We start from the raw sequence: 57,671 nt of genomic DNA, 5'->3' as shown, positions 1-57,671 counted from the left end.
CCACGAGGCAACGAGTTTGGCCATTTGATAAAAGCGCTTTGACCATTTTGAGATCATAGTTTATTCCAAAATCCGTTTAAAAGGTTGACTGGCTTAGTGTAATCGCCAGTGACTAAAAATCCAACTCTCAGCCGATTAATTTCGTTAACCAACAAGGATAAAACCCAATATGGAAACCACCCAGTATTGGGGAGAATCGGTTTCAGCCGGGGGACGACAGCAATACTAAATATTGACTTTTTGTCGCTGGCGTTTTTTATCGCCTTGTTGCGTCTTTTTATCGAGTCGTTTTCGCTGTGATGAGCGTGTTGGTTTCGTGGCGCGTCGTGCCTTTACAGGGCGAATGGCTTCTTGAATCATTTCGACCAAACGAGCGATGGCTTGCTCTTTGTTAAACTGCTGAGAGCGAGAATTTTGCGCTTTAATGACAATCACGCCATCTTGAGTCACACGATGATCATTTAAACTCTGTAGTATTGACTTGTAGTGATCAGGTAATGAAGATCGTTTAATATCAAACCTAAGATGGACCGCGGAATTGACCTTATTGACATTTTGCCCTCCGTTACCCTGTGAACGCACAGCGTGAAATTCAACATCGCTGTCTTTGAGTTGGAGTGAAGAAGAAATGGCAATCATGTCAGTAGCGGCCCTTAATATTGAAAAAAAAACGATTGTACGACAAGTTGAGTAAAGAATGAAGACAACAGATTTTGAGCAATACCAAGGGTTAATTTTTGATATGGATGGCACATTGATCGATTCTATGCCAGCCCACTTGCAAACGTGGCGACTCACGTCAGGGCATTTTGACTTTCCTTATGACAAAGAGTGGCTACATAGCATGGGGGGGATGCCTAGCCACAAAATCACTCATGAGATCAATCAGCGCTACCAACTCAATTTGGATCCGGCGCAAGTCCAAACCTTTAAAACACGTGAATTTTTGAATATGGATCTAGAAGAAATTGTCACGTTAATCCCTTGCACCTATGAACTGGTTGAGTTTTTTTCTGGCCAAAAACCGATGGCCGTGGGCACTGGGAGTTCAACGTCAACCGCGACGCGTCTGCTGACACAATTGGGGATTATTGATCGATTCGAGACCGTGGTGACCGCCAATGATGTGGTGAATCACAAACCGAACCCAGATACCTTTTTATTAGCCGCAAAGCGTATTAATGTAGAGCCAAGCCAATGTGTGGTTTTTGAAGATACCGAACTCGGCCTTCAAGCGGCGCATGCTGCTGGTATGGATTGCGTATTAGTCAAAGACAATCAACTCTCCTTCCACCCTGTTACCCAAACGGCTTAAAACTACTAAAAACCAGTTATTTAGATTAGAATAGCTGGCAAGACCGCGCACAGAAGGCACCAGAGGGAACTCTTGGTGCTTATTTGTCTCTAACCGCTGTTACCAACACATCACGTCATTGTTACGTAGGCAGTGATGAATACAAAACCAAGGTTGAATTGGCCAAAAAACAATCTTGTTTGTTTTGGTATTTTATCAGGGCAGCCAGTGCGTTTTTTTGTCCCTGTCCGACAAGCGCTGCGTTATCCACGCAATTTTTCACATTTTTAGAGTATTACATGGATATAGTTCAAAGCATTTTTTTAGGGTTAATCGAAGGTATCACAGAGTTTCTACCTATCTCGTCCACAGGGCATTTAATTGTCGCCAGTGAATGGTTAGGGGTTGCTCAAACAGAGACCAACAAGGCCTTTGAAGTGATCATTCAACTGGCTTCGATTTTGGCGGTGGTAACGCAATATAAGCAGCGTTTTCATCCAAAACACCTCTCACTGTGGTTGAAAGTGGCCTTGGCATTTCTTCCCATCGCGACGGTGGGTTTTCTGTTTCGTCATCAAATTAAAACCTTGTTTAGTATCGAGGTCGTACCCTGGATGTTTATCATTGGCGGTGTGGTATTTCTGCTGTTAGAGAAGTACCTAAAGCGCTCGCCACCAAGGGTACACTCACTCGACGACATCTCTTATCGACAGGCGGTAGCAGTCGGTTTTGCGCAAATTTTTGCTTTGATCCCGGGCACGAGCCGAGCAGGGGCAACCATGGTGGGGGCGTTATTGGCTGGCATGAACCGAACAGTGAGTGCCGAATTTTCTTTTCTGTTGGCACTACCTGTGATGGTGGCGGCGGCGGGACTGGAATTTGTCTCTCATTACAATGATTTTTTAGGGGTGCGTATGATGCCCCTGATTGTGGGCTTTATTACTGCATACCTGTCCGCTTGGGTAGTGATGAAACTCTTTCTGGCGTTTTTAAATCGTTTTACACTGAATGGTTTTGGGATATACCGCATTCTCTTTGGTGGGGTTTTGCTCTACTGGCTACACGTATAGTCTTGATAAACCCCGCGAGCATCGTCGCTCGTGGGGGAAGTTTACGTGTCGATTATGAAACAATCTTAATTAATTCCACATCAAAAATAAGCACGCAATGCGGTGGGATTTTACCGCCGCCAAAGCGTCCATAGGCAAGCTCACTCGGTACGTAAAGGCGCCATTTATCCCCTTCGACCATCTGAGTTACCCCTAATTGCCATCCTTTGATCACACGGTTAAGCGGGAAAGTGATGGGCTTATTTCTCTCCACTGAGCTGTCAAATACGGTGCCATCGATAAAGGTGCCGTGATAGTGAACGGTGACCTTGCTTTTGGGCTCGGGGTGCTTATCGCCCTCACCGCTGGCAAGCACCTGATATTGAAGCCCTGAATCCAAGGTGATCACGCCCTCTTTCTCTGCGTTAGCCGTTAAAAATTCTTGGCCTTGCTGCCGAGCCAACTGACCTTGTTTACGCTTACGCCATTGGCGCGCGAGCAGGGCAATCATTAATGCCAATAAAATGGCTTGAATAATCAATGGTGACATGAATTTCTCCTCACAGTTTTACCGCTACTGTAACAAAATTGCGGGTCAGTGTGGTACTAATACCAATCTGATTAAGTATGTGGTCAATAATAGCGCAGGATCAGGCTTGAAAATCAGGCAAAAAAAGACAGTGAGTCGTTGTTCTACAAGTTATTTTCTTAACGACGTTATCGAGTTTTTTACCAGTTAGGGGGACCAGCGATTTAGTTAGATTGGTATAATAAATAAAGAATTCCCTGACTGGGCCGATACAACGTCAGAGATTGCTGATTGGGATAGTAAAATGAAAAACATCGCTTTATTGAGCTTGGCTTTTTTAACGGCATGCAGCCAAACCTCTCAATGGCTGCAAGGGCCATCGATGTTGTCTGTCGCGCCGAAAAACAGTCAAGAGGTGATGTATCCTGAGTGGGGAGAAGCGCCGGTATCTCACTCGCAAAGCACTCAGAAAACCGTGGTCTCGGTCTCAACACAGATGACGGAATACTCAAGCACCACAAACGGCCAAGCAAGTCCTCACCTCGGGTCACTCAATCACGCCGAGTTAGAAAGTGCACTGCAACAAATGGGCATTACCTACCAAGTTCAGCCAGGGAACACCTTGGTGATTCATTTGCCAAAGCTGCTCCAATTTAAAACCGACTCTGCGACGATCGCGCCAACGGCGAAAGAGAAACTCGATCGTTTGGGCAATTACTTGGCGCCACGTAAAAATATCACCATAGTGATTGGTGGTAATGCCGATGACCGAGGCAGTTACACCTATAACAATACCCTATCGGAGTTGCGTGCAGGGCAAGTGGAAAAACGCTTGTTATTAAGCAATATCGAGCCCACTCGAGTGTTTACCAAAGGCTATGGTGAGTTTTTGCCTCTTTGTCCGGCGAAAACCGCTGAAGCAAGAGCTTGTAATCGTCGAGTGGATTTGTGGTTAATTCTAGATAAGTAGTTCATCGCTTTAAGAGCCCACATCCCGCGTATGAGGCTTTACCCTACGTTATCCCTCAAAATATCCGAGTATCTTCGTTTCGGCTGACGCGTCATTAAACCCAATCAATGAATCACTGGCGAAATAGGCGCTGCCACCACGGCTTAGGTGGTCGTATTGCCGGTGAGTGCGCCTTACCCGTGTAATAACTTTCCATGAGCAAACTGCGATAGTGATGGCTTTGATGGTTGGAGTCGGGGGCGATCAATGCCGCTGAGCTGGTCGCGTGATCGGCGGCGAGGCTCAAATCCATATGTAACCAGCCTTGAAGATACAACCAAAGCTGAGTGATGAGCAAAAAGTCACTGAGGCTCTGGTCTTGAAACTTGCTGGCGTCTGAGGGGGACAAATGGCGCTGAAACACATCACTCATGCTTTGTCGGCTATCACGGGTTGCTTCTACATGACTGCGTGCGTCAATTTGGGCCTTAGTCAGGACGCCAAGTAAAATCCGATTAATCGACAGCTCAGGTTTTGTTTGTTGAGTATGGCTAAAAAGTTCATTGTATTGTGAACAGATGCGTTCAATGTCGGTGTGGCAATGAGAAAAGCAGCTGGCACGGTTGATATTCAAGGTTTGGATGTGATGAAACAGGAGATCTGTCATAGCAAGATGATAACGGTGTTTGGTACTTAATCGTTACTGTACCAACAGGAAAAAAAATAGCCAGCATAAGCTGGCTATTTTTAAGCAAATCGTTGCAAATCAAAATTAGATAACTTTGATGCTCTCAGCTTGTGGGCCTTTTTGACCTTGAGAGATAACGAATTCAACTTTTTGACCTTCAACAAGAGTACGGAAACCGTCACCTTGGATTGCAGAGAAGTGTGCAAATACGTCTGGGCCATTTTCTTGTTGAATAAAACCAAAACCTTTAGTTTCGTTGAACCACTTTACGGTACCAGTAACTGTGTTAGACATGATATTTCCTAATCTAAAATAAAAATTTGAGCCATTTTGGCGCGGATAGCATGGAAAAAAAATTGCTATTGCGTACCACAGGTCGGGTTACAAGTAATCCAACGAAATGTGTAAAACAAAGAACTCTTTTCTAGCTGCGGGTATATCTTTGCTTTACTCCTTCTCATAGTCAACGTTTTATTTCTGTTTTGACTAAAATATTTGCGATACCTCACCTTTTTATATTCACTAAGTTTCAATGTGACGAGACTTTATCAGTAAAATGAAGTTTTTAAGACAAAATATCAGGTCATGAAAACATGTAACAATTTGTTGATTTTATAACAGATAAGCGCCTTATTTGGGGGAGTAATCTGCTTGATATTGAATAGATGTAACAAATTATTATTTGATAATAGTTATCATTTGTACTATCTTTCGCATTCACTTGGTGGATGAGACCAAGCACAGAATCAAAAGCAGCACCAAAACAAAAAAGAATAAGGATTAAAAATGAAACTTAGGAGTTCTCAAGTGGCGATCAAAGTTAGTCCCTTAGCCATTGCAGTGGCATCGGCACTTTTTACTGGCGCAGTGATCACGCCTTCTGCACAGGCAAAAACCGCTGATCAAACTTTGGATACCATTACTGTCACCGGTGAGAAAATGGGGCGTTCTTTGCAAGAAACCACCTCAGCCGTCACCGTGATTACCGAAGACGATCTTGCCCACAGCAATGAGACGGTTTCTGACATTGCGACGTCAGCGCCGAACGTCAACTATGAAGGCTTTGGCAACCTAGCTATCCGCGGTGTCAGTGGCAGTGGTGCTGCTCTTGGTGGTGTTGCTTTTTATACCGGCTCAAAAAGTCGAATCTCAACCGTCATTGACGGCGACAGTAGCGCTTGGTCTGGTTACAGTTACCTGTCTAGCGGTATTTGGGATACTAAGCAGGTTGAGGTGCTACGTGGTCCTCAATCGATGACACAAGGCACCAACTCAATCGGTGGTGCTTTGGTTGTGGAGACCAATGATCCGACCTTTGATTGGGAATCGGCCGTAAGAGTTGGTGCTGAGCGTTATGAAAATAGCAATACCACACAAAACCTGGCAGTGATGGTGTCTGGGCCAATCATCGACGACGAATTGGCGTTTCGCATTGCCTTTGATGGTGAAAAAGGGGACACCTGGCTCAATTATGCTCAAGCGAATACCGAGCTCGATGATGGCCCAGATGTCGAGGCACTGCAAAATAGTAATTTAAGAGCGAAATTTTTATGGCAGCCTTCAGATATGCCGAAGCTACAGGCGAAACTGACTCTGACCAACTCTCGCTCTCAAGGTGAATTTACCAGCTGGGCGAATGATTCCGATAGCGGCTTTAGTACTCAGACGCAAACACTCGGCGATGGCAGTGCGTGGGATGATGTGCGCTTACAAAACTCGGATCAAAGCGGGATTGCCACCGATATCGATTATGCCGTATCAGATCGTACGACTAACTCGACACACTTAAGTTACCGTTATACGAATATCTATTTTTATACTTATCCCAGTGCGAGCGTAACGCTTGACCAAGGCCTACATAAAATAAACTTTGAAAATAGAACCTTGTACAAGGGGGAGACTTTTGACGGCCTGTTGGGCGTTTACCTGTCTAGAGAAGAAGAGAAGTTAAATATTTCTGGTACCAGCTCAATCGGTGCCGACGGAACAACGAATACGGCGGCGATTTATGGTCAAGGTGGCTATGATGTGACAGATGATTTACAAGTTACGCTCGGCGCCCGTGTTCAGCACGATGCTATCGACCGCGACTTTAGCGGTAGCAACGCTAGGTTTAGTACTTCCTACGATGAAGGGGTTGATGACACCGTATTACTGCCTAAGTTGGCGTTGAGTTATGCTCTGTCTCCACGCACGACATGGGGAGCATCAGTCCAACGTGGTTACAATGCCGGCGGCGGCGGCGCTGAGTTCTCTACGGGTGATTATGATTACTATACGTTTGAAAAAGAAACCTCGATTTCTTATGAAACAGGGATTAAGAGTCAACTCTCCGCCAACCTCAATGTGGCCGCAAACTTGTTCTATAACGACTTTGATGGCTATCAAGCGTACACCGATGGCTATATTGTCAACATTGATAAAGCACATACCTATGGCGCTGAACTCGAGGCCAAATATTGGGCAACCGCTGACCTAGAGTTGCGTTCAAGCATGGGGCTACTTAGCAGTAAGGTCGATAACTCAGATTCCAGTAGTCTCGGTGATGAGCTAACGTTTGCACCAGACTTTAATGCCTCACTTGGCTTCACTCAGTACCTGACAGACAACCTGTCACTTGGCGGCAATGTGAATTACGTTGGCGAATACTACTCGGATGTGGCGAACTCGGAAGACTTAACCGCAGGCGACTACACAACCGCCAATGTGAAACTGCAGTACCTATACGGTCCATTGACCTTTGATGCCTACGTCAACAACTTAACCGATGAAGATGTTGTCTACTTTAAGCAAAACTCTGGTACCAGTTATCGCGCCTCGGTCGGCCAAACTCGCACGATGGGCTTAATGGTTACGTATAAGATGTAATGTATTGAAATAGAATGCCTTTCTTTTTGCCCTGGCCGATTCGGTCAGGGCTTTTTGTATTCTAAGGGTCATCTAAGCAGAGTGATCAACTGAAACGGCACGATATATTAAAATTATCAACAATACTATTGCGTAACTATTGCATAATTATTCTTTTTTAGTAGTATTCAAGCTAACCAAATCACCACCAGAGTTATTCGAAAACGGTATGGGCATCAAAGCGCACAATCTCAACAAGTATTACGGTGAGCACCAAGTCATCGACAATGTCAGCTTCCATTGCGACAAAGGAGACACCTTGGTTTTACTGGGCCCAAGTGGCGCGGGCAAAAGTTCTTTACTGCGCGTGCTCAACTTGTTGGAAAACGCACAAGGCGGTCACTTGAGTGTCGCCGGTCAAGCATTTGATTTCGCTCAACCCATCGATAACAAAAGCGGTCAAGCTCTGCGTAAAAATGTCGGCATGGTGTTTCAGCAGTACCACTTGTGGCCGCATCTCACCGTACTCGACAATTTAATTGAAGCACCGATCAAAGTCTTGGGACTGACAAAAGAAGCGGCGCAGCAGCAAGCGCTCGATATTTTGGCCAGCCTTAACTTAGCAGAGAAAGCTAAAGCCTGGCCTTTGCAATTATCTGGCGGGCAACAGCAAAGGGTGGCCATTGCACGTGCGTTGATGATGAAACCGCAAGTTTTGCTGTTTGACGAGCCAACTGCGGCACTTGATCCGGAAATCACCTCACAAGTGGTGAAGATCATAAAAGATCTGAGTAAAACGGGCATCACTCAAGTGGTTGTAACACACGAAGTTGATTTTGCTAAAAAAATTGCCAGTCATGTGCTATATCTTGAACAGGGTAAAGTGGTTGAATTTGGCGATCACACCCATTTTACTCACCCACAAACCAAACAGTTTGCTGATTACTTAACCCATTAATAGGAGCGTTGGCCAAGCTGACGCTTCGTTCTCTAGGAGTCATATCATGAAAAAATTATTCATTGCTACTGCGATTGCCGTTGTTAGTACATCAGCAATGGCGCAAGAAAAAATCCGTTTCGCAATGGAAGCGACTTACGCCCCGTTCGAATACATGGATAAAAACAACCAAATTCAGGGCTTCGATGTTGATCTGGCCAATGCAATCTGCGCGGAAATTAAAGCGAGCTGTACCTTTTCAAACCAATCTTTTGACAGCTTGATCCCAGCGTTAAAATTTAAGCGCTACGACGCCGCAATTTCTGCCATGGATATTACCGAAGAGCGTCTTAAGCAAGTGGCGTTTTCAGACCCTTACTACGACAATGCCGCGGCCTTTGTCACCAGCAACAGCACCATTACGTCTACAGAGCAACTTAAGAGCAAACGCGTTGGCGTTCAAAACGGTTCAACTCACCAAAGCTACTTAATTGAACAAACTCCAGGTGTGATTGCCGTTCCTTATTCAAGCTACCAAGATGCCTTTATCGACATGCAAAACGGCCGTGTGGACGCCGTCTTTGGCGATACTGCTGTTGTCGCAGAGTGGTTTAAGCAAAATGATTCGCTTCACTACGTGGGACAACCTGTGACCAATAAAACCTACTTTGGTAATGGTTTCGGTATCGCAGTCAACAAAGACAGCCAAGCACTACTCAAGCAGCTTAACCAAGGTCTCGCGGCGGTAAAAGCCAACGGCACTTATCAAAAAATTTACCAGCAGTACTTCGGTCAGTAATTTATGGAACTGTTGGGCTATAGCCAAGCCTTGTTAAACGCCACGTGGATCACCGTCCACCTGGCGTTTACCAGTTTGGTGGTTGGGTTAGTACTGGCGGTGATATTTGCGCTTGGTGAGTCGAGTAAATTAGCTCCTGTGCGCTGGTTGACATCGGCGTGGGTGACTGTGATTCGCGGGCTGCCAGAGCTGCTGGTCGTGCTGTTTATCTTTTTTGGCTCGTCGCAGATCCTGTTTTATCTCACTGGCGAATATGTTGAGGTGAGTCCCTTTATTTGCGGTGTGATTGCCTTGGCGTTGATTTTTGCCTCCTATGCCTCACAAACGTTGCGCGGCGCTTTGAAAGCGGTCCCCAAAGGACAATTAGAATCGTGCCAAGCATTAGGGCTTAGCCCAGGGTATAGCTTTAGGCGGATCATCTTCCCACAAGCACTTCGTCATGCTTTACCGGGGTTGACCAACCAATGGTTAGTTCTGTTAAAAGATACGGCATTGATTTCTCTGATTGGGGTGACGGACTTATTGAAACAAGCGCAGTTGACCGCGGCGGCCACCCACCAAAGTTTTACTTGGTATGCAATTATTGCCGTCATCTATCTGGTCATTACTCTGCTAACGCAAAAAGGCATCGATAAACTCAATCATCGATACCAGCTCAATGAGGCCAATTACTGATGTTTAATCCAACCTACTTGTCGCCGTTATTCGACGGGCTTTATACCAGTTTGGGTTTGACGGCCGCGGCCTTGGCGGTCGGAGGCGTGATAGCCATTACCATGACTATAGTGTTTAGCTTGAAACTGGCTTATCTGACCCCTTTGTTGCGCGGTTTTATTGTGCTGTTTACCGGTACGCCCTTGTTGGTGCAGATCTTTTTGATCTATTACGGCCCAGGCCAGTTTGATTGGATCAAGTCCAGTGTCTTTTGGCATTGGTTAAGAGAGCCCTGGTTTTGCGCCATGTTGGCCTTGGCGTTAAATACCGCCGCTTACAGCAGCCAACTTTTCTATGGGGCGGTCAAAGCGATTCCTCAAGGCCAGTGGCAGGCTTGTTATGCATTGGGGATGAACAAACAGCAAACCTTGCGCGTTGTCTTGCCCTACGCGTTGAAACGGGCGATACCGGCTTACTCAAATGAAGTCATCTTGGTGTTTAAAGGCACTTCTTTAGCAAGCACGATTACCATTATGGATGTAATGGGCTATGCGCAACGCTTAAATGCCCAGACTTATGACACCTTAGTGATCTTCTCTATGGCCGGGGTATTTTACCTTTTGGTCAATGGCGGTTTGACACTGCTATTTAGAGGTCTAGAAAAACGACTTTTGCAGTTTGAAGCGTCGCGATAGCCTGGGTATTTTTTCTCATTGAATCCTCTTTTTTCGGCTAACATTCGTTAGCCGATTTGCTTTTTTATGTCAAGAGCAGGTAAAAATAGCGCTCTCTAATAAAATGCTGTTTTATTTATAACTATTTGTATTTAATTGAAAAAACGCCTAATAGCATACGAGTGTTCGCCCGAAAGTGTTTGCAACATTCTGTGAAGTACTTCAAAATTAAGCAGGTAAGGCCAGTTGTGCTATTAATTTTCAAAGGGTTTTTATGAAAGTCACCAATCTTTTTAAACACAAAGTGGATGCGTTTTCTAACCATCACGCCGAGTTTATGAACAGGATGCCTCCAACGCTGCGCGAATATTGGAGTGACTTTTTAACCAAAGCTCAAGGAAGTGCTTTGTTTGCTCGCATCCGTGATCACCAAGCTCCAGCGGTGAACGAGGACGCACCAGTAGAAGCGCCAATCGTGATGAAACCGGAAACACGAGCGGTTTTCGATCAATTGAACGAAAAAATCGATCAAGTGATCCACACGGGCGACTGGTTGGATGTGAGCCAAGAGCGTATTAATCAATTTGCATCGGTAACGGATGATAACCAATGGATACATACTGATCCAGAGCGTGCCGCCCAGGAATCACCGTTTAAAACGACGGTTGCCCATGGTTTTTTAACGCTGGCATTATTACCGCGTTTAACCGATGCGGTCGATCCTGAGCAAAACCAGTTCCCAACCGCGAAAGTGGTGGTGAACATGGGCTTAAATCAAGTGCGTTTCCCGTACCCGGTAAAAGCCGGCAGTCGAGTTCGCGCCGTCAGTACGCTTAAAAAAGTGACACCAGTTAAGAAAGGCTTAGAAATAGAAAGAGAAATTAAAGTAGAAATCGAAGGTGTTCGCCGTCCTGGTGCGGTGGTGATTTCTGTTATCCAACTTCATTTTTAATCCCTTTTTGTTGGCTCGTATAACGTAAAATGCCCGCTTGAACGCGGGCATTTTTGTTATTGAGTGACAGTGAATTATTGAACAGCGGTTTTATTGGCGCTGTAACCGTAGTCATTCATCAGTTGCTTGGCTTCTTTACTGTGTAAGTAATCGATGAAGGCACGTGCTTCTTCATCGAGGCGGTCGTGATGATAGAGAATGATGAAAGGGCGAATCAAGCCATAGCTTTGATTGGCAATGTTGCGATTGGAGGCTTCAATACCATTAAATTTTAAGGCTTTAACGGATTGATCGACAGAGCCAAGTGAGATAAACCCGATCGATTGTGGGTTGTTACTGACCAGGGTTTTCATCATGCCATTGCTGTTGACCACCAAGTTACCCGGGTTGGCATTGGAAACCAATTGTTCATTGATGATTTGAGTCAGGCCAAGTAAGGTCTCAAAGCTATAACGAGAGCCAGAAGACGCTTCGCGAGTCACGACCGCAATTTTCTTATCAGGGCCGCCGAGCTCTGACCAATTGGTGATCTTACCTTGATAGATGTTAAATAGCTGTTTTTCTGTGAGGTTATCGATAGGGTTGGCTTTGTTAACGACAACCGCTAGGCCGTCATAGGCAAGCGTTTCCACCACCATTGAAGGCTCTTTTTCTGCCTCGGTCAGATAGCGAGAGCTCATTCCAATCGGCACCACGCCTTTGTTAACCAGTGTAATCCCGGCACTTGAATCGACGGCCTGAACGGCAATACTGTGCTCTGGATTTTGCTTTTCATAGCTTTCTGCGAGTACATCCATAATTCTGGCCACGGAGGTTGAGCCTGAAACCGTTATGGTTTTGGCCGCAGCGGCAAAAGGTGAACTGGTAATAATAAGACTTAACGTGAGCAGTAACGACGATTTCATAGTAGAACCCAATTGATTTGATTCACGTTATCTTAGTCAATTCAGATTTCAATTTCATGAATCAGTTCTCAAAATGATAAACCGAAAATAAAAAACCAGAGCCGTTTAAGCTCTGGTTTTCGGGTTGTGTGAGCCAAACCTCACTCACCGAATCGGTCACCGCTCAGGGATTACTTCTCTGATTCTTGCGCCGGCTCGGGTTGAGTCTCTTCACTGGCATACACTTCGATAGGTTTTGCCACTAAGCTACGGCTTTCCTGATTGACCTCAATCAAGTGCACTGGCAAAGTATCACCGAGTTTGAGGATCACGGCTTTATCGAGTGAGATAGTGCCATTGTCGTTGTTACACTCTAGGCGCTGCTTATTGCTGCAAATTTGCGAGCCAGGAATAAAGGCACTGGCGCCGTTTTCTAGTAGGCGTACGCGAGCCCCTGCGCGGTTAATGTCAAAAATTTCCGCTTGGAACGGTGTTTGCTCAACCGGTGCGTTGGCCAAAGTACGGGCGTACAACCAATCAGACACATTGCGCTCGGCAATTTTATGGTGTTTGCGGTGCAAAGCCAGTTCTTCACCGACCTGATCATCTGGTACTTGTACCGGCTCTTTTTGTAAGATGTGTGCTTTGAGCATACGATGGTTGATCATATCGCCGTATTTACGGATAGGTGAGGTCCACGTCGCATACACGGGTAAGCCCATCGCGTAATGAGGTAGCGGTTGGTTGCCAACTTCCGAGTAAGCTTGCATTTTGCGAATGCGGTTGTCTAGGTAGCTGGTCTCTTGTTGGCCTAACCAACGACGAAGCGCAGCAAACCCTTCAAGCTCTTTTATGCTTTCTTGAGTAAATTCAAGCGTGCCTTCTGGGTTAACAAGCTCAATCACATCGGCAATTTTTTCTTCCTTAAAGCCAAGGTGGGTATTAAAGACGCCCGTACCGAATTGACGCTCAAGAATACGACCAGCACAGATGTTCGCGGTGATCATCGACTCTTCAACCAGGCGGTTGGCCGTGCGGCGCATATCGGCGTGAATCGCAATCACATCGTTGTCTTCACTGAGTTCAAAGCGATAGTCTGGGCGATCAGGGAAGACGACCGCATGAGTCTCACGCCAGTGGGCACGAGCTTTGGAGAACGCGTATAAGGTTTCGACGACTTGGGAAATCGTCTCGTTTGGAGACCAGGTTTCACAGCTGCCGTTTTCGAGCCAATCAGACACTTCATCGTAAATCAAACGAGCATGCGATTTAATGGTTGCGGCAAAGAACGCAATATCGTCTTTGATCACGCCGTCTTTGTCTACGGTGACCGTACAGCAAAGCGCTGGGCGATGTTCGTTCTCGATCAATGAACAGAGGTCATCGGCCAAATCGCGAGGCAACATGGGAATGTTACGACCTGGCAGGTAAATGGTATATCCACGCTGGCGAGCCACTTTGTCCATTTCATCATCTGGTGAGATGTAAGCCGTCGGATCAGCGATCGCGATTGATAATTTAAAATCACCGTTGTCGAGTTGCTCTGCGTAAAGCGCATCGTCCATATCTTTGGTGGACGCGCCATCAATGGTCACAAAAGGGATGTGGGTTGCGTCGACGCGCTCGAGTGCTTCGTCGTCATTGAGTGCCCATTCATCAAGACCCTTTGGCTCACTGTTGGGCAAATCATTTTGCGCCAATGTCACCCACCAAGGGGCAATTTTATCGTCAGCGTCGGTGATTTTCTGCGTGATCTCGACAAAAAAGCCATTGTCGCCTTTCAACGGGTGGCGGGTAAGCGTAGCCACTACCCAGTCGCCTTCAGCAAAGTCAGACTCATTCAGTCCCTTTTTAGGACGAGCCTTCAAAGACACTTTCTTCATTTGCGGGTGATCGGGCGCGACGTTTAAGCGGCCTTTAAACATCTTGATACGGCCGATAAAACGCGGCATCGAAGGCTCGAGCAGTTCTTGAGGCTCAGCCACTTCCTTCTCGTTCTCGGTGCGAATGACGGCCATGACTTTATCACCATGAAGGACTTTCTTCATGTAAGGAGGCGGGATAAAGAAACTGGTTTTATGGTCAACTTCAAGAAAACCAAAGCCTTTCTCTGTCGCTTTAATCGTCCCTTCCTTTTTTGGCAGGGTCTCTTGAATCTGTTGTTTGAGTTGTGCAAGTAGCGCGTTGTCTTGGAACATATTTTTAGTTTAAACCTTGGTTTTATGGAATGACGATTCCAGCTCTCTCCCAGAACTGATCTTTATACCAGTCTTAACAAGTCCGTGGCCGATGATAGCGCAGGGCAAAAACGCGAGAACAAGGTAACTTTTCTCTGATAAAGTACGAATCTAACTCGTTATTTTACCGAGGATAATTTTACGCTGTTATCGAGTTTAACCCCGCTGTCCTGACCTGCTATTTCGTGAGATTGGTATCACACTCAAGATAGGTAAACATCAATCGGAACTTAGGTGGCCAATGTTACTAGTTAATCGCTCTAAAGTATATTATCGCTCGATGACTAAGCCGAAATTAAACCAAAGTGACTTAACATCGCAATGCCTAATGTACAACTGATCAAACTCAGCAAGGTGGTGAGGGCAATAATATTGGCGGCCAAATTGGCATTGGCATTCATCGCCCGCGCCATCACGTAGCTGGCGGCCGCGGTTGGCGCGGCACTCATCAAGAAGATGACGCCCAGCTCAACGCCGCGAAAGCCAAATAAGTAGCCTGCAACGGTTAACATCAAAGGCGCGAGGACCAAACGAAAGCCGCTAGCAAACCAGGCCTTGTTGAGATCGGCCTTTAACGCGCGCAGATTGAGTGCACCGCCGGTACACAAAAGGGCCAGTGGCAAGGTCATGTGGGCAAAGTAGTGCCCCGCCTCACTGACCACGGTCGGGATCGGAAAACCGACGACCTTGCAGGCCACACCCGCGACAATGCTAATGATGAGTGGGTTTTTGGTCATGGTTTTTCCCATCATGGCAAAGGACTGTGCGCCGGATTGATTGCCTTTGGGCGACAGGGCTATCACGGCCAAAATGTTATAGCAAAAGGTGGTACAGGCAACGTAAATGGCAGCAATGGCAATACCGTCGTTCCCATAGGCATTGGCGACATAGGCCAAGCCAACAATGCCGGTATTGGCGCGAAATCCTCCTTGGATGATCACGCCTTGATCACTGGGGTTATCAAAGCAGCGTTTAGCAATCACCGAGGTGAAGATAAAAAAGGCCACATTGGCGACCAAAGCAAAAACCAGTAAAGGAATACTCGATGAAATTTGATGATCAGAATCGACGATATTAAAAAACAATAGGGCGGGTAACGTGACTTTAAACACCAGCTTAGAGGCCACTTCGATGAAGTTATCATTGATAAGACGAAAATATTTAAACCCCATCCCCAAAAACAACACGATGCAAATGGGCCCGGTAACCGAAAAAGAAAACTGCAGATGTTCCAATAAACTAGTCATACTCACTCCCTGTGTAGAAGTGAGCATTTTTGCACATAACCGCGCAGACGAAAATGGCTAAAGTCGAGTTACCTAGATTTTAGCCATACCTTTAAATGCAATTACAAATTCACCGCGCGGGTACGGTCTCTCTGGTTTACAGCGCCGCTTGGAAAATAGCGCAAATCTCCTCGTGTGTCGCTTGTTTTGGATTGGTGAGTCCACACGCATCATTGAGCGCGTTACTTGCCAAGGTCGGAATGTCTTCCACATTGACACCCAAGTCTGTCAGCCCGGCGGGAATACCGACATCTTTGGCCAATGTGCGGATCGCGGCAATGGCGGCGTTTGCCCCTTGCTCTGCCGTCATGGCCTGAGTATCGACTTGCAAAGCCTGGGCAACATCTCTTAAGCGCTTCGCGGCTACGTCGGCGTTGTACTCTTGGACATGAGGCAATAATACCGCATTACACACCCCGTGTGGCAAGTCATAAAAACCACCCAACTGGTGCGCCATGGCGTGTACATACCCTAGCGAGGCGTTGTTAAAGGCCATGCCCGCCATAAATTGCGCGTAGGCCATTTGCTCACGGGCATTGAGGTCGTCACCGTGAGTTACTGCTTGGCGCAAGTTGGCTTGAATAAGCTCAATGGCTTTTAACGCCACGGCATCGGTAATCGGCGTGGCCGCAGTGGACACATAAGCCTCAATGGCATGAGTCAAGGCATCCATACCGGTGGCTGCGGTCAGTGAGGCCGGTTTAGCCAGCATGAGGTCTGGGTCGTTGACCGAGATCAACGGGGTGGTGTGCTTATCGACAATCGCCATTTTGATGTGGCGCACTTCATCAGTAATAATGCAAAACCGCGTCATTTCAGAAGCTGTTCCTGCGGTGGTGTTAATCGCAATCAGGGGCAACATGGGTTTGGCCGATTGATCAACGCCTTCGTAATCGCCAATCGAACCGCCATTTGCCGCCAATAAAGCAATGCCTTTGGCGCAATCGTGAGGTGAGCCACCACCGAGTGAAATCACAAAGTCACATTGGTTTTTCTCTAATAACGCCAAGCCTTCGTTGACATTGTTGGTAGTCGGGTTGGGATTCGTGCCATCGTACACGCAGTAGCCGACACCACGCGCTGTTAATAGCTTGCTCACCTTATCCACCACGCCAAGTTGGTTGAGGATTTTATCGGTGACAATTAAGCCCTGACGATAGCCAAGCGATTGAATTTGGTTAGCGGCGTCCGTTAAACAGCCAGAGCCCATAAGATTGACGGTAGGGATATAAAATGCACTGGTCATAAGCCATCTCCAGATGAGAGTCTATTTGTGGTCTAGAGCGGTGTTATACACGCTCTTGTTCTGGCTTTAGTGTGACGCGATTGACGACGAGATAATTTGCGTAAGATCAAACTGGTTGCTTATGATGAGGTTGTCAGTAGCGACAAAGAGAGTCTGCGACAATCAACAACAGAGAGGAAAAAGGTAGAAGAAAAAAGAGTGAGGCAGTCACTAATAAGAGGGTGAAGGGCGGCATGCCTTGAGGTAACTTATTTTCTCACGACACCCAAGAGGTGACGGATGTCGTGAGGGCGAATCTCTTCAGTAGTAATGGTGCCAATCAAGAGTTAATACGCAATGTTGAGTTGCAATTGCACGTCATAGTCGTGTTTCGCCAGTCGCTTGGTCAGTTGAGTACGTGTTTGCTCAAACTCTTGCACGTTTAACACCTGTTTTGGCAAGTGCATATCAACGTGAACGCGCAATTCTTGCCCAACTTTAGTCAGCCCCGCCAATTTCAAACGCTGTTGACTCAATTGACCGACAGCGTGAATATCGCGGTCGACTTGCTGACACAACGACGGGTTTGGACTCATCATAAACAGTTCTTTCAATGCATTTTTTAACATGCACATCGGCACTTTAATAAAGTAGAAAGAAATTAATATCATCATCATTGGGTCGGCGTACACCGCGAGGTTAGCCCAAGGCGTCCAAGTGAGCAGCATGGATAAACAAAAGCCCAAGGTTACCGCGACACTTAACCAAGTGTCCATTTTCCACTGTTCCATTTCCGCTTTGACCAAGTTTGATGATACGGTTTTGTTTTTGTGGGCAATAAAGCCCCACGCCATACCACAACCCAACACATTGACCACACCAAATAAGGTAGCAATTGAGGTGTCGATTTCACGACCGCCGGCAAACATGGCTTGGCTCGCTTCGAATAAAGAATAAAAAACAATCGATAGAATAACCAAACCTTTGATGGCGATGACCGCGGGCTCAAGCAGGGCTTTGCCAAAAGGAAATTGTTGTTTTTGAGGTCGTCGGATGTAGTAAGACACCGCCAGTGACAATAAAGTTAACACTAAACTGACACTTGAATAAACGCCGTCAAAAATGATCACCATAGAACTGACTAAGTAGCCTAGGATGATGCCGCCGACCGCAAAGAAAGAAGCAGCAAGGGCTGAGAAGGTTAAAACAGATTTTTCATTATCATTATTATTCGCACACATCTTTGTTGATCTCGTGATGAACACGGCTCTATTTTCAACGGTGGCATAGTAGAAGACAAATGAAAACTCTGTCACAAATGGGCAGCATCACAGAGAATAAAAATATGTATTTTAAAATCAGTTACTTATTTCATTTTAATGCTGTCAGTAAAATTGACACTGACTGTATTGCCCTTTTTTAAGCCTTGAAATCAGTAAGTCGTCAAAGACTAGAAGTCAAAGAGGTAATCACTGATCTTATCGGCAACCCAACTGATGGCAGGGTGCTCAATCATGCCAGAAGCCATAAACATGCAGTAATCTTCTTGTGTCAGTCCGTAAGTGTGCTTGATCACTGATAAAGTTTGTTGCCGCAAATGATGGCGGATCAGAGGCTCTGGCAAAACCCCCCAGGTGTTTTCGTGCAAAATGGTATTGAGCATGTAATCGAAACTGGAAAAACCAATGTAGCGATTGGAAAAAGGCTCAAGTTCGGGGTTGTCTTTCTCATTGAGATAGACCATCAGGGCTTGGCGTTGGCCGCGCAATTCCTCATCACTGACACGGCGCATTTGACTTAATCGGTGGTCCTGACGACAGACTGACATCATCCTGATTTTACCCAAAGGGTTATAGCTCATCATGGGATCGTTAATGCGCTCGTAGTCAACCCCAAAGGCAAAGTCGACTTGATGCGTTAAAACCAGGTTTTCTAAATCGCCACTGGAAGCCAACACGATGTTAAAGGAGGTCGATGGAAAGCGATGGCTTAAGGTATGGGAGATCTCATGCCAAAAATCATCGGGCAAAGAGTCATCACGGGCGATCCACAGTTCGGCGTGGAACTCGCCAGAAATGTGCGCGCAGGTTTGTTTTATCCTCGATGACGTCGCCAGAAGCGAACTGCAATCTTTATAAATCGCTTTGCCCGCTTCAGAGAGCGTTAATTGGTTGCCGGTGCGAGCAAAAAGTTCGATGTCGAGTTCTTTTTCCAGTGCTTTAATTGCCATACTCAAACGCGTTCGGTTGGTATCGAGTTGTCGAGCAGCTTCAGAGACCGAACCGTGATCGGCGATGGCGCAAAACGCTTCAACTTGAGATAAATTCATGGTAGTGATGATAGGTATCTTATTGTTAACACAGACCGTAGAGTAAGTCAGTTCGCAGCACTTGGCGAGTGTCATTGATCTAATTTTCAGTGATTAACCCTATGACCTTTTTATTTTTTTAAGGTATTCTTAGGGGCATCGTATCGCACTGTATTGCCGCGGCGTTGAATTTATGTCATCGCGAAGGCAATGCATTGGAAGTCAAACGACATCTTTGCCCAGAAGAGAAAGTTACAACCGGAGGCCTCATGGCATTGGATTGGGATGAAATTGCAAAGGACTGGGAATCGCGTCCTACGACCCAAGCGTTCACAAAATTTGTGTTTGATCAGTTGCTCGAACTGACCGACTTGACCGATAAACGCGTACTCGAAGTTGGGTGTGGAACGGGCCTGCTGGCACAATATTTGTCGCCGTTAGTGAAAGACATTGTGGCACTCGACAGTTCAGAAGCCATGATTGAAGAGCTGGATAAAAAGCTCTTGAGTAACGTCGAGCCCGTTGTTGATCAATTAACACGTGGGTTGGCGGCTCAACACCCTGCCTTTCGCGGGCAATTTGATCTCATCATCGCTGCGTCGGTTTGTGAGTTTATTGACGATCTCGAGATGACGATGGCAGTGGCATACTCTTTGTTGGAGCAAGGCGGTGCGATGTTGGTTTGGGATGTACAACAGAGCGCATCTGACAACGGGATTGAGACTGACCGCATCGTACAAAGTATGCAGTCAGCAGGTTTTAGCCAAGTTTCCCAACAAAAAGCGTTTACCCTCATGACCGATAACGGCGAACTTGAAGTCGCTCTGGTGATTGGCAAGCAAGCTTAGGGTTTGCGAAGTGAGAGGCAAAGAATGAGAAAAGGCAAAGGTTGAAAAATCCTTTGCCTTTTTTGTTATCACTCTTATCGAGGTTTTTAACTGGAGAGGGTGCCCTGCTGTTGAGTGAAATTGGTCTTATTGAATCGACACGTGATACAAGCTGGTGGTGCCGCTCACTTCATTGCCAATGGCGATATAATGTTGATTGCCACGCATGAAATAGTGAATCGACTCAGGGCCTAAATCACCGGCTTTGGGGTTGTATTCTTGGTTTTCACACTCTCCATCGGCATCGACTTGCGTACAGACTGGCTGCGAGAAATCACGCTCTTGATGGTAAAGGACAAAGCTTGCCTGACTGGGGTCGGTGACGTCGTAGACCATAAAACCCCCTTGGCGCTCAAGGCCAATAAAAGCGTATTGACGGCCTTGGATCATCGCCACTTCTAATGCTTCAGGTTCAGAGCCTTTATCATCACTGCGATCGTCCGCGCTTTGGTTATTGTCATTGGTACTATTAAAGGTATTGGGGGATTGTTCAGCCACGATGTTGGCAAACTGGTCTTGGCTATCGAAGACTAAATGCCCCTTGTCATCCCAAATTGAGAAAGATCGCGCCCCAAAGGTTAACGCTGGTTCATTGGCTTGTAATGGATGATCGGGTTTGATGAATTTTAGCCTTGCCAGTTGTTGATTGTCTTTAAGCGCGTTTGCTAATGGATGGTCACTGGCGACATCGAGTTTTTTACCGCGCACTTCATCACTGTGGCTAATACACGTATCCAATGTGGTCTTATAAGCGCTAGTGCCTTGGTGGTCGTCTCCGTCCCAGTTTAAACCTAATTGTTCGCATTGTTCTTGGGTGGTTTTAAACCCGTATTCACGCCCATCACCTTCATTGGCAGTGACAATGTAACTTTTTCCATTAACGGTATAGCTCTTGATCGTATCGGGCATGTACAAACCGAACAACCCTTCATAGGAATGAAAGTTGGCTAATCCAGATTGCTTGGTATCCGGATCGGCATCTTTGTTGGACGCGTCTAACTTCGCATTGTGCCAAGATTTCATCCCTAACCCTTGAATGGCTTCAACCTCGGCTTTGACGGGGTCGATAATGGCCAGCGCGTTGTTTTCTTGCAAACTGACGTAAAGCTTGCCATTGCTGGCAAAGGTGAGGTATTCCGGCTCAAGGTCTTGGGCGGCCGAGGCATGTTTACCCGAAATTCGAACCGTGCCTTTGAGCTCAGCACGGCGTGTTTGATTAAAAGCGTCGAAGCGAATTTGTTGCGCTTTGGCTTGCTCTAAGCCAGGGCTCAAGTCGACGAGAGTGACACTGCCTTCTGGGTCGTCTTGGTAATCACCGCTGGGCTCACCTTCATTGGCGCTAGCGAGAAAGCGACCGTCTTTGGAAAAACCGACCATATCGGGTAGGGAGCCGGCGGGGAAGGTGGTGAGTAATGACAGATCACGGCTATCGTAAACGGCAATGATACCTGGTTTGGTTTTGATTTTATTTTCGATCGCCACCGCCAATAAATTGCCATAACTGTCAACGCTGTTGGCGGCGCCAATGTCAATGTTAGCCCATTCACCAGCTTGGTGGAGATCTAAATAACGCAACTTTTCGAGTCCCGTTGCCGACGGTTTTAGCACTTCAATACGCTGAGCATGAGCATTGACGACAAAGAGTTGATCGTTGTTTTTATCATAAGTAACGATCTCTGCTGCCGAGGTAGCAAAGGGGGCATCGGCAACGTAACGGCCGATCAAATCGACGCTCAACGATTGAGCTTGAGAAAAACCACTGAAAGCCGCTGTACAAGCGACGCTACACGTGGTGAGAACGAGAGTGGTAATGCGTGACATGGGTCATATCCTTCATGACAAATAATAAACGACAAAAATTCGACTCAAGCCTAGAAAAGTTATATGTCATTTTTATGCCGTTAAAATGATGAAAGCATGTCGAAAGCCCGTTATGATAAAAGCGCAATTCATATTGAGTTAAACATCACATTTTATTGAAAGAAAAGGAAAACCGAGTGAATAAAAATGAGTTCTTAGCCGAGTTAAAAGCCAACCCACAAGGAATCGAGTTTGAGCAAACTATGGCGGTGATTGATGCACACTATACCTTTAGCGCCGCCGATTTTACCAATGGTGAGGTACAAAACGCCGCGGGTCAGAACAATGGTTCGGCTAAAATTTTGGCGTTCGGTATAGAAGAAGGGCTATCAGAGCAAGATACCTTACACTGTTTTGGTCGTTTTTACCGCCAAGACGTTCTACAACACCCAGACAATGACGATCATCAGAATATTCGTAATTTTATTCGTTTCGGGTGGCAAGGGGTGTCATTTACCGCACCGGTTTTAACGGGTAAATAAATCGCGCTCACAATACGCCCTGTCTTTTTTGGGCGAATGAATACAAATCGCGTTTAACCTATTGTGAGTGCTCACCTCCCGTTGGCGCTGACCTAAGGGCGCCGCTTTCATTGTGTTTGTCATCAGGTTGTTGAGTGAGGTAGGCAAAGACACGTCAAACTGCTTAGCTATGTTGCAAGGGGCAGTTTGCTTAAGCAGTGTCGGCATAGGCAGGCGTTTTGATTTTGCAAGGGGGCGGGGATTTCTCTTCGCTCGAGCTCAAAGCACCAGCAGGTCGTTTTGCCGGCACTGATATCACAATGCATAGGTTGCTGACAGTGTGCGCAGCTGGCTTGAGTTGGCTTAATGTCTGCTCGCTGCTCGGTTTGTGGCTTTATCTTCGTCATGATATCGAGTCGCTCAGCCTCGGTTTTGTCTTTCCAAGTCATGATCTCTTCTAGGGTTCGCTGGCAACCAAGACAGATGCCGCCATGGCTTTGGCAAGCGGCTCGACAGGGCGTAGATATCGACATATTTTTCTCTGTAATGATATGGGTTAAAATCAATCGGATGAAAACCGGTGTGTTGATTTGACTTGCTTTAATCAATACGGATTTACAACCAGCAATAGCAGATCAACAGCAAGGTTGGGGAGATTATGATACAAAAAGAGCAAATATTACAGCTTGTCGAGTACAAGATGCCATTTGGTAAATACGCTGGGCGATTGTTGATCGATTTGCCAGAGGAGTATCTGCTGTGGTTTGCCAACAAAAGTGAGTTTCCCCGTGGAGAATTGGGCGAGCTGATGCAGTTGTGTTTGGCACTGAAGATTGAAGGGTTAGATGAGATTATCAAGCCGTTAAAATCGAATGATAAACAGAGCTGATTGGGTTTCACACCGAGCCAGTATCAGGTCGTGATAAACAGTACGTTCAATATTGCTTGAGTTCAGTATTCCTATCTTTTAAAAACATGACATCAAATCAGGGGCGTGACACAGTGATTTCTTATTATGTGTTCGCTTTCCCTGATTTGATCAGGTCATTTTTAATCAACATTTGGCATCCTTACCAATCGAGTGTTATCCGCGCAAACGGATTAGTTACCGTTGTTGTTGTATTTTGAAACGCCAACAATCTTAATGTAATCAGCAGGTTTGCCTTGCGGTTGTTCATCCGCTTTCGATGCCGCCATTGCGGGCGCAGCGATAAAGGAAACCGCGAGTAGTGCTGCAGTGAATGATTTAATCATGATAAATCCTCTCTTTCATTCAATGTGATGGTTATTACGCTCGTGGCTATAGCCAATCATGAGCTCACGGAGTCGCACTTTACTGCGACAACAACGGATTAACGTTGGTTATTGTGCTCAGACACGCCAACGATCTTGATGTATTGCGCTTGTTGACCGGCTTTATCAGCTTGGTGGTTGGCGTGAACGCCGCCTTTGTCACCTGAGGTATTTGCCATAGCAGGGGCAGCAATAAAAGAAGCAGCAAGCAATGCAGCAGTAAATAATTTAGTCATGATAATATCCTCGTTAATTGAATAAGTTTTCTTGTTCGTTCAATGGTTTAAAATAAACGAACCATGTATAGCACTTAGCGTTGTTTGTTGTTCTCAGACACACCGACGATTTTGATGTAGTCAGCGGGTTTGCCTTGCTGTTGGCTTTGTGGTTGTTTTGTCGTGTTTTGCTCAGCGGCCATAACGGGGGCAGCAATAAAAGAAACAGCTAGTAGGGCAGCAGTAATGTGTTTAACCATGATATATTCCTCTTTTTTTAATTTTAAATAGTATTGTTTAACAGTCTTAATAATAAATGCAACACACCTTAATGACGGGTGTCTTTATTAGCTGAGTTTAATTAACGCTGATGGTTATTCTCAGAAACACCAACGATTTTGATATATTGAGCTTGTTGGCCTGCTTTATTTGCTTGGTGGTTAGCGTGAACGCCGCCTTTGTCGCCTGAGGTATTTGCCATAGCAGGGGCAGCGATAAAAGAAGCAGCGATAAGTGCAGCAGTCATTAATTTAGTCATAGTCAATTCCTCATTGATTGGTTGAATGTTTGTCGTCATTGATAACGTGGGGTGATAATAGCAAGGGCCAGAAGTGTGATAAACATCAAAAAACGAAATAGATTAATGACAAATCCGCATCAATAAAAATGAAAGTTTTTCTTACCTTGCGATTTTGACTATGATGTTGATTTTATTGAATTAAATTTTTATTTTTCTTTTTTGTATCGCCTTGTCGACCTTGTTTGGTCGTAGAAAGTACAAATTTTTTTGTCTTTGAAGTGAATAGAGCTTGGCGTTCGATTTTCATTAACCGATGAACACCAATTAAGTATTCACGAATACGCTGATGGCTACTTTTTAGTGAATGAGAATAGAAAAGTGATGTCGATGTTTTTTCTTATTTTTCGCAGGTCTTGTTAAGTCTAATTCGTTATTGGCATGCCCTCTAAAATGTATTTAACTGTCACCTTGATTACTTAAAAAGGGCGAGATTGAAAGCCTGGTGGAGAAATAAAAAACAGCGGAGATTAAACATTCAATGAGGTTGTTTATAAGAAAATTGCTTTAACGGTGATTGGTTTTGACCAAAGACGGTTTTTGTCGTGGTGATAACGCCAGAGTGAATCAGGGTATTTTAAACGTGGCTAAATTGAAATATAGAAGGGATAAAAAACAATCAATTAATATTGTTAATGATAAGAGAAGTTGATCGGTAAAGAAGTTTGTTATTTAGGCAAGGAGATTGCTAATTTTTTTGATGAAATGAGTCAATAATTTAGAAATCAGGGGCATCAGGAAAAATGACTTTTTCACTGTACTTCTGCCCCGAAATCAATAGATTTTTTGCTTATTAAGCATTGCTTTGTCAACATTTGGTTTCCCTACCAATGTAATGTTTTTTGCTGCGGCAAATTAGTTGCCATTGTTGTTGTACTCAGAAACACCAACAATTTTAATGTAATCAGCAGGCTTACCTTGATTTTGTTCGTTTTGTTGTGATGCAGCCATAGCAGGTGCAGCGATGAACGAAACAGCAAGTAAAGCAGCAGTCAGTTGTTTAATCATAGTTATTTCCTCTTAGAACGATAAAAATACGTCATAGTGCAATCAGTGTATAAACAGCCATTGAGCGGCTTAATACCGATTAACGCTGGTTATTGTGCTCAGACACGCCAACGATCTTGATGTATTGCGCTTGTTGACCGGCTTTATCAGCTTGGTGGTTGGCATGAACGCCGCCTTTGTCACCTGAAGTTGCCGCCATAGCCGCTGGCGCAGCGATAAAAGAAGCAGCAAGGAATACAGCAGTAATTTGTTTCAACATAGTCAAATCCTCAATAGAGTTCAGTGTTGTGTGATTAGCAGTGTTAATTCAGAGATTAACGTTGGTGGTTATTCTCAGACACGCCAACGATCTTGATGTATTGCGCTTGTTGACCGGCTTTATCAGCTTGGTGGTTGGCGTGAACGCCGCCTTTGTCACCTGAAGTTGCCGCCATAGCCGCTGGCGCAGCGATAAAAGAAACAGCGAGTAGTGCAGCAGTAATTTGTTTAATCATGGTGAAACCCTCTTGTTTGTTGTTTGACGATTAATCGGTTTGAGCAAAACGACTTGCCTGTGCCGATAACGTGTAAATAGGTTAGCAAGCCCAAAAAGTGTGATAAAGATCAAATAACGAAATAGATTATTGACGAATTAGCATCAATAAAAATGAAATTTTTTTCGAGCCTGGTTTTTTAAGTATCTATATGATTTATAAGAGAAATTAAAATTGAACTTTTATGGCTGTTATTGATGGTTTACTGAGTTAACAGAGTGTTACTTCTTTTATGACGGTAAAATAACAATGGCGCAGTGTGATATTTGCGCTAGATGGCGATGTTGCGTTCTTTTTGTGGGGAAATAATGATGGTTGCATTGCTTTTTTGAACGAAGTGAGGCGGGGTTTTGAACCGAGTGACGACGGATAAGCGAGGAGAAAAAAGTCATTTCGTTATGGTTGAGCCTGCAAGCTGATGAAAAAAGATCACGTTTTCTCGATTGTCGTTCATGGCTTAAAAAGCGTTGGCGCATTGAAATACACGATATACCGTATGGTGTCATATAAAAAGTGAGTTTGATCACTGTATTTATTCGCCTAATCGTACAACAACCCGATTGCTCTGTGATAGTATTATCAACAATATGTAGATCAGGCAGAGCATTAATGGAATTAATGTCATCAAATCATGAAATCCGTATTAAACGTCATTTAGGGACGATGCGTAACCTAGGTATTGTGCATAACGGTTTCGTGGTGTTGATTTTGTGGCTTACTCTTAGTTATCCCTCGTTCGTTTTCGCCAAGTTGGTCGAAGCCCCTACGCACATCGCCGATTATTTTATCGATACCTGGACAACCAGTGATGGTTTACCTCATAACAGCATCAACGCCATAGCCCAGACTCAAGATGGTTATTTGTGGTTTGGCACTTGGGAAGGCGCCTCGCGTTACAATGGAAAAAGTTTCACAAACTTTCTTCGCTCACCTCAAACGGGTATGTCGGACTCTGGGACGAATGTGCTCAAACGCGACCGATTTAATCGGCTTTGGGTCGCGGGGACACGGGGCTCATTAACCTATTTACAACTCGGCCGCTGGCACCCTCAACCCCCTGCCAACAATTTAATTCACGATGTGTATACCGATCAACATCAAGGGTTGTGGTTAGCGGTTGAAGACAGTGGCTTGGCGTTTCGTCGATATCTAGGCAGTGGCAAATACAGCCATGATCAGTGGCTGATTCAAGGGGTGACGGCGTATCAAATTGTGGCCATGGGCGAGCAGTTACTCTATGTGGCGACCAGCAAAGGTTTGTATCAGATCAAGCGCCATCAGCCGCAGTTGATCCACAGTTACCAATTTCAAAAAATTCATTACCTAACCAAAGACCATCAAGGTAACCTGCTGCTGGCGACCGACAATGGCATCTGGCGTTACGACGGTAAGGCGTTTACCTCTCTCAGTGAAGCGTTGAAAGGGCAGAGTATTTCCCTCATCGAGCAAGATTGTTTGTTTCATTATTGGATTGGTACTGAGCAAGGCATTGCGCGCATGTCACCGGCGGGTACATTAGAGTATTTAGAACACAATAAGGGGTTAGACAACAAGGTGCTGTCTTGGTACGCCGATGACCAAGGGAGTATTTGGGTAGGTACCAACGGCGGACTCATGCGTTTACGACAAGCCCCTTTCGTCACAATCAGCCCTTCACAAGGCTTAATCGGTAGTTATACACGCGCGGTCATCGCAATGACGCCCGATCACTTGCTGGCCGGCACCAACCGAGGCCTTAGCCTAGTCATGGGGACACAAGCGGTCAATGCGATTTCACAATATAGCCCAATTAAACACGCGTCGGTGCTCAGTTTATCCCTTGATTATCGTCAAGACAGTCCCTCACTCAATAAGGTGTTCGTCGGCACCTCAAGGCAAGGCCTGTTAATTTGGCAGGCGGGCCAGTTGTCACCTTATCTTTCGATTGACAATGGCTTACCCGATAACGAAGTCCATTCTTTACTTTCGCAAGCCAATGGTGATTTATGGGTAGGGACGGCGGAAGGCCTGCTGTTGTCCCAGGCCAATGGAGAGAAAGTCCTTTACGATACCCATTCTGGTTTGCCGTCCAACTTCATTATCAGTTTGGCTGAAGACAGTCAGGGGAATATATGGGTAGGAACGGGCAATGGCGTGGCCACCATTTCTCCTCAAGGCCAGATAGAGACGTTTGATCTTCGCGATCATGAAGACCCTCGCTATATTTTTGATATCGATATTGATATCGACTACCTCTGGTTCACCACAGATCGCGGCATTGTTCGTTACGATCGTGAAAGTGGCCATCTGGTGATGGTCGGGCGCAATAAAGGCTTTCCGATCGATAAATTTTTTCAGTTTGTGCATCAAAGAGACAATATTTGGCTCACCAGTAATCGCGGTATTTGGAAACTCAACTACCAGCAGTTAAATCAAGTTGCCGACGGCCAAGATGAAACGATCAAGTTTGAGCATTTTGACAAAAACGATGGTTTGTCCAGCAGTCAAAGTAATGGTGGTTCAAACCCTGCTGCCACCTTCTCACAAGGCCGGCTTTATGTCGCGACCGCGCAAGGGGTGGCCACCGTTAATCCGCTTGATATTGATAAACAGCACAGCATGATGACCCCGATAGTGATTGAAAACCTGCACTTTGATAATCAGTCTGTCTCTACTCAGGGCGATCGCATTGCCAATCCCGGTACCAGTCGTGTGTCGATTCAATACGCGGGTCTGTCTTATGTGATGGCCGATGGTTTGGAGTATCGCACTCGGTTGGAAAACTTTAACCAGCAATGGACGTTTCGCGGTAAGCAAACCGTAGTCGAATACACCAATTTACCGCCCGGCCAGTACCAATTCTTGGTCAGTACCCGTTTTCCATATGGCGAATGGAGCAACACCCCAGCCGCCATTAGCTTTACGATTTTGCCTTTTTGGTGGCAAAAAAGTTGGGTGCAGGCGCTTCTCATTCTTTCTATGGTGTCCTTGGTCATTGGCATTATCTTGTTGCGAGTGAGGCAGTTAAAACTCAACCAGAAAAAGCTCGCTCGTTTAGTGACAGAAAAGACCCAAGAACTGCAGCGGCAAGCAAAACGATTTGAACAGTTGTCTCATGAGGATTCCTTGACAGGGTTGGCCAATCGCCGCGCCTTTAACCAGCATATAAAAGCGCAATTTCAAGCGTGTCAGCAAAGTCATGAACTGTTGCATTTAGCCATTGTTGATATCGATTTCTTTAAGAAAATCAACGATAATTACTCACACTTACACGGCGATCAGGCCATCACCAGCGTGGCGACGATACTTCGTCACCATTTTGATGATCCCTTGGCTGTGGCGCGCTGGGGCGGTGAAGAATTTACCTTGTTGTTAAAAGGCAATCGAAAAGAGGTTGATCAATACGTTGATCAATTGCGACAAACCATTGCCGATAAACACTTTGATCACATAGCCCCAGGCATGAGACTGACCGTCAGTATCGGCCTTTGTGACAGTTACTCCCTGTTTGAAATTGAACCGCTATTTCGATTGGCAGACGAAGCCCTGCTTAAAGCCAAAGAGGGCGGCCGCAACCGAACCATTCGTGCGGTCAACAGTGCCACCAACGAAGACATTTATTGGTTAGGTGTCAATCCATTCGAGCCTCAGAAGATTGAGACCTAACCGCAAGGAAACCAGAATGAATACAGAACAAGTTACCCCTTCTCAGTCGAAGCCAGTCCCGACGACCATTTTAACGGGCTTTTTGGGCAGCGGAAAGACCACCACCATTATGCATTGGTTGGCCAATAAACCAGACGGTGAACGCTGGGCGGTGCTGGTGAATGAATTTGGCGAAATCGGCATCGATGGCGCGATCTTGTCTGAAGAAGGCGCCTTGATCAAAGAAGTCCCTGGCGGCTGTATGTGCTGTGCGGTTGGCGTGCCGATGTCGGTGGCACTGACCGCACTATTGCGTGAACAACCCGACCGTTTGATCATTGAACCAACCGGTTTAGGTCACCCCAAAGAAGTGATGGCGATTTTATTGTCGGAGCAATACCGAGATTACGTCGATCTAAAAGCCACTATTACCTTGGTCGACCCACGTCATTTATCGGTCGAGAAGTACACCGAGCACGCGACGTTTCGCGATCAGTTAGAGTGTGCCGACATTGTGATTGGCCACAAAGCCGATGCCTGTAGTGAAGACGACCTAGAGGCTTTTCAGGCATGGGCGAACGCACAGCAACCGGCGAAGTTACACACCGAATTGGTTAGCCAAGGTCAAGTCGATTTGCGCTGGCTAGATCAAGCAACGCAGAACACGGCAGAGGTTCTCGCGCCACATCATCACCATCACGCCAGTCAAGAGCCACAATTTGCGCTCAGCCCAACGCAAAGTTATCTACGCCGTGAAAACAAAGGCGAAGGTTACTTCAGTTGTGGTTGGTTATTTGGCGCAGAATACACCTTTAACTGCGATCAGCTGTTGTCTTTATTTAACGATCTCAACGCCGAGCGCATCAAAGGGGTGCTCAATACCGATCAAGGCTGCATGAGTTTTAATGTCAGTAACGGCATTGTTAGCATGAATACCATGAGTTTGGAGGGCTTTGAGTCCCGTCTAGAGGTGATTGACACTGAGTTGTTGCCTTGGCACGAACTCGAATCCATTTTGTTGGCATTAGCCGGAATTTCTCAGCAACCGGCGAATTAGCGGCCGGTTTGTCACTTTAAAGTGGCTATTTAAAGTGACTATGAAAGTGGCTGTGGCGAGTAAGACAGACCAATAAGTGGTAAACACCACCATTAAGTTGACCCAGAGTGAAAGAAAGTTCAGCACACTGGGTCGATTTCGATTATAGTGCACAACCAAAATGATTTAGGTATATAGAGGAAGGCTATCATGTCATTTGCATCCCAAGGTTTTGCTCCCGCGTTAGCACAAGCGCTTGAAGAGCTCGGTTATGAAAAAATGACGCCGATCCAGCAGCAGGCGATCCCACTGGCGCGCAAGGGGCATGATGTACTTGCCACCGCTCAAACTGGCACAGGGAAAACTGCGGCTTTTTCATTGCCCTTGATTCAGCAGTTACTCGACAATCCGCAAAAAGTGTCGCCGAAAACTACGCGCGCTTTAATTCTTGCACCGACGCGTGAATTGGCGGCGCAAATTGCCGATAACATCGCCGCTTACATTCGCTATACCGATCTTAAAGTGGCGGCCATTTACGGCGGCGTCAAAATGTCGAGCCAAGTAAAGCGCTTAGAGCAAGGGCAAGACATTGTGGTGGCAACGCCTGGTCGCCTTGAGGAACATTTAGCTGAGTTTAATCTCTCGATCAAAGACCTAGAGTTTTTGGTGTTTGATGAAGCAGACCGCATTCTCGACATGGGCTTTATTCAGCCGGTGCGTAAAATCATGTTGGACGTCGAAAGCGATCCACAGATCATGATGTTTTCCGCCACAACCTCAAGCCAACTGAATACACTCGCCAAGACCATTTTGCGCAAACCTAAGCGCGTTGCGGTAGAAGCCGAAAACTCGACCGCGAGAACTGTGGCACACGTTTTGTATCCTGTCGATCAAGAGCGCAAGACCGAGTTATTGGCCGAGCTTATTGGCCGTAAAAACTGGCAACAGGTGCTGGTGTTCGTCAACTACAAAGAAACCGCCAATGAAGTGGTCAAAGAGCTTAAACTTGACGGCATCAAAGCGGTATTGTGTCACGGTGATAAAGCACAAAGTGCCCGTCGTCGCGCCCTAGAAGAGTTCAAAACCGGTAAAGCTCGTGTCATGGTGGCGACGGATGTCGCCGCGCGCGGGATTGATATCGCCGATTTACCGCACGTGGTGAATTACGACATGCCATTTTTGGCCGAAGATTACGTTCATCGCATTGGTCGAACGGGTCGTGCGGGTAAACAAGGGCACGCGGTGTCGTTTGTTAACCGCGAAGAAGAGTTGACCGTGGTTCAGGTGCAGAACTTGATTCAGCAGCCGATCAAGCGTATCGAGTTGGCCGGCTATGAGCCAAAAGCGCGAGACAGTTATCTCGCTAAACTGACCAAACCGGGTTATCAGCAGCGTCAAGGCCGTAAGAACAATCCGAATCAGCCACCCGTTGAGCGCGATCAAGCCGCAGCAGAGCGTCGTTTGTCGATGGTTAAGCGTATTAAAGCACGCCGGAAGTAAACATAGTTTAATACAGTAAATAACAGTGAAACACAGTCCGCTTCGCTTAACACAGTGAAAGGCTGAAGATCGCCGCGCGCAATGCTACTCAGCGATCTAATTTCTCTGTGTTTGACTGTCTTAAACTGTGTCACACTGTCTTATACTTTTTCGTCTTGTTACTTGCAGCGAAGCGAGCTAATTTCTCTGTGTTTGACTGTGTTTGACTGTGTTTGACTGTGTTTGACTGTGTTTGACTGTGTTTGACTGTGTTTGACTGTGTTTGACTGTGTTTGACTGTGTTTGACTGTGTTTGACTGTCTTACACTGTGTTACACTGTCTTATACTCTTTTCTTCTTGCTACTTGCAGCGCAGCGATCTAATTTCTCTGTGTTTGACTGTCTTACACTGTCTTTAACTGTTCTACACGGTCTTTCACTGCCTTTGGGCTCAAGCGATCAATCATCCACTGATGGAGTAGGGACTGAGGACTGTGGCTGGGCCAAAATAACCCCACGGTTAATTGCCGGCCATAAAAATCCTGATCCGCTTGAATACACACTAGGTCATCACAGGCCTTAGGTAAGACAAACTCGGGTAAAAAAGCCATTCCTTTGCGGGCGCGGCACAAATCGATGATGGTTGAAATGTCATCTAAGCGCCACAGGTTTGCGTGGGAAAGGGCACTTTGACCGATCAATTCTTCACTGCCATCCATCAACAGAAGGCGAGTGTCTGGGGTGGTTTTCTGTTGCAAATCGGCATGGCAATACCAATGAAACGGCATCGAAAACAATTCTTGACTGTTTAACTGATGGCTGTCTGGGTGATAGAGGTTACCAAGTGCCAAGTCTAATTTCCCTTCTTGAATAAAGCGGCCAAGCACCGAGCTCGGTTTACTGTAGATAGACAGATTCAGTTTTGGGAAGGCGTCGCTAAATTCGAGTAAGGTTTTTTTGACAGTTGGTGTGAACACTAAAGGGTCGATGCCAACTCGAAAGACACTTTGTTCAGAATCGGTCATCTGTTCTGCCGCCAGCAGCAGTTGTTGGTATTTTTGCGTCACAGGGCGCGCAAGGTGAAAAAAGCGCTGTCCTTGCGTGGTCAAACGGAATTTGTTTTTTTGTCGATGAAAGAGCGTAAAACCAAGATCGGACTCCAAATGCTGCACGGCGGTACTGATGGTTGACTGAGACTTACCCAGTTTGCGTGCTGCGCCACTAAAAGAGCTCAAATCGGCGACCGCAACAAAGGCGATGATGTGTTCAAATTGCAATTTCATAGTTGATACCGGTGTGGCTGTGTTCCTTTGCGCAATAAATGCGGATAAAAAAGTAAATAAAAAAGTGAATACATGAGTCAGTGGTGTTCAACACTGGCTGACGCTGACAGTAAGAGTAAGTATTAAGCCCGCTGTACCATCGCCGTACATCCAAGGTGAAGTATCCACAGATAAACCTGGCTGATCATCAGTGTTAGGTCTGAATTTGGTCATCTTTTAAGGTGGTGAGCCATCCTCATTACCGCGATCGTCACCGTCTTTATTCATACACCAAGCATGCACAGCATAACCATTTACACAATAACTATTCACACCACAACCAGCATAAAACAGACCATCGGGGAAAGCAAAGGTGATAATGACTCTTATTTATTCAATATTTGACCATAACTGATTGATTTATAATATGACACTTATTTACACTAGTTTACACTTTTGATAAGTCAGATCGGACCAGGTGAGGTTTTTAGCTTAAAAAATAGACAGTTAACGGACTGGTAACCGAGGTAGAGATGATGAAAATAGGCATTTAAATGTGACTGCGCGCACATAAATGATCAATGTATTAGGAGAATGAGAGTTGTGTCAGAAAATTGTAAAAATAACAAACACATGACAAGTGGTTGATTTTTGGTGATAAACTGCCATTTTTCATCAAAAGCACACCCCGAAGCCTGATAAGTTATTGAAAAAATCGATAATAACTATTTTGCGTTAGGGTAAAACTTGCATAGAATGAAAGTGGTCCCTGTGGCTTTTGATACAATTATCGATGTTACTTTTAAAGGAATTGAACATGTTAACGAAACTTTTTTGTAAAGCACAAACTCTAGTGACTGAGTTTAAAAATGATGAGCGCGGTGTAACCGCAATTGAATACGGTCTGATTGCTGTGGCTATGGCAGCTGTTCTAGGTGTTTTATTTGGTTCAGATGGCGGTACTGTTGGAACAGCACTTTCAACAGTATTTAATGGTATTATTACTGATTTAAGCGGTGCTTCTTCGTAATAATTTATCAGTATAAACTCAATATTACATTAAGACAGGCTCTAGTAATAGAGCCTGAAAAAATTGACTGATTACTTAATTTTTCTTTCACTTTTTTATTTACACTTTAGCTATTGGGACATTAAAAAAAGAAAGATAAAAAATCTCGATCTCTTTTTGTTTCTGATGTTTCAATGTGCTTTTCTTATCTATTTTGAGCATCTTTATTGGCTATCGAGCTTAGTTATTTTTGTTGGTGGTTTTTCATTATTTTTACTCAGAGTTATTGCTGCTGGGGATGTGAAATTAGCCACGATATTTGCTCTCGGTACTGATATGAGTTTTATCGATGATGCATTAATGCTTATGGCTTTGATTGGCGGTATCCAAGCAACGTATTATTTAATAAAACACATATTTTGTAAAAAAAATGGAAACCATAGCATTAAAGACAAAGGCATTCCCTATGGTGTTGCCATATGTGGTGGCTTTTACTTGGGCACCTTGCTGACTTTTTTCACTTAAAGTAGATAGATGTAGTTGAATTAATGATGTGGTAACCATCTAATTTCTCAAAAAATAAACAATTCTAAATAAAATGATCAGTAGATGACTATTGGCTAGGTAGGGACAAATGAGATCACGTTTAGTATTATTATTGGCGTTGATTGCTGTGGTAATCGGTGTCATCGGGGTAATGGATGCCCTGAAAAAAAAACCACAGGTGGTCAATGAGCCGGTCGTCAAACAAGAAGTGGCACCAGAAACCTATGTCACCGTTTGGCAAGCCACTCAAGACCTAAACCAAGGCCAGCCCTTGAGCCAAGCCCAAGTACAAAAACAGCAATTGCCATTAAGCGAAGCGGTCAAAGTTGGCGCCAAGCAAGATGTGGCGTTGGATTTTAGCCCGAGTACCTTACTGAATAAAAACATTCATTCCGGCGAATACATACTGTCGGACTATCAAACCAAACCCAATGCGCCAGGCTATATAGATCTTTTGATCAGCCCGGGCATGACCTTATATCCGCTTACCGTGGATAAACAAACTTTGATTAATGACTACATTCGCCCCGGATCGCACATTGATATCCTCACGGTGAGTTCACCGAGCACTAATCTAGCTGGAGAAGCGGATCAGCCAAAACGCTTTAGCGGCTTAGAAGCGCGTATGTTCATGCAAAAGGTTAAAGTGCTTAGTATTCAAGGTGATGGTGATACCGCGGCGCAAGTAGAAAAAAAAGTCAGCTCACGCGTGTCGGTTAGTAACGGTAATAACGTCACTCTAGTGATTGAAATTGAGCCCGATCAAGTCGCGCGCTTGGCGTTGGCGGAGCGTACTATGCACATGGAAGTCTATCGCAGCCAAGCGTATCGCCAGTCACCGGTGGCGAAAATGGATCAAGTGATAGAGAACTACAATAACATTGTTGAATACCGTGGCTCGCAAAAAACCGCCACTTTTGGGGGGGAATAACATGCTAGGCCATCGATTCAGTTCACCATTTATCCGGTGTATAGACATGTTTAATGTTATGCCTATTGTTATGCCAATACATCGTTTTTTGATTTTCGCTTTGCTCGGTCTGTCGATGCCTTTTGTCGCGCAAGCGGCGGATCGTTACGTCACCCTCAACGAGGGACAACACGTGCACCTCGGGCAAGAGATTGGCAAGGTTTTCATCAGTAACCCTGCGGTGGCTGACTACAAAGTCATCGATAAACACACCTTAGTGGTCTACGCCAATCAAGTGGGTCAAGCGCGCTTTATGGTCTACGGCAAGGAAGAAAACCTGTTACTGTCGGACCGGATTATTGTGGATGTCAATTTGGATCTTGTACGCAAGCAGCTCAAGTTTCGCTACCCCGACCTCGACATTCAATTAACCTCGATTGGTGAACAGGTGGCGGTGCGTGGCACCGTCGAATCGATTGAGCAGCGCGATGAGATTTATCGCTTGGTGGCTAATTTGCTCGGCCGAGAAAAAATCACCCGCTGGAACAGTATCGACAAATACACCTTCGAAAGTGACTCCGGCGATGTCACCGCACCAGAAGATATGATTTTTGCTAAAAACCACACCTGGCAAGGGATCATAGAGCAATTGCAAGTGGCGACCGTCCAGCAAGTTAATGTGAAAGTTTCCATTGCGCAAGTGACCAAGGGCTTCGACTCGACCATTGGTGTCGATTGGAGTAGTGATGGCTCGGATACCGGCGTCTTTTCGCTGACTCAATTTAAAGCCGGCGATTTGAGTACCTTGATTACCGCCCTTGATAATGACGACATTGCTAAGATTCTCGCTGAGCCCAATTTAACCGTGTTATCTGGTGAGTCTGCCAGTTTCTTAGTTGGTGGTGAAGTTCCGATCATCATTACCAGCGATGGTACCGTCAGCGTTAGCTTTAAAGAGTACGGGATTAAATTAAACCTCACCGCTAAGGTGTTGAGTGAAGATAAAATTCGCATGCAGCTCAATCCCGAAGTCAGTGAGGTTGACCAATACATCGAGGCCGATGGCATTGAAGTGCCGCAATTATCGACTCGCCGCGCATTAACCACCGTCGAATTGGGGGATGGTGAAAGCTTTGTGTTGGGCGGCTTGATGAACAACACCGATTACGAAGCGATTCAAAAAGTGCCGCTATTAGGCGACATTCCTATTTTGGGCGCGCTGTTTAAAAAGGCGCAAACCGAACGGACCAAAACCGAAATTGTCATTGTCGCGACGGTGAACTTAGTCAAACCGACTCGCGCCTCCGAGATCGAATTGCCAGACATTGAGCGCACCACCAGTTGGAGTCGCTTGCTGCACGATGGCAACAAAAAACACCACGACAAGCCAGGTGAGGCGACCGCGCGCTTGTTGGCTCAAGGAGGGTTTATCGAATGATGATCGATAACGATAACATGATATTTTCCCGAACCTCAATAAAGGCGGTGACAGTCAAAATAGGCAGTTTATTTGGGATTGTGCTGAGTTTAAGTGCGTGTACCAGCTATGACCCTTCGTTTTACCCCGCGCCGAATGATACCCATAGCGTCGATGCCATGGTTTATCAAGAATCGCACACTGTGGCGATCAACAAATTGGCCGAGTACCGCCCACAACTAAACAGCTTGATCGCGCAGATTTACCAACAAGATATGGGGGCGCATATTGATGTCTTGTACAAGAGTCGCGCCAGTCGTCTCGCCATCGAGCAAGCGTTTGCCGACTATCCCTTATATCAGGTTAAGGGCTTTCGGGTTCACTATGATTATCAACCTCGTTTAAGCAGTGAGATTGAATTGCATATTCGTTTGGCCCATTTGCAACTTAGCCCTTGCCCTCGTGATGGCATTGGTATTAATACTTGGCAATCGAACTGCGTGGCCGAGTCGGCACGCCTACAGCAAGTGGCCAACAAATCACGTTTGATCGAGGAGTAAACGGCGATGTTTGACTTAAGTAAAGCGTTGAGCAGTAAAAGCCCGTCGACCACAGTGACCAAAACCGGCAACAGCAACGGCATTGCCTCGGCGGCCTTGTATTATCAAAGCCAAGAGTGTTTTGACTTGGTGACAGAAGTGTTTCGCTTTGAGGGTTGGGATGAGCCTGATGCACTGCGCCGTAGTGTCAAAGACAGCAAGATTAACCCCAAACAAGTGCAACAAATTGTCATTTTAGAGCTGACCGAATCCCACAATGTGGTTGAAGAAGCGCGCGAATTTGCCAGCAAAGTCCCCACTCACAAAGGGGTGGTGGTGATTGGCAAAGAAGACGCTATTTCCACCTTGCGCGCGCTCAAAGACATGGGCTTTTACTACGTGTTTTGGCCGGTCAACAAACAAGAGTTTGCCGACTTTTTAATGCACGTCAATCGCAACTTGCAAACGTTTTCTGGGGTCAGTGAAAAGCGCAAGGCCAAACGCGTCGGCATGGTGGGTGTAAAAGGCGGGGTCGGTACCAGTTTTATCAGTGCAGAATTGTGCTCTTACTTAGCGGGCCAGCAGACGGATACCATTTTGGTCGACCACCAATACAATAACACCAACCTCGACATCTTATTTGCCATTCGTGAGTTTCAGCCGCGCAGCGTCGATGAATTTACCGCCCCACTGCACGAAATGGATGAGTCTGGTGCCCTGAGTTACATCTACGAAGTGCGCAAAAACCTGCGTTTGCTGGCCATCAGTGGTGATATGCCGGCTGAGAATATTTTTAATTACAACCAAACCTTGTGTGAGCTGTTGTCGCGCAACACCAACTTCATAGTCGAAGACTTTTCTGGCAGTGTCGATTTTAAAGTCGAGGCGCAAATGCTGGTCGATACCTTTGATGTGTTGGTGGTGGTGTTTGAGCCGTCGGTGTCATCGATCCGCAGTGCGCGCAAATTGCGTGAACGGATTGAAAGTATTCAGTTGACGCTGTCAAAAAAGACCCGTTTGCTGCTGGTGGCCAACTATCATCGGCCACCGACTTCGTTTGTGATCAAATCCGATGAGATGAAAAAATACCTCGGCGCCGAGGTCGACTTGGAATTTGCCTACAGTAAAAATCTTGCTCATATCGTCATTGACGGCAAACAGGCGCACAAACACGATCGCGCCATTGCCACCTCAGTGGATAAATTAGCCCGCTTGATCAACGGTAACAGCATCGAAGAGAGCAAATTACCTAAGTGGTTTGGCTTGGGCAAAAAGAAAAAATAAGGGTCACTAAGCGATGAGCTCCAACAAAGAATTGTATTTAACCTTTCGCAGTCAGATCTTCGAAGCCTTAGATCCCGAAGCGGTGCAACAAATGAGTCGCCGCGAACTCGAGACGCAAATTCACAGCGCGGTGGACTTATTGGCCTCTTCGTATCAACGGCCGATCACCACCATGATGAAATCGGGGCTGGTGAAAAGTTTAATTGACGAAATCTTTGGTCTTGGGCCGTTACAACCCTTGGTCGAAGACCAATCGATCACCGATATCATGGTCAATGGCCCAAGCAATATCTTTTTTGAACGTCACGGCAAGGTGCAAAAATCCGAGCTGTCGTTTGTCAATGAAGAGCAGTTACTGTCGATTGCTAAACGCATTGCCTCGCGGGTTGGTCGTCGGGTCGATGAGCTCTCGCCAACCGTGGATGCCCGCTTAGAAGACGGCAGCCGGGTCAATATTGTCATTCCGCCAATTGCCCTCGATGGCACGTCGATCTCGATTCGTAAGTTTCGCGAGCAAAAAATCGAATTTGAGGATTTGGTCGGGTTTGGCTCGATGTCGCCCCACATGGCGCGCATTTTGATGATTGCCGCTCGCTGTCGGATGAACATCATCATTTCCGGCGGGACCGGCTCGGGTAAAACCACTTTGCTCAATGCCTTATCGCGCTATGCGTCTGACGATGAGCGGGTAGTAACAATCGAAGATGCCGCCGAATTGCGCCTCAGTCAGCCCAACATTGTGCGTTTGGAAACCCGCGCCGCCAGTATTGAAAGTACTGGCGCGATTTCTCAGCGCGATTTGGTGATCAACGCGCTGCGGATGCGCCCAGACCGGATCATCCTCGGCGAGTGTCGTGGCTCTGAAGCGTTTGAGATGCTGCAGGCAATGAACACCGGCCACGATGGCTCGATGTCCACCTTGCACGCCAATACCCCGCGTGATGCGATTGCCCGTATTGAATCCATGGTGATGATGGCCAATCTCAATCAGCCCTTGAGTGCGATTCGTCGTACCATCGTCAGTGCGGTGCAACTGATTGTGCAAATTAACCGCTTACGCGATGGCAGCCGTAAAGTGACCAGCATATCCGAAGTGGTGGGCATGGAAGGTGACAGCGTGGTGATGGAAGAACTCTATCGGTTTAAATTTGACGACAGTGACTTTAGTGAAAAGGTTAAAGGGCATTTTATTACCGATGGCATTATGCAGCGCAGCGAGTTGGTGAAAAAAGCCCATTTCTTTGGTTTATACGATGATCTGATGGCCTGCTTTCATGGCGCAGGGTAACAAGATGTTGATGAAGGTTATTGATTCGATACTAGAGGGTTAGGAGAGTCGACATGCTGTTAATTTGGTTATCACTTATCTTGTTTGCTGTGGTGCTGATCCTGACCTCGAATGGCAAACAAAAAAAAATCGATCAGTATTTTAGCGATGACATTGTCGAGAGTGAAAGCGTCAGTGCCGTCAACTTAAAGGCCTTGATTCCGCAAAAAGGCTGGGAGCAATTTAAAGCGCAATTACAACCGACCTTGGATATGTTAGGCGCGCGGGCTGGGTTTTGGGTGATCCTGTTTTTCATCGGCGCTTTTTTTGCTGCTTGGTATCTGGTGTTTAAACTGTTGACACTGAACTCCTTGCCCTTATTGGCGCTCTTGGTGTTGGTGTTTACCTACATGGGCTATCGCTTTTTAGCCAGTCGGCGCCGCAAAGAGTTTGAAAATACCTTTCCCGATGCGTTGAATATTTTGATGAGCGCGGTGACCGCCGGCGAGAGTTTGATGCACGCGATCAGTTATGTGGGTAAATCGATGGACGATAATGCGATTGGCCGTCAGTTCAAATGGATGGGCGACCGGCTGCGGCTAGGTGAAACACCGGAGGTGGTGTTCCAGCGGGCGTGCAAAAACTACCCGTATCCTGAGTTTGTGTTTTTTACCATCACCATGCGCGCCAATATTAGCCGTGGCGGTCAATTAAAAGGGGTGTTGGCACGTTTGATTCGGGTGCTGGTCGACTCAAGAACCTTAGAAAAAAAGAAAATGGCCATGACCTCGGAAGCGCGGATTTCTGCCAAAATAGTCGCTGCTATCCCTTTGTGCTTTTTCTTTTTACTCAATTACATTAACCCTAGTAACGTCGATTTTATTTTATATGATTCTAAAGGACGTTATATTCTTTATTATGTGCTCGGCAGTGAGTTTTTAGGTTTATTTATTGTTTGGTTATTGGTTAAGGCGGTGAAATAATGTGGTTATTAATTTCATTGCTGGCTATCTTGTTTGCCTTGCTGTTTTTGATTGTCGAGTCACTACGCTCCGAGCGGCGCCGAAAATACATCGAACAATACGTACGTGATTCAGAGAAGAAAAAATCATCATGGACACTAGGCTTTTTGGTCAAATTTGGCAAAGAGAACCGAGCTGAGTTAGAAAAAAAGTTTGTTGATGCAGGTATTTACAATAAAAGTTGGGCGCGCTTTTATTTTCCGATGAAAATTATGCTACTTGTTAGCATCGTTGCCATCACGTTTTTTATGGTTGACGATGTTAAGAAGGCATTGATTATTGCGCTTTTTTCTTTGGTGGCCATCATTGTACTGCCGGATTTAGTGCTCGATTTACGCCGTAAAAAGTTAATCCATAAAGTCTCGCAACAGTTGCCCTATTTGTTGGATTTGATGTCGGTGTGCGTGCAAACCGGCATGACCATTGAAGCGAGCTTTAATTACTTGGCCAAAGAGTTGGAAGATTTTGATCAAGATTTATGTTATCAAATTCGGCGCACTTCCGATTCAGCTCGTTTCAAGGGCATCGAAAAAGCGCTTGATGATTTTGGCCATCGGATACCGACTCCGGAAGTGCGCAGTTTTGTACTCACCATTATTCAAAACTTGCAATACGGCACCTCGGTGGCGGACATCATGAGTGACTTGGCAGAAGACATGCGCAAAGCACAGCTACTTACGGTAGAAGAAAAAGTCGGTAAATTGTCAGCCAAAATGAGTATGCCGCTGATACTATTAATTATGTTCCCGATTGTCATTTTGATTTTGGCGCCGGGGATCATGCAATTACAACTTTAAATTAGAGGCTATGATGTTAGTAAAAACCATTTCGATTGCCTTGCTGGCATTGAGCTTAACCGCTTGTCAATCGACTGCTCGCAGCGAAGCGCAGCAAACCGCGGATATGAAGAAAGTCGACAACAACCAAGGGTTAATTGCCCATTACAAGCAAAAACTGGAGCAAAACCGCGATGACCAGCAAGCCATGGAGCAAATCAGCTATGCCTACTTTGCAGAAGGCGATATCGAGTCGGCGGATTTTTATAGCCAACATTTAATTGAGCAAGGAGTGTATTCTGCGTCGCTATGGCAATTGCGCGGTCAAATTGAGCAGCGCAAAGGCAATGCCTCGGCGGCGATTGAAGCCTACCTCAATGCGAATAAGTTGGGTAACGATTCGGGCAAATTACATAACTTAATGGGCATTGCTTACACCGAGAACAACCAGTTTGACCTGGCCGAACAAGCGTTTAAAACCGCTAGGCTCAGTGGTTATAACGATTTGGCGATCAAAACCAATTTGTCGGTGCTGTACATTGCGCAAAAGCAATACCACAAAGCGATCAGTATTTTGGTGCCCTTGACCAAGCAATACCCCAAAAATCAGAAAGTAGCCGCCAATTTGGCGATTGCCTTTATTCGTTCGGGGCAAATTGAGCAAGCCAATGAAGTGTTGCACACAGACTATTCTTATGGCGAGTTGATTCAAATTGAAAGCCAGTTGCGCAATCAAACTTCTTAAATGACTTTGGGCGAGACGATGAAGACACCATCAAAATTCAGACAATTGGGCGTCACCGCCGTCGAGTTTGCGCTGGGGGGGATGTCGCTGATTTTTATCACCTTGGCGGTGTTTGAAGCCAGTTATTATATTTATGTGATTGATATGGTTGAGTACTCTTTGCGAGAAACGGTGCGAGAAACCAAGGTGTCGCTCAGTGAATCGGAAGAGATAGAAGACATTAATCAAGATTACCAAAATACCTTTCAATCTTTGATCGAAGACGACAGTAATTTGTGGGGTTTTTTGATCGATTCCGATAAGTTTTCGTTCTCGGGCAAATATTATCAAACCTACGATAACTTTATTAATGACATTGGCAGTGATTATTTGAAACTTAATTACACCTACGATCTGGCGCAAATGACGGTGACTTACGATTATTCACCCATGGTGGCAGCCTTTGGTTGGCAAGACCGGACCATTTCTCGCACCATGGTGTTAAACCTTGAGCATCAAGGGTGGGATGATGAATAAGTACACTCAAGGCCCATATGGCCTCCCTTTGACTCAAGGTTGGCGACGCCAAGATGGCAGCTTTGCTATCGAACTGGCCTTTGTGCTATTCGGTTTGTGCGCCATTTTTATGTTCGGTACCGATTTGAGTAAACAGCTATTGATCCGCGCCAGCTTGGATCGCACCAGTTTTTCTTTGGTCAATGTGCTCAAAGAGCGCACTCGCTATTACGATGGTGAGGTCAGTTCAGAGACCAACCTGATTGTTACGGCATCAAATTTATCAGATATGCAGACCGTTGGGGCTCGTTTGCTAGACATGAGCAGTGATGACGTGGCGATTCAGATTCAATCTATGGTGGATGGAACCGTGACCACGCTGCACAGTGACCAATTCGATCAATATGGTTGTGTCACCGACGATTTTTCGGATTACAGTGATTTGGTTCCCGAAGATGACGGTACGGTGTATCCACTGTATCGGGTGTCATTGTGTGAGCAATTTGATTCTTGGTTTTTGGCTTTTTTAGGCGATGATGACACCAATACCATTTTGTCATCCTCGATTATTGTTGGGCGTTAAGATGAAAAGGCAGTCAGGGTTGTTGCATTCAAAGGTTATCGCGAAGCACCGCCAATTGGGGGTGGCTGGGATTTGGGCGGCGCTCACCTTGGTGCCAGTGATGGGCTTTACTTTTTTAGCGGTCGAAGGCACACGCTATGTGCAAGAGTCCAGCCGCCTAAAAGATTCTGCCGAAGCGGCGGCCTTGGCGGTCACCATCCAAGATAATGATGTGGATGATGCGGATGTGATGGCGGAGAAGTATGTCAAAGCCTATGTACGGGATATTGCTTCTGATACCGTGACGTCAACACGTACTTATGACGATGACGAGGGGTACGTTCAGTATGACGTGACCGCCACCACCACGCACGATTCTTGGTTTGCCAGTAATTTTATTCCTTCTTTTAATGATACCCAAACCTTGGTGAGTGAGAGCACCGCCAAGAAATACTTTACTTACGCAGATAAAAATATTGATGTCGTCTTTGTGGCAGACTTCTCCGGTTCAATGAATTGGGAGTGGGGAGAATCAGAGGCAAATGGGTGTAGTCGTGATTTATCATGTAAAATAGACACACTTAAAGACGCTATCGCAACCGTATCAGAGTCCATCTTGTGTAATGAAGTTTCAAGTGATGGTTTAACTTGCAATGATTCTGATGTAGACATAGTGGCTAATAAGCTAGATAACCGTGTTGGTATTGTTCCTTTTAATTTACGTACAAGAGAAAAAGGAACAAGTGGTAATACCTATGCAGTAAGTCAACTAAGGTACACGACTAGTTATGAGAATGTTGATTGGACATATTGGGCTGGTGAATCTTACGATACGATGCTTGACTGCTATGAAAAACAAAATAAATGCAGTAACAAAACGGAACACACGAAGAACGAGTTACATCAACAAGCCTCTACAGTCAATTCGGTCTTAAAATCCGACTCGAATAAGTTCTACAAATATAAGAATAAACAATACTATTATCTACTTCCTGATAGTTTGGATTATATTGACTTTTCCGATACTGTTGATGACATGTTTACCTCAAAGTTTTCTGGTTCATATGAAACTTTCTTTGATGTCTCAGATATTGAATTGTTTAGTGATGATTATTCTCAGTCTTACCCGTATTATTATAACTCATTTAATGCATACTTTGGTGATGATAATGAACAATTCTACAATATTGAATTGACTAACAGCTTATCGAAAATTACTAATAACATTACTGAAGACATGAATGACTATTATAAGAAAACCGCGTCATCAGGTATCTATTCAATGGATTCTGATGGCAGTACAGCAGTTTTTCAAGGAATGTTACGAGGCTTTCAGATTCTCAACGATGGTAAACCTGATAATCCAACTGATGAAGAAACAGAAACCTACAACGATAAAGTGAAAATACTCTTGATTGTTACTGATGGGCAAGAGTCTCCAGATTTTGGAACATTTGAACAATTAGTTTCGTCGGGAATGTGCGAAACCGCTGACAGCGAAATAACGAATTTATATATAGGTATTGTAGGCGTGTCTTTTAACATAGAGAAAACCGATACGTCATTATATAATTCGTATTTAGATTGTATCAGCCAAATAAATGGAATTACCACAGAAGCAGCAGAAGACTTTATCTATGAAGCTGATGAGCCTGATGAACTCGTCGAATACATCGAAGAACTGATTGCCAAAGGCGCGAGTACCAGTGGCGTAACTACTCTGTACTAACGGTTGATGTAAATCATTTCTTTAACAAAAGATCAGTAATGGTCACAGTCTGACATGGTAAAGCGCGCAGATTGGCGATAAAAAACTAAAATTATAAATGCGAACTGGGTTTGAGTTGTGCTGAAAGCCCATTTAATGATTCCGCCATAGCGAAAAGCGTGGTCTAACGTGGGACAGTGTTTATGACAAGGTTAAATCGACATTTTGTGCGAAAGTCGCGTAAGACAGCCCAACAAGGGGTTGCTGGAATTTGGGCGGCGTTAACCCTGGTTCCTGTGATGGGATTTACCTTTTTAGCGGTTGAAGGCACGCGCTATATTCAAGAGTCGAGCCGGTTAAAAGACGCGGCGGAAGCGGCCGCACTCGCCATGACCATAGAAGATACGGGCGAGTCCAGTGCTGAGTTGATGGCGGAAAAGTACATCGATGCTTATGTGCGAGACGTTATTGCTCATACCATCACCACGAGGCGGACAGAAAACGATGAAGATCAGTCGATACAATACGATGTTAATGCCACCACTACGCACAATTCGTGGTTTGCCAGTAACTTTATTCCCTCGTTTGGCAATACTCAAAACCTAGTTAGTGAGAGTACGGCGCGAAAATATTATTCATTTGCCAACAAAAATATTGATATCGTTTTTGTTTCAGATTTTTCGGGCTCAATGACCTGGGAGTGGGGCAGCAATCGTTCTAACAATTGCAGCCGTCGCTCTAATTGTAAAATCGATGATTTGCAGCAAGCGATCACAGACTTAGCCGGAGAAGTGTTGTGTGCGAATGTCAGTCGTGATGGCAGCACCTGTGAAGACGATGATGCCGATTTAGTCGCCGATAAACTGCAAAATCGTGTTGGCGTGGTTCCGTTTAATGTGCGCACTCGCGAAACCTGCACCGACAGTTCGTTTTGTGATATTGGCACTACCTATGCGGTGACGCAATTAAGGTATTTAACCAATAAAAACGCGTTACTCTCGACGACCAATTACGAACAAGTCGACTGGGATTTTTGGCGTCAGTTTTCGGCCAGTACCGTGTATCGTTGTACGATAAATTATTACAGTGATTGTTTTGTGGGTTCAACTTATTGGCTACAGGCGTTGCGGGTCATCGACGTGTTAGGAATTACCTCTTTGTATTCTGGAGGCAGTTCTTACCCCGATCAAAACGAGTACGTTGATTTTGAGACCACAGTCAGTGACTTGTTTAACAACAAATTTAACTCGAGTTACCAAACGTTTTATGATGTCGATGATGTTGAACTGTTTAGTGGCTTTGGTGATGATGACTACGATCAGTTTTACAATATTGAATTAACCAATTCACTGACGGCGATTGATGCCATTAATGATATGGAAGCGGCGGGCAGTACCGCAGTATACCAAGGCATCATACGCGGTTTACAGGTTCTCAATGCAGGGCACCCGGGTGATAATGCGACAGAAGACGAAGCGTTGGCTTACTCGGAAAAAGTCAAAATGCTGCTTATCGTAACCGATGGTGAAGAGTCACCGAATAACAGTATTTTTGTCGACCTGGTTGACAGTGGCGTATGCGATGCCGCTAGGGTTGCCATTCCGGGCTTATACATCGGCGTGATTGGCGTTGACTTTGAGCCAGGTGGCAGTTTGTATCAAGCGTATGTTGATTGTGCGAGCTCTGGTGAAGGGGATGATGGGGCAGATCATATTTATGTCGCCACCAGTTCAGAACAATTGGTCGAATACATAGAAGAACTGATTGCCAAAGGCGCTGCGTCAAGTGGGCGTACGGCACTATATTAATACAGCGTTAAGTTAAGGAATTATAATGAACAGAGTAACCTGGATGGTGGCTGCAATCTTGTTTGGTGCCAGTTTTACTACTCAAGCGGCCAGCAGTCATTTTTATTGCGCTGCACCGTCAGAAAAGGTCAAAGCAGGGATTGGCAGTGAAATCTATTACACGGTGACCATGGGCAAAGCGTATCGTATCACGTCTCACCAACAGGGCGCTTTTCAGCCTCAGCAGCCCATTCGCGGTGATGTGTTTGAAGACCAGGTCCTCGCCAATGCTTCTTCACGCTGGGTGAGCAATGCCGATGATTGTTTGTCGATTATTTCCGATGACGAACAATTTGTGGCGAAACAAAAGATCTACTTTGAATTTGATCAATCGACGCTCTCACCAATGGCCAAAGAGGCATTGCGAGACAAAGCGGTCGAGTTAAAACAAGAAAGCAAGTCGGTACTCTTGGTTGGCAATACGGACAGCAAAGGCAGTGACAATTACAACCAAAAGCTGGGCCTTAAACGCGCGATTAGTACCGTGGATGTGTTGCTCAACAATGGGGTTAGCCAACAGCAAGCCAGTATCGAGACCGTTGGCGAAAGTCAGCCTGTGGCGACCAACCTCACGGATGTTGGCCGTTCAAAAAACCGCCGGGTCGAGTTTATTGAGCTTTCGCAATAGCGTGCCAAGCGGATTTAGTCGACTTGTTTGAAAGCAAAATCGTCATTTTTTGAATTAAGTCGACTTTGAACCCTGATCACACAAGGAAACGATAGTGACATCAGTTGGAATTTTGTTAGACTATTTCTTTATATAACAATTTATTAGTGCGTACCGATTTCAGGAATGTTTAGCCTAGGACGGATCAAAAGTGAATTTTAATTTAAAAAATGTATCAGTCGTTATTTCTGCCTTTTTTTTGAGCAGTTATTCAGGCTATCTTTCTGCGGCTGATCTGCTCAATGCCAACGAACAGCAGCAACTGAACCAAATTAACCAAGCTTATCAGAGCCAATATCAAGCAACGCGCATCGACGACAAGAACAATCAGTTAAACGAGCTGAATGCCAATGTTGAATCGGCGAAAATCAAGTTGGTCAACAACTTCGATATTGTTAGTACCGACACGCAGGCGCTGCAAAGTAAGATCCAACAAGGTGAGTTTGACCAGCAACTCTCTGAACACTTGCGACAGGTCGCGCAAACCATTGCTAACCTCAAGCAACAAGTGAGCAGTTCTTTAGCACAAATTGATGTTTTAGAACGTGAAATCTCTGACAGCCGCTCTGAAATTATTCAGCTTGATCGCACCAAAAGTGATGCGTTAGTGGAACTTTATGACGACATCAAACAGCGCTATATTCGCAGTGCTCAACAAGTCTATAACGATGATTATCAAGGGCAACTGCAGTGTGATGTTACTGAGAGTATTTCTGTGTGTGTCAATCGCAACCTATCTTCGATGCGCAATGCCTTTATGCTCAGCAAAGGGGGCTTAGATCGGGTTAAGTTGACTCAATTTAAAGTGGTCGACGCGACGCAAAAGCTCAGCGGTGATTTGGTGTATTCGGTGAGTGCCAGTTATCAACTCGTGTACAGCCCTAACATTGAAATGGAACTGCGCAAAACACTAGGCCTGGATAAAATCCGCTTTGTGTTACGCTCGAATTCGAGTGATACGGTATTTTACATTGGCGATGAGCGAATCGGCAGTGGTGAAACGGTCAATGTGTCTGGTGACTATGTAGGCTTGTACAATGTTAAAGCGGTCAATAACGGCAAAGTGCAATCCTTGCGTTTAACGCTTGAAAACGATGGTGACTACTATTTTCCCTTTTCAAACCCAGGTCATAGTAAGTCGAGTGCTACCACAGCAAAGAGGACAAACGTCACTCAGTCTGAGCGTAAAGCGCGACCAGTGACGTCAAAAACCTCTGGCAGTTCGACTACCGCTGCAGTAACACACAGCCAGCCCAAAACCGTTCAGATTCAACCCACTCATGTTGATCAATCTGGGAAAGTGATTGAGCCAGAACCGGTTGTGACGACGTCTGCTACTCAGCAAGACGCCGAGAAGTCGGCAAGCGTTAAGCCTTTGTCTGGCTCGTACAGCAACCAAGTTTTATATAAAGATCCGTCATTTACTTTTATTTTACCTCAGTCTAGCAATGCTGACGGTAAAACCCCGGCAGCGCTGAGTTTTGCTCAAGCCAAGCAGTATTGCGAGGAAAAGTTGTCATCGCGTTTGTTGTCAAAAGCAGGCTTTCAGTACATCAACCTTTATGTCGATATTCCTCAAGGTAACTACTGGATGTCCGATGGCAAGTTGTACTCGTCAGAGCGACACGATGAGGTCGCCAAAGACAGTAACAATAACCAATTTGTTTGTATGGTTAATTTGACCAAATAGTATTATATGACAATTGTTAATCAAAACATTTCATCGATAAAATAAAAATGCCGCATACAGCGGCATTTTTATTTTATTAATAAATAGAAAGATAAAGTTTATGCTAGTAATGGGATTTTTTAAGCGCCATTTTTATATTTTGTTAATTGTTTTCTTTTTTGTTCATACACTAGCAAGCCAAGAGCATTATTTTCTTCATAGTGATGTGTCTTTTTTATCTCAGTTAGTAGGGAATTCAGAATATAGAGATTTTTATCAATATTTTTATGAAGTCAATCCTCCGCTGATTGCTTATATTTATCATTTATTTCAACTTCCAACTCAATTGGGCATAATTGATCCTGTTCATTCATTACGCATCAGTATGTTGTTTTACTTGATGTTCATTATTATTTTATTAAATGTAATGCTGAAAAGGGTTCATTTAAATAATCGAAAAACTGTACTGGTTGCAGTATCGTTTGCTTTTCTCTTTGTATTACCAGTTGACTTTTTACAACGTGAGCATTTTATATTCACCGGATGTTTTCTTTATGTTGTAGTGATAGTGGCAAGAATAGAAGAGGTAAAGCTATCAAGGCTGATTAAGTGCTTAGCGATTTTTATTTGGTCACTGTCTATATGTCTTAAGCCACAATATCTCATGGTGCATATTGTGATTGAATGGTATTACATTCGTTCTGCTTATCTGATTAGTAGTGAAACTTGTATTAGAAAAAAATTGTGCTCAAGTCTTTTACTGATGTTACGGTGGGAGAACTTGTTATTAGTCTTAATTGGTATCAGTTATGTAACGATTGTAATACTCTACTTTCCTGCGTATTTTGATAAAGTTGTTCCGCTCGCTCGGGAGAATTATAGCGGGTACTTTAAGCCAATAAGTTCTTTGTTAGTTATGTGTGGTTTTGTTTTAGCTTGTACTTTACCAATTATTTTTTTTCTACGGAAACATACCATAAATAGTTTTAATAAAGTATTAGAGATAGTGTTTTATTCCTCTCTGTTGGTTTATGTAATGGGGCAGGCAGGTTTTTCTTATCATCTATTCTTGGCGTTTGGTATTGGTGTTTATTTTTTAATATTATGTATCATCGGGCAACTTGATAAGAGAAAGTTTAACTTTGTTTATACCATCTTTTTACTTTTTGTTTTTTGCGTTTATCAATACGCTTCAGTCATTAATATTCATCCTGTGAACTATAAAAATTCTTTTTTTGAGTTTAATGGTAAAACTGAAAAGCCAGTTTATCCCTTATTTGTTGAAAGTCAAAAAGTCTATTTGCCATTGTATGAGTCATTAGAAGAAATAACTAAACCTGGAGACAAAGTAATGTCTTTCAATGCTCAGATGGCACCATTTAATTTTTTGCGATCACACCTAAATCTGAAATGGGTTAGCCAGTTTCCGACATTATGGCCACTACCGATACTATTGAAACACCCAAATGATAGCCATAGTATTAGTGATTTAGACTTTATTCGTTCTATTCTGGTCTCAGATATTGAAATTATGAACCCGAATGTGATTTTGATTGATAATTCTAAAAAAATTAGTAGATTACCAAGTGGGTTTGATTTTTACGACTTTATGAATGTTAACCCGAAGTTCTCAGAAGCCATGAAAAAATATGAGAAATTAGACTCATTTATTTACGGTAAAGAAATTAAGATTGATATTTATGTAAAAAATAACCGCAATAATTAATAGTCTTTACAATCATAGCGTTAGATTAAGATTGTTTCTTCGCCACCAACACACACATTAAGCCACCTAAGATCCACACGCTCGCAATGACCAAACGCAGGGTTAATGCCTCACCAGCAAACAGGACACCGCCAAACGTGGCGATGACTGGGACAAATAACTGAACCACACCAGCTTGCATGGTGGTGATCTTACCCAATACTTGATACCACAGTGCGTAACCACAACCGGAAGCTAGTGCGCCTGAGGCTATGGCCAGTAAAACACCACGGGTTGTTAACGTTGGTGTTGATAGTACAAAGACCGTGAGCGCAATGACAACGGCAAAAGGAATCGCTCTAAAGAAATTATAGGCTGTTTCTGATGTGGGTTGCGTAGCTTTTTTACCCGCTAAGGTATAAAGCCCCCAGGCGATACCTGACAGTGTCATTAATACAAAACCAATCCCAGAAGGGGTGGTGAGGTTGGGCGCTATCAAGTAGACAAAGCCAGAGAAGGCCAGTACAAGGCCAAACCATTCAATCGCCTGGAAGCGTGCCCCTTGCCATAAACTGACACTGATCATCGTCATTTGCACCGCTGCGAACAGCACTAAAGCGCCAATCCCGGTGTCGAGTGATAAATAAGCATACGAAAATGCGACCGCATAGGTGGTTAGCATTGCCGCCGATAACCATTTTCCTTTTGACATCGCTGCCAAGGTGCTTTTAACACTATGGCGATGAGAACGTCGACTGAATTGCAGAATAAGCAAAAGGGTCGCCGCCCCAGACAGCAGTCGAATAGCGGTAAAGCTGCCCGCATCAATAGCCTGGTCTTGAAGTGCCAACCTTGCCAGCACCGAGTTAGCGGCAAACATGATTAGGGTGAGCAGTGTGAGCAGTAAAGTACTTAACATTATCTTCATCAATGGATGTGTGTATGTGACTAGCATAATGGCAATTGGGCTAACTTGTCACGGCAGTAAGGTTATGAGTTATAACTTTATTGCCGTGACAGCGAAAGTCTGTGTTTAAAGAGGACTTTGCTCACTGGCAGGGGGTAGTGTTTGAGGGGCTTTCCTCGTTAAGCATTTGTCAACCATGGTCCAAATGATCAACGTCAGCACCAGTGCGACCATCCCATCTGTCGCATAGTGCCAACCAAGGTGTATCGAGCCGATATAGATAATGGCGGCAAAGGCCCAAGCACAGTAACCTAATCCTTTGTGACGTTGTGAAACGGCAAGAGCAATTAATATCGCCATCGAGTTATGCATGCTTGGCATGGCAGAGATACCCGCACCAAAGCCACTTTCACTGTTGTTGTAAACATCCCAAAGCATGTTCTGAGTGTTTAGTGACCAAAGTTCAAGCCAGCCGTTATCGATCAAATATTGGTTTTGTTCTTGAAGTAATGCCATTAAACCTTGATAAGCTGGATTTTGTGGATGCAAGTAATCATAAAAACAAGGACCCACAGAAGACATCAATGTGGCAAATACATTGCCATTGATAAACCAGGTTAAAAAGAAGACTAAGAAAACTTGTTTTTTCCAATTGGATTCTTTGCTTAATATCAGATAAGCAACAAAAAATAACACATAGAAAAACCATAAATTATAAATGACATTGATGACCATGGTGGCAAAAGGGGATGAAAACAGCCAATGGGTAATTCGCCATGGCTCTGAACCAGCAAAAAGCCACTGATCAATGTGATGTAATGGCAGATCGAGATAAAAGGGCATGACCAGAGGTATGGCTTGCTTGAGGTTAGTGTAAATAGCCCCATTGATTGCAACGCAGAAAACCAAAGCGATTATGTTACCTAGCCGAGACCAATCGATTATAAACGGCTGTATTAACCTAACATAAGCCTTGATTGGGTGTGGCTCTTTTCGATACAAGAGTACAAAAAAATAGATCGCAAACGATAAAGCGAAAAATAGGCCAAAGATTCGAGTTAATCGCAAAAGAACTGAGCCAATTGCTAATGGTGTGCTCAATCCGATCGTTACAGCGCAGGCTTGATAAAATAAAAACAGTATTACGGTGAGTCCATAAACTTCTCTATTCAGCTTTAGAGGAGAGAATAACTTAGCAAAAATTGAAAACACAATGAAAAGCCAAAAAATTAAAGGTTTCTAAGGTTCGCAAACCGTACTCTGTATTTCAAGGATTTATTTCAAGCCGTTATTCCCCTAAAAGCGAATTTTTGCCCGACAGCCGCCATTTGAGTTATTGAGTAATTCAAATTGCCATTCGAAGCGTTGACAAAGGGTACTGATGATATCTAAGCCCAAACCATGACCTTGTGGTGATGGGGAGTGACCTAAGCCGCCCCCTTGATCTATTACAATGAGAGCACGATCTTGCAGGGACACGGTTATTTCACTGCTTTTCGGTGAGGCGGCAATCGCGTTACGCAGTATATTGCCAATCAGAATGGCCATCATCGCCGGCTCTGCCGCAATCATGGGTTCACCTTCGGCGAAAACCTTAATCGTGATGGATTTGTCGTCAGCTTGGGCCTGATTGTTATTGATAATCTCCTGTAGCTCTGCGGTATTAAAGCTTCGTTTTTGAGGATCGGACTCTTTCTCGTATCGCACTAAGCTCAACAGCGCATCGATCATGGTTTGCATGTCATTCGCGGCACTCCCAATCCGTTTGATCTGTTTGGTGCGAAATGCCTCATTGACATTGGTATTTAACAGTAGCGATTGAGAGCCGCGAATGACCGATAATGGTGTGCGTAATTCATGACTGGCATAACGAGCAAAATCTTGCTCACTTTTTAATAAGCGCGATAACTCAAGCTGGTTGTTATTGAGTTTATCAATTAAAGATTGAAACTCAATGACCGAGCCGGGAGGCAATTGATAGCAATAATCGGTTTCTCCTTTGGTGGCTTCGATTTGTTGTGTGATGTGTTCGAGTGGTTCGATTAAGCGCTGAGACAGGCGATAAATGATGTAACCAAACACCAAAAATAAGCCAAAAACACTCATCATGACATAGAGAATTGTCATGGTAATTTCTTTGCTGCTAAATTCCACTTGATCGATTTTGCTCAATAGCACTAAGGGGTAGGATTGGCCGTGATCAAAATAATAGGATAAGTAAACCATCCGCGAATGCCCTTCTGGGCCCGTTTCTCCTACAAAGGTTTGCCGCTTGGCTAGCAAAGTGCGAAAGGGTTCTGGCACCAATTGTAAATCGTTATAGGCGTCGGTCAGGCTGTCGAGCTTGATATGCCCCTGCCGATGTTCCTGTGTGTACAGTTGTAAAGCGGTTTGACTGTCAATATGAATTCGTCGTTCGCCCATTCGGTCTTCGGACCACTGTAAGGCACTAAAAATCGAGTAAATGATCAGAGCGCCAATAGCGAAAGAAAGCAGAGCAAAACTGGTGATCAGTCGGCCAATAAGAGATTTGGTGCTTTTAGTAAAGATCATGACTGTTTTTCCAATCGAAAGCCGACTTTAGGAACGGTGACCAACATTGCGTGTTCAAAGGGCTTGTCGAGAGCATTGCGCAACTGGTAAATATGACTGCGCAGAGCTGAGGTCTCTGCTTCGTCGTCGGGCCAAAGGGTATCGATGATGGTCTGTTTACTGACGACATTCGGAGCGCACTGACATAATAGTTCGAGGATCTTATAGGTGGTTGGGTTTAAAGGAAGTTTGTACTGACCGCGAAACGCACGTCTTTCTTTGGTGTAAATGGTCAACTCGCCAAACTGCAATTGCGTTAGCGCCACTGAGCCTCGATACCGTTTGTATAACGCCTGCAGTCGAACGAGCAAAATATCGAGATCAAACGGCTTAGCCAAGTAGTCATCCGCGCCCTGTGAAAAGCCTTTTAACATATCCTCTTTGCCATCGAGTGCTGTTAGCATCAGTACAGGCGTCGCGATTCCCGCTTGACGAAGGCGTTCGCATACTTCAAACCCGTTCATTCTTGGCAGCATGAGATCGAGGATAATCACATCAAAATCGGTCTGCTTAGCTAACTCTAATCCCAACTCGCCGTTATCCGCGTAATCGGCTTCGATATGTTGTGATTCACAAAAGTCACATAGGATGCCGGCGACTTGGCGGTTGTCTTCGATAATGAGTACTTTTTTCATGCGGCTTGGCTTAGTCAATCGGGCTTTGAGAGTGTCATAGTATGGCATAGAAGAGCACATCCGCCGTGAAAAAAATGTCAACGACCTTTTGTCGATGGCACGTCGAGTAGTCTGATGCCATTGTTAAAAATGATGAACTCGCTATGAACTCAACTCAGACCAATGTAGTGGATATCCACCATCCCGTGACCGTTTCAGTCATTGTGCCTTACTTTAATGAACAAGCGGTATTAGAAATCTTTCATCAACGCTTGCTTAAGGCGATCAAAGACATTAGTGAAACCTTTGAAGTCATCTATATCGATGATGGCAGCGACGATTCGAGTTTATCGATTGTCGAAAGCCTGCCGCCATCCTCTGTTGTTATTCGTTCCATTGCCTTAAGCCGCAATTTTGGTAAAGAAGCGGCAATGAGTGCGGGGCTTGCTGTCTGCCAAGGTCAGTGTGCAATTATTATTGATGCCGACTTACAAGATCCCCCAGAGTCGATCCCTCTCATGATGGATAAATGGCGTCAGGGGTTTGATGTGGTCAATATGGTACGCCGTAAACGCGACGGTGAAACCTGGTTTAAAACCTTTAGTGCCAAGTGCTTCTACAAACTTATCAACGCGATTTCCTCAACGCCAATGGTGGAAAATGTTGGCGATTTTCGTTTGATCAGTCGCCCTATCATTGATCAATTAAACCAATTACCAGAAAAAAACCGTTACATGAAAGGGCTGTTTTCTTGGCCTGGTTTTAATCATTGTCAGGTTTATTTTGATCGCGATTCGCGAGTAATGGGGCACAGTAAATGGGGATACGTAAAGTTACTGGCTTTGGCGATGGATGGGATAACCGCTTTTTCAACCGCACCATTGAGAATGGCAAGCATCGTTGGTGCTTTATGTGTGATGTCGACAATAGTGGTATTCACTCGTCTGACGATTCTTAGCGCATGGTATGGCGAAACAATCAGTGCGCTCTCTTGGCTTAGCGCGCTTGGTTTACTCTTGTTCGGTTTTACTTTTTTATTTTTAGGTTTAATTGGTGAATACGTTGGCCGCACTTTGGTTGAAGCGCAAAATCGCCCCTTGTATGTGATTAAATCCGCCACTAAAAAGCCGCCTACCTATCAAACCCATAGCCCGTATGCCGATTCTGCAACGTCATCAGTCACAAGCCATCATACCAAGCAAGAGGAAAAAAGAGCATGAAGTTAGTGCGTTCTTCTCTTTGGTTAGGCCTAATTGCTGTTTGGCTTATCCGCCTGTTGAGCTTATCGGCATACCCATTAATGGACACGACCGAAGCTCGCTATGGTGAAATGGCGAGAATCATGGTTGAAACCGGAAATTGGATCACACCACAGTTTGACTATGGTGTTCCATTTTGGGGTAAGCCCCCCTTGTTTGCTTGGATGAGCGCACTGGGCATCAATACCTTGGGTGTGAATGAACTGGCGGTACGTTTCCCACACTGGTTATTGGGCCTTATCACGGTGGCTATGTTGGCTTGGTTCGCTCGCCGACAAGGGATCTCTGGTTTAAAAGCCGCGTTTGTTTTGTCTACAAGCGTCATCTTTACCATTGCCTCGGGGGCGGTGATGACGGATATGGCGTTAACCTTTTCACTGACATTAGCCATGATCGGTTTCTACCTTGCCTGGCATGAACATCGTCACTGGACTTATGTCGGCTTTATTGGTCTGGCCGTGGGGATGTTGGCGAAAGGCCCTTTAGTGATTGTTCTGATGGGGTTGGCAATCTTACCTTGGGTGGTGATCGTTTTTGGTTTTCGAACCGGGCTAAAGCGTCTTTTCACTGAGTTACCTCTGATC

Annotated in this window: 59 protein-coding genes (2 of these 59 cut by a window edge); 34 read left to right on the top strand and 25 right to left on the bottom strand. The window is 45.1% G+C overall.

The features are described 5' to 3' along the window. Together AB0763_RS14030 and arfB are read right to left on the bottom strand one after the other, a co-directional pair. Positions 1–57 carry the beginning of a dCMP deaminase family protein gene (locus AB0763_RS14030; protein WP_306099812.1) on the bottom strand. It extends 393 nt beyond the left edge of the window, so only the first 57 of its 450 coding nucleotides appear in the window; it begins with the start codon at positions 55–57; its stop codon lies off the left edge, out of view. Positions 58–225: 168 nt separating this feature from the next. Beyond that, entirely contained in the window at positions 226–639 is a 414-nt protein-coding gene (arfB, locus tag AB0763_RS14025) for an alternative ribosome rescue aminoacyl-tRNA hydrolase ArfB (RefSeq protein ID WP_306099811.1), read from the bottom strand. Between the two features lie 58 nt (positions 640–697). On the opposite strand from arfB, the gene AB0763_RS14020 reads away from it, so the two are divergent. After that, positions 698–1,315: an HAD family phosphatase gene (locus AB0763_RS14020; RefSeq protein ID WP_306099810.1), complete on the top strand. Its 618-nt coding sequence runs from the start codon at positions 698–700 to the stop codon at positions 1,313–1,315. Positions 1,316–1,593: 278 nt separating this feature from the next. Beyond that, positions 1,594–2,364 carry an undecaprenyl-diphosphate phosphatase gene (locus AB0763_RS14015; RefSeq protein ID WP_306099809.1) on the top strand — a complete coding sequence of 257 codons (771 nt, stop codon included), beginning with the start codon at positions 1,594–1,596 and terminating at the stop codon, positions 2,362–2,364. 52 nt (positions 2,365–2,416) lie between these two features. On the opposite strand, the gene AB0763_RS14010 is transcribed toward AB0763_RS14015, so the two are convergent. Then, a complete protein-coding gene (locus tag AB0763_RS14010) occupies positions 2,417–2,893 on the bottom strand; it encodes an FKBP-type peptidyl-prolyl cis-trans isomerase (RefSeq protein ID WP_306099808.1) in 477 nt (158 codons plus the stop codon). A 283-nt stretch (positions 2,894–3,176) separates the two neighbouring features. Between AB0763_RS14010 and AB0763_RS14005 the strand changes: the two genes are divergently transcribed. Beyond that, positions 3,177–3,842, top strand: a complete 666-nt coding sequence (locus AB0763_RS14005) for an OmpA family protein (RefSeq protein WP_306099807.1) — start codon at positions 3,177–3,179, stop codon at positions 3,840–3,842. Positions 3,843–3,954: 112 nt separating this feature from the next. Here AB0763_RS14005 and AB0763_RS14000 read toward each other — a convergent pair whose 3' ends face one another. Continuing rightward, complete coding sequence (locus AB0763_RS14000; RefSeq protein WP_306099806.1) at positions 3,955–4,488, bottom strand: hypothetical protein; 534 nt, start codon at positions 4,486–4,488, stop codon at positions 3,955–3,957. 105 nt (positions 4,489–4,593) lie between these two features. After that, on the bottom strand, positions 4,594–4,803 hold the full coding sequence (locus tag AB0763_RS13995; RefSeq protein WP_306099805.1) for a cold-shock protein: 210 nt from the start codon (positions 4,801–4,803) through the stop codon (positions 4,594–4,596). Between the two features lie 492 nt (positions 4,804–5,295). On the opposite strand from AB0763_RS13995, the gene AB0763_RS13990 reads away from it, so the two are divergent. The 6 genes from AB0763_RS13990 to AB0763_RS13965 all read left to right on the top strand — a co-directional run bounded on the left by AB0763_RS13990 (position 5,296) and on the right by AB0763_RS13965 (position 11,372). Further along, positions 5,296–7,377, top strand: a complete 2,082-nt coding sequence (locus tag AB0763_RS13990; protein WP_306099804.1) for a TonB-dependent receptor — start codon at positions 5,296–5,298, stop codon at positions 7,375–7,377. A gap of 208 nt (positions 7,378–7,585) precedes the next feature. Next, positions 7,586–8,314 carry an arginine ABC transporter ATP-binding protein ArtP gene (gene artP / locus AB0763_RS13985; RefSeq protein ID WP_306099803.1) on the top strand — a complete coding sequence of 243 codons (729 nt, stop codon included), beginning with the start codon at positions 7,586–7,588 and terminating at the stop codon, positions 8,312–8,314. Positions 8,315–8,360: 46 nt separating this feature from the next. Continuing rightward, on the top strand, positions 8,361–9,092 hold the full coding sequence (locus AB0763_RS13980) for an arginine ABC transporter substrate-binding protein (protein ID WP_306099802.1): 732 nt from the start codon (positions 8,361–8,363) through the stop codon (positions 9,090–9,092). Between the two features lie 3 nt (positions 9,093–9,095). Beyond that, positions 9,096–9,767, top strand: a complete 672-nt coding sequence (gene artQ, locus AB0763_RS13975) for an arginine ABC transporter permease ArtQ (RefSeq protein WP_306099801.1) — start codon at positions 9,096–9,098, stop codon at positions 9,765–9,767. Continuing rightward, positions 9,767–10,441 carry an arginine ABC transporter permease ArtM gene (artM, locus tag AB0763_RS13970; RefSeq protein WP_306099800.1) on the top strand — a complete coding sequence of 225 codons (675 nt, stop codon included), beginning with the start codon at positions 9,767–9,769 and terminating at the stop codon, positions 10,439–10,441. The genes artQ and artM overlap by 1 nt, the downstream gene beginning before the upstream one ends. A gap of 253 nt (positions 10,442–10,694) precedes the next feature. Beyond that, the gene (locus AB0763_RS13965) at positions 10,695–11,372 is read left to right on the top strand and encodes a MaoC family dehydratase (RefSeq protein WP_306099799.1); all 678 of its coding nucleotides are present in this window, start codon (positions 10,695–10,697) and stop codon (positions 11,370–11,372) included. Between the two features lie 74 nt (positions 11,373–11,446). Here AB0763_RS13965 and AB0763_RS13960 read toward each other — a convergent pair whose 3' ends face one another. The 6 genes from AB0763_RS13960 to AB0763_RS13935 form a co-directional block, all read right to left on the bottom strand. Further along, positions 11,447–12,277: a phosphate ABC transporter substrate-binding protein gene (locus AB0763_RS13960; protein ID WP_306099798.1), complete on the bottom strand. Its 831-nt coding sequence runs from the start codon at positions 12,275–12,277 to the stop codon at positions 11,447–11,449. Between the two features lie 170 nt (positions 12,278–12,447). After that, the gene (gene rnb, locus AB0763_RS13955; protein ID WP_306099797.1) at positions 12,448–14,454 is read right to left on the bottom strand and encodes an exoribonuclease II; all 2,007 of its coding nucleotides are present in this window, start codon (positions 14,452–14,454) and stop codon (positions 12,448–12,450) included. A 323-nt stretch (positions 14,455–14,777) separates the two neighbouring features. Further along, positions 14,778–15,740 carry an AEC family transporter gene (locus tag AB0763_RS13950; RefSeq protein ID WP_306099796.1) on the bottom strand — a complete coding sequence of 321 codons (963 nt, stop codon included), beginning with the start codon at positions 15,738–15,740 and terminating at the stop codon, positions 14,778–14,780. Between the two features lie 136 nt (positions 15,741–15,876). Continuing rightward, the gene (gene yiaY, locus AB0763_RS13945; RefSeq protein ID WP_306099795.1) at positions 15,877–17,025 is read right to left on the bottom strand and encodes an L-threonine dehydrogenase; all 1,149 of its coding nucleotides are present in this window, start codon (positions 17,023–17,025) and stop codon (positions 15,877–15,879) included. Positions 17,026–17,351: 326 nt separating this feature from the next. Further along, complete coding sequence (locus AB0763_RS13940) at positions 17,352–18,245, bottom strand: cation diffusion facilitator family transporter (RefSeq protein WP_306099794.1); 894 nt, start codon at positions 18,243–18,245, stop codon at positions 17,352–17,354. Positions 18,246–18,454: 209 nt separating this feature from the next. Beyond that, positions 18,455–19,333, bottom strand: a complete 879-nt coding sequence (locus tag AB0763_RS13935) for a LysR family transcriptional regulator (RefSeq protein WP_306099793.1) — start codon at positions 19,331–19,333, stop codon at positions 18,455–18,457. A 248-nt stretch (positions 19,334–19,581) separates the two neighbouring features. Here AB0763_RS13935 and AB0763_RS13930 point away from each other — a divergent pair, with 248 nt between their 5' ends. Then, the gene (locus AB0763_RS13930) at positions 19,582–20,160 is read left to right on the top strand and encodes a class I SAM-dependent methyltransferase (RefSeq protein WP_306099792.1); all 579 of its coding nucleotides are present in this window, start codon (positions 19,582–19,584) and stop codon (positions 20,158–20,160) included. A gap of 126 nt (positions 20,161–20,286) precedes the next feature. Here the strand turns inward: AB0763_RS13930 and AB0763_RS13925 are convergent, their stop codons facing one another. Continuing rightward, on the bottom strand, positions 20,287–22,020 hold the full coding sequence (locus tag AB0763_RS13925) for a choice-of-anchor I family protein (RefSeq protein ID WP_306099791.1): 1,734 nt from the start codon (positions 22,018–22,020) through the stop codon (positions 20,287–20,289). Between the two features lie 176 nt (positions 22,021–22,196). Between AB0763_RS13925 and AB0763_RS13920 the strand changes: the two genes are divergently transcribed. Next, entirely contained in the window at positions 22,197–22,541 is a 345-nt protein-coding gene (locus AB0763_RS13920) for a HopJ type III effector protein (RefSeq protein WP_306099790.1), read from the top strand. 167 nt (positions 22,542–22,708) lie between these two features. Here AB0763_RS13920 and AB0763_RS13915 read toward each other — a convergent pair whose 3' ends face one another. Further along, the gene (locus AB0763_RS13915) at positions 22,709–23,047 is read right to left on the bottom strand and encodes a cysteine-rich CWC family protein (RefSeq protein WP_306099920.1); all 339 of its coding nucleotides are present in this window, start codon (positions 23,045–23,047) and stop codon (positions 22,709–22,711) included. A 131-nt stretch (positions 23,048–23,178) separates the two neighbouring features. On the opposite strand from AB0763_RS13915, the gene AB0763_RS13910 reads away from it, so the two are divergent. Then, complete coding sequence (locus AB0763_RS13910; protein ID WP_306099789.1) at positions 23,179–23,409, top strand: DUF3820 family protein; 231 nt, start codon at positions 23,179–23,181, stop codon at positions 23,407–23,409. Positions 23,410–23,621: 212 nt separating this feature from the next. Here AB0763_RS13910 and AB0763_RS13905 read toward each other — a convergent pair whose 3' ends face one another. From AB0763_RS13905 to AB0763_RS13875, 7 genes are all read right to left on the bottom strand, one after another. Further along, positions 23,622–23,774, bottom strand: a complete 153-nt coding sequence (locus AB0763_RS13905; protein WP_306099788.1) for a hypothetical protein — start codon at positions 23,772–23,774, stop codon at positions 23,622–23,624. A 98-nt stretch (positions 23,775–23,872) separates the two neighbouring features. Next, the gene (locus AB0763_RS13900) at positions 23,873–24,049 is read right to left on the bottom strand and encodes a hypothetical protein (protein ID WP_306099787.1); all 177 of its coding nucleotides are present in this window, start codon (positions 24,047–24,049) and stop codon (positions 23,873–23,875) included. 74 nt (positions 24,050–24,123) lie between these two features. Next, complete coding sequence (locus AB0763_RS13895; protein ID WP_306099786.1) at positions 24,124–24,288, bottom strand: hypothetical protein; 165 nt, start codon at positions 24,286–24,288, stop codon at positions 24,124–24,126. A gap of 101 nt (positions 24,289–24,389) precedes the next feature. Beyond that, entirely contained in the window at positions 24,390–24,566 is a 177-nt protein-coding gene (locus AB0763_RS13890) for a hypothetical protein (protein ID WP_306099785.1), read from the bottom strand. 894 nt (positions 24,567–25,460) lie between these two features. After that, complete coding sequence (locus tag AB0763_RS13885) at positions 25,461–25,613, bottom strand: hypothetical protein (protein ID WP_306099784.1); 153 nt, start codon at positions 25,611–25,613, stop codon at positions 25,461–25,463. A gap of 79 nt (positions 25,614–25,692) precedes the next feature. Then, a complete protein-coding gene (locus AB0763_RS13880) occupies positions 25,693–25,872 on the bottom strand; it encodes a hypothetical protein (protein ID WP_306099783.1) in 180 nt (59 codons plus the stop codon). Positions 25,873–25,927: 55 nt separating this feature from the next. After that, positions 25,928–26,107, bottom strand: a complete 180-nt coding sequence (locus AB0763_RS13875; protein ID WP_306099782.1) for a hypothetical protein — start codon at positions 26,105–26,107, stop codon at positions 25,928–25,930. A gap of 657 nt (positions 26,108–26,764) precedes the next feature. On the opposite strand from AB0763_RS13875, the gene AB0763_RS13870 reads away from it, so the two are divergent. From AB0763_RS13870 to AB0763_RS13860, 3 genes are all read left to right on the top strand, one after another. Further along, positions 26,765–29,791 carry a diguanylate cyclase gene (locus AB0763_RS13870; RefSeq protein WP_368644165.1) on the top strand — a complete coding sequence of 1,009 codons (3,027 nt, stop codon included), beginning with the start codon at positions 26,765–26,767 and terminating at the stop codon, positions 29,789–29,791. Between the two features lie 16 nt (positions 29,792–29,807). Continuing rightward, complete coding sequence (locus AB0763_RS13865) at positions 29,808–30,827, top strand: GTP-binding protein (RefSeq protein ID WP_306099780.1); 1,020 nt, start codon at positions 29,808–29,810, stop codon at positions 30,825–30,827. A 189-nt stretch (positions 30,828–31,016) separates the two neighbouring features. After that, positions 31,017–32,306: a DEAD/DEAH box helicase gene (locus tag AB0763_RS13860; protein ID WP_306099779.1), complete on the top strand. Its 1,290-nt coding sequence runs from the start codon at positions 31,017–31,019 to the stop codon at positions 32,304–32,306. Between the two features lie 383 nt (positions 32,307–32,689). On the opposite strand, the gene AB0763_RS13855 is transcribed toward AB0763_RS13860, so the two are convergent. Continuing rightward, positions 32,690–33,568 carry a LysR family transcriptional regulator gene (locus AB0763_RS13855; protein WP_306099778.1) on the bottom strand — a complete coding sequence of 293 codons (879 nt, stop codon included), beginning with the start codon at positions 33,566–33,568 and terminating at the stop codon, positions 32,690–32,692. 796 nt (positions 33,569–34,364) lie between these two features. Here AB0763_RS13855 and AB0763_RS13850 point away from each other — a divergent pair. From AB0763_RS13850 to AB0763_RS13770, 17 genes are all read left to right on the top strand, one after another. Then, positions 34,365–34,577 carry a Flp family type IVb pilin gene (locus tag AB0763_RS13850; RefSeq protein ID WP_306099777.1) on the top strand — a complete coding sequence of 71 codons (213 nt, stop codon included), beginning with the start codon at positions 34,365–34,367 and terminating at the stop codon, positions 34,575–34,577. Positions 34,578–34,640: 63 nt separating this feature from the next. After that, positions 34,641–35,081 (top strand): prepilin peptidase, encoded by a 441-nt coding sequence (locus AB0763_RS13845; RefSeq protein WP_306099776.1) that lies wholly within the window; start codon positions 34,641–34,643, stop codon positions 35,079–35,081. Between the two features lie 109 nt (positions 35,082–35,190). After that, positions 35,191–36,033, top strand: a complete 843-nt coding sequence (cpaB, locus tag AB0763_RS13840; RefSeq protein ID WP_306099775.1) for a Flp pilus assembly protein CpaB — start codon at positions 35,191–35,193, stop codon at positions 36,031–36,033. Positions 36,034–36,103: 70 nt separating this feature from the next. After that, a complete protein-coding gene (locus AB0763_RS13835; RefSeq protein ID WP_306099919.1) occupies positions 36,104–37,450 on the top strand; it encodes a type II and III secretion system protein family protein in 1,347 nt (448 codons plus the stop codon). After that, a complete protein-coding gene (locus tag AB0763_RS13830) occupies positions 37,447–37,989 on the top strand; it encodes a hypothetical protein (protein WP_306099774.1) in 543 nt (180 codons plus the stop codon). The genes AB0763_RS13835 and AB0763_RS13830 overlap by 4 nt, the downstream gene beginning before the upstream one ends. Positions 37,990–37,995: 6 nt before the next feature. Continuing rightward, positions 37,996–39,252: a chromosome partitioning protein ParA gene (locus AB0763_RS13825; RefSeq protein WP_306099773.1), complete on the top strand. Its 1,257-nt coding sequence runs from the start codon at positions 37,996–37,998 to the stop codon at positions 39,250–39,252. A 13-nt stretch (positions 39,253–39,265) separates the two neighbouring features. Continuing rightward, positions 39,266–40,540, top strand: coding sequence for a CpaF family protein (locus AB0763_RS13820; protein ID WP_306099772.1), 1,275 nt, complete (start codon positions 39,266–39,268; stop codon positions 40,538–40,540). Positions 40,541–40,593: 53 nt separating this feature from the next. Continuing rightward, positions 40,594–41,502 carry a type II secretion system F family protein gene (locus tag AB0763_RS13815; protein WP_306099771.1) on the top strand — a complete coding sequence of 303 codons (909 nt, stop codon included), beginning with the start codon at positions 40,594–40,596 and terminating at the stop codon, positions 41,500–41,502. After that, positions 41,502–42,338 (top strand): type II secretion system F family protein, encoded by an 837-nt coding sequence (locus AB0763_RS13810; protein WP_306099770.1) that lies wholly within the window; start codon positions 41,502–41,504, stop codon positions 42,336–42,338. The genes AB0763_RS13815 and AB0763_RS13810 overlap by 1 nt, the downstream gene beginning before the upstream one ends. A 10-nt stretch (positions 42,339–42,348) precedes the next feature. After that, positions 42,349–43,062: a lipopolysaccharide assembly protein LapB gene (locus tag AB0763_RS13805; RefSeq protein ID WP_306099769.1), complete on the top strand. Its 714-nt coding sequence runs from the start codon at positions 42,349–42,351 to the stop codon at positions 43,060–43,062. Positions 43,063–43,080: 18 nt separating this feature from the next. Then, complete coding sequence (locus AB0763_RS13800; RefSeq protein ID WP_306099768.1) at positions 43,081–43,578, top strand: TadE/TadG family type IV pilus assembly protein; 498 nt, start codon at positions 43,081–43,083, stop codon at positions 43,576–43,578. Beyond that, entirely contained in the window at positions 43,568–44,140 is a 573-nt protein-coding gene (tadF, locus tag AB0763_RS13795; protein WP_368644158.1) for a tight adherence pilus pseudopilin TadF, read from the top strand. Before AB0763_RS13800 ends, tadF begins: the two co-directional genes overlap by 11 nt. A gap of 1 nt (position 44,141) precedes the next feature. Beyond that, entirely contained in the window at positions 44,142–45,848 is a 1,707-nt protein-coding gene (locus tag AB0763_RS13790) for a TadE/TadG family type IV pilus assembly protein (protein ID WP_306099766.1), read from the top strand. A gap of 182 nt (positions 45,849–46,030) precedes the next feature. After that, positions 46,031–47,635: a pilus assembly protein TadG-related protein gene (locus AB0763_RS13785; RefSeq protein ID WP_306099765.1), complete on the top strand. Its 1,605-nt coding sequence runs from the start codon at positions 46,031–46,033 to the stop codon at positions 47,633–47,635. Between the two features lie 25 nt (positions 47,636–47,660). Then, positions 47,661–48,302 (top strand): OmpA family protein, encoded by a 642-nt coding sequence (locus AB0763_RS13780; RefSeq protein WP_306099764.1) that lies wholly within the window; start codon positions 47,661–47,663, stop codon positions 48,300–48,302. A gap of 190 nt (positions 48,303–48,492) precedes the next feature. Further along, on the top strand, positions 48,493–50,031 hold the full coding sequence (locus tag AB0763_RS13775; RefSeq protein WP_306099763.1) for a hypothetical protein: 1,539 nt from the start codon (positions 48,493–48,495) through the stop codon (positions 50,029–50,031). Between the two features lie 100 nt (positions 50,032–50,131). Then, complete coding sequence (locus AB0763_RS13770) at positions 50,132–51,736, top strand: hypothetical protein (RefSeq protein WP_306099762.1); 1,605 nt, start codon at positions 50,132–50,134, stop codon at positions 51,734–51,736. Positions 51,737–51,761: 25 nt separating this feature from the next. Here AB0763_RS13770 and AB0763_RS13765 read toward each other — a convergent pair whose 3' ends face one another. The 4 genes from AB0763_RS13765 to AB0763_RS13750 all read right to left on the bottom strand — a co-directional run bounded on the left by AB0763_RS13765 (position 51,762) and on the right by AB0763_RS13750 (position 55,849). Further along, a complete protein-coding gene (locus AB0763_RS13765; protein WP_306099761.1) occupies positions 51,762–52,634 on the bottom strand; it encodes a DMT family transporter in 873 nt (290 codons plus the stop codon). Positions 52,635–52,748: 114 nt separating this feature from the next. Then, on the bottom strand, positions 52,749–53,465 hold the full coding sequence (locus AB0763_RS13760) for a phosphatase PAP2 family protein (RefSeq protein ID WP_368644153.1): 717 nt from the start codon (positions 53,463–53,465) through the stop codon (positions 52,749–52,751). 453 nt (positions 53,466–53,918) lie between these two features. Further along, on the bottom strand, positions 53,919–55,175 hold the full coding sequence (locus AB0763_RS13755; RefSeq protein WP_306099759.1) for a HAMP domain-containing sensor histidine kinase: 1,257 nt from the start codon (positions 55,173–55,175) through the stop codon (positions 53,919–53,921). Continuing rightward, entirely contained in the window at positions 55,172–55,849 is a 678-nt protein-coding gene (locus AB0763_RS13750; protein WP_306099918.1) for a response regulator transcription factor, read from the bottom strand. Before AB0763_RS13750 ends, AB0763_RS13755 begins: the two co-directional genes overlap by 4 nt. Positions 55,850–55,992: 143 nt before the next feature. Here AB0763_RS13750 and AB0763_RS13745 point away from each other — a divergent pair, with 143 nt between their 5' ends. After that, complete coding sequence (locus AB0763_RS13745) at positions 55,993–57,048, top strand: glycosyltransferase family 2 protein (RefSeq protein WP_306099758.1); 1,056 nt, start codon at positions 55,993–55,995, stop codon at positions 57,046–57,048. Beyond that, positions 57,045–57,671, top strand: partial view of a glycosyltransferase family 39 protein gene (locus tag AB0763_RS13740; protein ID WP_306099757.1) — the 5' portion only. 1,053 nt of this gene lie beyond the right edge of the window; 627 of the gene's 1,680 nt are visible here — the first part of the coding sequence; it begins with the start codon at positions 57,045–57,047; its stop codon lies off the right edge, out of view. The genes AB0763_RS13745 and AB0763_RS13740 overlap by 4 nt, the downstream gene beginning before the upstream one ends.

The sequence above is a fragment of the Vibrio sp. HB236076 genome (assembly GCF_040957575.1).
Lineage (GTDB): Bacteria > Pseudomonadota > Gammaproteobacteria > Enterobacterales > Vibrionaceae > Vibrio.
Note: the sequence above shows the minus strand (reverse complement) of the source record. Positions and strands in the feature narration are given on the sequence as shown.

Bases quoted from the DNA above. Each gene is read 5' to 3' on its own strand.
- rnb (WP_306099797.1), bottom strand. From the start codon at position 14,454: ATGTTCCAAGACAACGCGCTACTTGCACAACTCAAACAACAGATTCAA.
- AB0763_RS13875 (WP_306099782.1), bottom strand. From the start codon at position 26,107: ATGATTAAACAAATTACTGCTGCACTACTCGCTGTTTCTTTTATCGCT.
- AB0763_RS13995 (WP_306099805.1), bottom strand. From the start codon at position 4,803: ATGTCTAACACAGTTACTGGTACCGTAAAGTGGTTCAACGAAACTAAA.
- AB0763_RS13870 (WP_368644165.1), top strand. From the start codon at position 26,765: ATGTCATCAAATCATGAAATCCGTATTAAACGTCATTTAGGGACGATG.
- AB0763_RS13765 (WP_306099761.1), bottom strand. From the start codon at position 52,634: ATGTTAAGTACTTTACTGCTCACACTGCTCACCCTAATCATGTTTGCC.
- AB0763_RS14000 (WP_306099806.1), bottom strand. From the start codon at position 4,488: ATGACAGATCTCCTGTTTCATCACATCCAAACCTTGAATATCAACCGT.
- AB0763_RS13900 (WP_306099787.1), bottom strand. From the start codon at position 24,049: ATGACTAAATTATTTACTGCTGCATTGCTTGCTGCTTCTTTTATTGCT.
- AB0763_RS13790 (WP_306099766.1), top strand. From the start codon at position 44,142: ATGAAAAGGCAGTCAGGGTTGTTGCATTCAAAGGTTATCGCGAAGCAC.
- AB0763_RS13850 (WP_306099777.1), top strand. From the start codon at position 34,365: ATGTTAACGAAACTTTTTTGTAAAGCACAAACTCTAGTGACTGAGTTT.
- AB0763_RS13755 (WP_306099759.1), bottom strand. From the start codon at position 55,175: ATGATCTTTACTAAAAGCACCAAATCTCTTATTGGCCGACTGATCACC.
- AB0763_RS13910 (WP_306099789.1), top strand. From the start codon at position 23,179: ATGATACAAAAAGAGCAAATATTACAGCTTGTCGAGTACAAGATGCCA.
- AB0763_RS13770 (WP_306099762.1), top strand. From the start codon at position 50,132: ATGCTAGTAATGGGATTTTTTAAGCGCCATTTTTATATTTTGTTAATT.
- AB0763_RS13760 (WP_368644153.1), bottom strand. From the start codon at position 53,465: ATGCCCTTTTATCTCGATCTGCCATTACATCACATTGATCAGTGGCTT.
- AB0763_RS13940 (WP_306099794.1), bottom strand. From the start codon at position 18,245: ATGTGTGCGAATAATAATGATAATGAAAAATCTGTTTTAACCTTCTCA.
- AB0763_RS13890 (WP_306099785.1), bottom strand. From the start codon at position 24,566: ATGACTAAATTAATGACTGCTGCACTTATCGCTGCTTCTTTTATCGCT.
- cpaB (WP_306099775.1), top strand. From the start codon at position 35,191: ATGAGATCACGTTTAGTATTATTATTGGCGTTGATTGCTGTGGTAATC.
- AB0763_RS13950 (WP_306099796.1), bottom strand. From the start codon at position 15,740: ATGACTAGTTTATTGGAACATCTGCAGTTTTCTTTTTCGGTTACCGGG.
- AB0763_RS13860 (WP_306099779.1), top strand. From the start codon at position 31,017: ATGTCATTTGCATCCCAAGGTTTTGCTCCCGCGTTAGCACAAGCGCTT.
- AB0763_RS13865 (WP_306099780.1), top strand. From the start codon at position 29,808: ATGAATACAGAACAAGTTACCCCTTCTCAGTCGAAGCCAGTCCCGACG.
- AB0763_RS13835 (WP_306099919.1), top strand. From the start codon at position 36,104: ATGCCAATACATCGTTTTTTGATTTTCGCTTTGCTCGGTCTGTCGATG.
- artM (WP_306099800.1), top strand. From the start codon at position 9,767: ATGTTTAATCCAACCTACTTGTCGCCGTTATTCGACGGGCTTTATACC.
- arfB (WP_306099811.1), bottom strand. From the start codon at position 639: ATGATTGCCATTTCTTCTTCACTCCAACTCAAAGACAGCGATGTTGAA.
- yiaY (WP_306099795.1), bottom strand. From the start codon at position 17,025: ATGACCAGTGCATTTTATATCCCTACCGTCAATCTTATGGGCTCTGGC.
- AB0763_RS13930 (WP_306099792.1), top strand. From the start codon at position 19,582: ATGGCATTGGATTGGGATGAAATTGCAAAGGACTGGGAATCGCGTCCT.
- AB0763_RS13880 (WP_306099783.1), bottom strand. From the start codon at position 25,872: ATGTTGAAACAAATTACTGCTGTATTCCTTGCTGCTTCTTTTATCGCT.
- AB0763_RS13750 (WP_306099918.1), bottom strand. From the start codon at position 55,849: ATGAAAAAAGTACTCATTATCGAAGACAACCGCCAAGTCGCCGGCATC.
- AB0763_RS13855 (WP_306099778.1), bottom strand. From the start codon at position 33,568: ATGAAATTGCAATTTGAACACATCATCGCCTTTGTTGCGGTCGCCGAT.
- AB0763_RS13895 (WP_306099786.1), bottom strand. From the start codon at position 24,288: ATGGTTAAACACATTACTGCTGCCCTACTAGCTGTTTCTTTTATTGCT.
- AB0763_RS13925 (WP_306099791.1), bottom strand. From the start codon at position 22,020: ATGTCACGCATTACCACTCTCGTTCTCACCACGTGTAGCGTCGCTTGT.
- tadF (WP_368644158.1), top strand. From the start codon at position 43,568: ATGATGAATAAGTACACTCAAGGCCCATATGGCCTCCCTTTGACTCAA.
- AB0763_RS13820 (WP_306099772.1), top strand. From the start codon at position 39,266: ATGAGCTCCAACAAAGAATTGTATTTAACCTTTCGCAGTCAGATCTTC.
- AB0763_RS13805 (WP_306099769.1), top strand. From the start codon at position 42,349: ATGATGTTAGTAAAAACCATTTCGATTGCCTTGCTGGCATTGAGCTTA.
- artQ (WP_306099801.1), top strand. From the start codon at position 9,096: ATGGAACTGTTGGGCTATAGCCAAGCCTTGTTAAACGCCACGTGGATC.
- AB0763_RS14005 (WP_306099807.1), top strand. From the start codon at position 3,177: ATGAAAAACATCGCTTTATTGAGCTTGGCTTTTTTAACGGCATGCAGC.
- AB0763_RS13830 (WP_306099774.1), top strand. From the start codon at position 37,447: ATGATGATCGATAACGATAACATGATATTTTCCCGAACCTCAATAAAG.
- AB0763_RS14010 (WP_306099808.1), bottom strand. From the start codon at position 2,893: ATGTCACCATTGATTATTCAAGCCATTTTATTGGCATTAATGATTGCC.
- AB0763_RS14015 (WP_306099809.1), top strand. From the start codon at position 1,594: ATGGATATAGTTCAAAGCATTTTTTTAGGGTTAATCGAAGGTATCACA.
- AB0763_RS13780 (WP_306099764.1), top strand. From the start codon at position 47,661: ATGAACAGAGTAACCTGGATGGTGGCTGCAATCTTGTTTGGTGCCAGT.
- AB0763_RS13800 (WP_306099768.1), top strand. From the start codon at position 43,081: ATGAAGACACCATCAAAATTCAGACAATTGGGCGTCACCGCCGTCGAG.
- AB0763_RS13960 (WP_306099798.1), bottom strand. From the start codon at position 12,277: ATGAAATCGTCGTTACTGCTCACGTTAAGTCTTATTATTACCAGTTCA.
- AB0763_RS13825 (WP_306099773.1), top strand. From the start codon at position 37,996: ATGTTTGACTTAAGTAAAGCGTTGAGCAGTAAAAGCCCGTCGACCACA.
- AB0763_RS13990 (WP_306099804.1), top strand. From the start codon at position 5,296: ATGAAACTTAGGAGTTCTCAAGTGGCGATCAAAGTTAGTCCCTTAGCC.
- AB0763_RS14020 (WP_306099810.1), top strand. From the start codon at position 698: ATGAAGACAACAGATTTTGAGCAATACCAAGGGTTAATTTTTGATATG.
- AB0763_RS13980 (WP_306099802.1), top strand. From the start codon at position 8,361: ATGAAAAAATTATTCATTGCTACTGCGATTGCCGTTGTTAGTACATCA.
- AB0763_RS13935 (WP_306099793.1), bottom strand. From the start codon at position 19,333: ATGAATTTATCTCAAGTTGAAGCGTTTTGCGCCATCGCCGATCACGGT.
- AB0763_RS13810 (WP_306099770.1), top strand. From the start codon at position 41,502: ATGTGGTTATTAATTTCATTGCTGGCTATCTTGTTTGCCTTGCTGTTT.
- AB0763_RS13885 (WP_306099784.1), bottom strand. From the start codon at position 25,613: ATGATTAAACAACTGACTGCTGCTTTACTTGCTGTTTCGTTCATCGCT.
- AB0763_RS13905 (WP_306099788.1), bottom strand. From the start codon at position 23,774: ATGATTAAATCATTCACTGCAGCACTACTCGCGGTTTCCTTTATCGCT.
- artP (WP_306099803.1), top strand. From the start codon at position 7,586: ATGGGCATCAAAGCGCACAATCTCAACAAGTATTACGGTGAGCACCAA.
- AB0763_RS13965 (WP_306099799.1), top strand. From the start codon at position 10,695: ATGAAAGTCACCAATCTTTTTAAACACAAAGTGGATGCGTTTTCTAAC.
- AB0763_RS13785 (WP_306099765.1), top strand. From the start codon at position 46,031: ATGACAAGGTTAAATCGACATTTTGTGCGAAAGTCGCGTAAGACAGCC.
- AB0763_RS13815 (WP_306099771.1), top strand. From the start codon at position 40,594: ATGCTGTTAATTTGGTTATCACTTATCTTGTTTGCTGTGGTGCTGATC.
- AB0763_RS13745 (WP_306099758.1), top strand. From the start codon at position 55,993: ATGAACTCAACTCAGACCAATGTAGTGGATATCCACCATCCCGTGACC.